This is a genomic window from Pseudomonas sp. ADAK2 TE3594, from assembly GCF_053628675.1.
The window spans coordinates 2090048-2146330 of the sequence record NZ_JBRJGV010000001.1; the positions used below are offsets into that span (position 1 = coordinate 2090048).

General features: G+C 59.8%; 53 protein-coding genes (2 of these 53 only partly in view). 26 read left to right on the top strand and 27 right to left on the bottom strand.

The features are described from left to right. Together AB7M22_RS09635 and AB7M22_RS09640 are read left to right on the top strand one after the other, a co-directional pair. Positions 1-701, top strand: partial view of a winged helix-turn-helix domain-containing protein gene (locus AB7M22_RS09635; RefSeq protein ID WP_454188780.1) — the 3' portion only. The gene continues 7 nt to the left of window position 1, outside the view; 701 of the gene's 708 nt are visible here — the last part of the coding sequence; its start codon lies off the left edge, out of view; its stop codon occupies positions 699-701. After that, complete coding sequence (locus tag AB7M22_RS09640) at positions 702-1988, top strand: ATP-binding protein (RefSeq protein WP_454186087.1); 1287 nt, start codon at positions 702-704, stop codon at positions 1986-1988. It begins immediately after the preceding gene. 206 nt (positions 1989-2194) lie between these two features. Here AB7M22_RS09640 and AB7M22_RS09645 read toward each other — a convergent pair whose 3' ends face one another. The 4 genes from AB7M22_RS09645 to AB7M22_RS09660 all read right to left on the bottom strand — a co-directional run bounded on the left by AB7M22_RS09645 (position 2195) and on the right by AB7M22_RS09660 (position 5511). After that, on the bottom strand, positions 2195-2683 hold the full coding sequence (locus AB7M22_RS09645) for a GFA family protein (RefSeq protein WP_454186088.1): 489 nt from the start codon (positions 2681-2683) through the stop codon (positions 2195-2197). Between the two features lie 194 nt (positions 2684-2877). Continuing rightward, on the bottom strand, positions 2878-3495 hold the full coding sequence (locus AB7M22_RS09650; RefSeq protein ID WP_454186089.1) for a DNA-3-methyladenine glycosylase family protein: 618 nt from the start codon (positions 3493-3495) through the stop codon (positions 2878-2880). Positions 3496-3570: 75 nt separating this feature from the next. Further along, positions 3571-4383 carry an isocitrate lyase/PEP mutase family protein gene (locus AB7M22_RS09655; protein WP_454186090.1) on the bottom strand — a complete coding sequence of 271 codons (813 nt, stop codon included), beginning with the start codon at positions 4381-4383 and terminating at the stop codon, positions 3571-3573. A gap of 45 nt (positions 4384-4428) precedes the next feature. Then, entirely contained in the window at positions 4429-5511 is a 1083-nt protein-coding gene (locus tag AB7M22_RS09660; protein ID WP_454186091.1) for a bifunctional transcriptional activator/DNA repair enzyme AdaA, read from the bottom strand. A gap of 125 nt (positions 5512-5636) precedes the next feature. Between AB7M22_RS09660 and AB7M22_RS09665 the strand changes: the two genes are divergently transcribed. Next, positions 5637-6050, top strand: coding sequence for a VOC family protein (locus AB7M22_RS09665; RefSeq protein ID WP_008010255.1), 414 nt, complete (start codon positions 5637-5639; stop codon positions 6048-6050). A gap of 3 nt (positions 6051-6053) precedes the next feature. On the opposite strand, the gene AB7M22_RS09670 is transcribed toward AB7M22_RS09665, so the two are convergent. Beyond that, entirely contained in the window at positions 6054-6674 is a 621-nt protein-coding gene (locus AB7M22_RS09670; protein WP_454186092.1) for a LysE family translocator, read from the bottom strand. A 314-nt stretch (positions 6675-6988) separates the two neighbouring features. Continuing rightward, a complete protein-coding gene (locus AB7M22_RS09675; RefSeq protein ID WP_007906938.1) occupies positions 6989-7279 on the bottom strand; it encodes a hypothetical protein in 291 nt (96 codons plus the stop codon). 407 nt (positions 7280-7686) lie between these two features. Here AB7M22_RS09675 and AB7M22_RS09680 point away from each other — a divergent pair, with 407 nt between their 5' ends. The 6 genes from AB7M22_RS09680 (at position 7687) to AB7M22_RS09705 (ending at position 13986) form a co-directional block, all read left to right on the top strand. Beyond that, the gene (locus AB7M22_RS09680; protein ID WP_454186093.1) at positions 7687-8184 is read left to right on the top strand and encodes a Csu type fimbrial protein; all 498 of its coding nucleotides are present in this window, start codon (positions 7687-7689) and stop codon (positions 8182-8184) included. A 197-nt stretch (positions 8185-8381) separates the two neighbouring features. Next, positions 8382-8882 carry a Csu type fimbrial protein gene (locus AB7M22_RS09685; RefSeq protein WP_454186094.1) on the top strand — a complete coding sequence of 167 codons (501 nt, stop codon included), beginning with the start codon at positions 8382-8384 and terminating at the stop codon, positions 8880-8882. A gap of 195 nt (positions 8883-9077) precedes the next feature. Then, positions 9078-9575 carry a Csu type fimbrial protein gene (locus AB7M22_RS09690; protein WP_454186095.1) on the top strand — a complete coding sequence of 166 codons (498 nt, stop codon included), beginning with the start codon at positions 9078-9080 and terminating at the stop codon, positions 9573-9575. A 30-nt stretch (positions 9576-9605) separates the two neighbouring features. Beyond that, a complete protein-coding gene (locus AB7M22_RS09695) occupies positions 9606-10394 on the top strand; it encodes a fimbrial biogenesis chaperone (RefSeq protein ID WP_454186096.1) in 789 nt (262 codons plus the stop codon). A 216-nt stretch (positions 10395-10610) separates the two neighbouring features. Then, on the top strand, positions 10611-12965 hold the full coding sequence (locus AB7M22_RS09700) for a fimbria/pilus outer membrane usher protein (RefSeq protein ID WP_454188781.1): 2355 nt from the start codon (positions 10611-10613) through the stop codon (positions 12963-12965). 61 nt (positions 12966-13026) lie between these two features. After that, on the top strand, positions 13027-13986 hold the full coding sequence (locus tag AB7M22_RS09705; protein WP_454188782.1) for a Csu type fimbrial protein: 960 nt from the start codon (positions 13027-13029) through the stop codon (positions 13984-13986). Between the two features lie 69 nt (positions 13987-14055). Here the strand turns inward: AB7M22_RS09705 and AB7M22_RS09710 are convergent, their stop codons facing one another. Together AB7M22_RS09710 and AB7M22_RS09715 are read right to left on the bottom strand one after the other, a co-directional pair. Beyond that, positions 14056-15231, bottom strand: coding sequence for a PAS domain-containing sensor histidine kinase (locus AB7M22_RS09710; protein ID WP_454186097.1), 1176 nt, complete (start codon positions 15229-15231; stop codon positions 14056-14058). A 290-nt stretch (positions 15232-15521) separates the two neighbouring features. Further along, positions 15522-16448 (bottom strand): LysR family transcriptional regulator, encoded by a 927-nt coding sequence (locus AB7M22_RS09715; RefSeq protein ID WP_454186098.1) that lies wholly within the window; start codon positions 16446-16448, stop codon positions 15522-15524. A gap of 225 nt (positions 16449-16673) precedes the next feature. Here AB7M22_RS09715 and AB7M22_RS09720 point away from each other — a divergent pair, with 225 nt between their 5' ends. Together AB7M22_RS09720 and AB7M22_RS09725 are read left to right on the top strand one after the other, a co-directional pair. Next, complete coding sequence (locus tag AB7M22_RS09720; RefSeq protein ID WP_008010252.1) at positions 16674-17969, top strand: dicarboxylate/amino acid:cation symporter; 1296 nt, start codon at positions 16674-16676, stop codon at positions 17967-17969. An 11-nt stretch (positions 17970-17980) separates the two neighbouring features. Then, positions 17981-19471, top strand: coding sequence for an amino acid racemase (locus AB7M22_RS09725; RefSeq protein ID WP_454186099.1), 1491 nt, complete (start codon positions 17981-17983; stop codon positions 19469-19471). 189 nt (positions 19472-19660) lie between these two features. On the opposite strand, the gene AB7M22_RS09730 is transcribed toward AB7M22_RS09725, so the two are convergent. Continuing rightward, positions 19661-19873 carry a DUF1059 domain-containing protein gene (locus tag AB7M22_RS09730; RefSeq protein ID WP_007906931.1) on the bottom strand — a complete coding sequence of 71 codons (213 nt, stop codon included), beginning with the start codon at positions 19871-19873 and terminating at the stop codon, positions 19661-19663. Positions 19874-20099: 226 nt separating this feature from the next. On the opposite strand from AB7M22_RS09730, the gene AB7M22_RS09735 reads away from it, so the two are divergent. Continuing rightward, positions 20100-20687 (top strand): LysE family translocator, encoded by a 588-nt coding sequence (locus AB7M22_RS09735; protein ID WP_454186100.1) that lies wholly within the window; start codon positions 20100-20102, stop codon positions 20685-20687. A 156-nt stretch (positions 20688-20843) separates the two neighbouring features. Here AB7M22_RS09735 and AB7M22_RS09740 read toward each other — a convergent pair whose 3' ends face one another. From AB7M22_RS09740 to AB7M22_RS09760, 5 genes are all read right to left on the bottom strand, one after another. After that, on the bottom strand, positions 20844-21677 hold the full coding sequence (locus tag AB7M22_RS09740) for a helix-turn-helix domain-containing protein (RefSeq protein ID WP_454186101.1): 834 nt from the start codon (positions 21675-21677) through the stop codon (positions 20844-20846). A 34-nt stretch (positions 21678-21711) separates the two neighbouring features. Beyond that, positions 21712-22215, bottom strand: coding sequence for a VOC family protein (locus AB7M22_RS09745; RefSeq protein ID WP_454186102.1), 504 nt, complete (start codon positions 22213-22215; stop codon positions 21712-21714). A 131-nt stretch (positions 22216-22346) separates the two neighbouring features. Continuing rightward, complete coding sequence (locus AB7M22_RS09750; protein WP_454186103.1) at positions 22347-24836, bottom strand: TonB-dependent siderophore receptor; 2490 nt, start codon at positions 24834-24836, stop codon at positions 22347-22349. A 106-nt stretch (positions 24837-24942) separates the two neighbouring features. Next, positions 24943-25929, bottom strand: coding sequence for a FecR domain-containing protein (locus AB7M22_RS09755; RefSeq protein ID WP_454186104.1), 987 nt, complete (start codon positions 25927-25929; stop codon positions 24943-24945). A gap of 4 nt (positions 25930-25933) precedes the next feature. Continuing rightward, the gene (locus tag AB7M22_RS09760; protein WP_454186105.1) at positions 25934-26458 is read right to left on the bottom strand and encodes a sigma-70 family RNA polymerase sigma factor; all 525 of its coding nucleotides are present in this window, start codon (positions 26456-26458) and stop codon (positions 25934-25936) included. A 375-nt stretch (positions 26459-26833) separates the two neighbouring features. Between AB7M22_RS09760 and AB7M22_RS09765 the strand changes: the two genes are divergently transcribed. The 4 genes from AB7M22_RS09765 (at position 26834) to AB7M22_RS09780 (ending at position 30756) form a co-directional block, all read left to right on the top strand. Further along, positions 26834-27289, top strand: coding sequence for a (2Fe-2S)-binding protein (locus AB7M22_RS09765; RefSeq protein ID WP_454186106.1), 456 nt, complete (start codon positions 26834-26836; stop codon positions 27287-27289). 24 nt (positions 27290-27313) lie between these two features. Further along, positions 27314-29482, top strand: a complete 2169-nt coding sequence (locus tag AB7M22_RS09770; protein ID WP_454186107.1) for a molybdopterin cofactor-binding domain-containing protein — start codon at positions 27314-27316, stop codon at positions 29480-29482. Position 29483: 1 nt separating this feature from the next. Then, positions 29484-30062, top strand: coding sequence for a hypothetical protein (locus tag AB7M22_RS09775; protein ID WP_454186108.1), 579 nt, complete (start codon positions 29484-29486; stop codon positions 30060-30062). Between the two features lie 73 nt (positions 30063-30135). Further along, entirely contained in the window at positions 30136-30756 is a 621-nt protein-coding gene (locus tag AB7M22_RS09780; protein WP_454186109.1) for a GGDEF domain-containing protein, read from the top strand. Here the strand turns inward: AB7M22_RS09780 and AB7M22_RS09785 are convergent. Together AB7M22_RS09785 and AB7M22_RS09790 are read right to left on the bottom strand one after the other, a co-directional pair. Continuing rightward, positions 30747-32024, bottom strand: coding sequence for an amidase (locus AB7M22_RS09785; RefSeq protein ID WP_454186110.1), 1278 nt, complete (start codon positions 32022-32024; stop codon positions 30747-30749). The genes AB7M22_RS09780 and AB7M22_RS09785 overlap by 10 nt on opposite strands. Continuing rightward, the gene (locus AB7M22_RS09790) at positions 32021-32446 is read right to left on the bottom strand and encodes a VOC family protein (RefSeq protein ID WP_454186111.1); all 426 of its coding nucleotides are present in this window, start codon (positions 32444-32446) and stop codon (positions 32021-32023) included. The genes AB7M22_RS09785 and AB7M22_RS09790 overlap by 4 nt, the downstream gene beginning before the upstream one ends. A gap of 112 nt (positions 32447-32558) precedes the next feature. Between AB7M22_RS09790 and AB7M22_RS09795 the strand changes: the two genes are divergently transcribed. Then, positions 32559-33425, top strand: coding sequence for a LysR family transcriptional regulator (locus tag AB7M22_RS09795; RefSeq protein ID WP_454186112.1), 867 nt, complete (start codon positions 32559-32561; stop codon positions 33423-33425). A 180-nt stretch (positions 33426-33605) separates the two neighbouring features. On the opposite strand, the gene fabI is transcribed toward AB7M22_RS09795, so the two are convergent. The 8 genes from fabI to gloB form a co-directional block, all read right to left on the bottom strand. After that, positions 33606-34400 (bottom strand): enoyl-ACP reductase FabI, encoded by a 795-nt coding sequence (fabI, locus tag AB7M22_RS09800; RefSeq protein WP_007906751.1) that lies wholly within the window; start codon positions 34398-34400, stop codon positions 33606-33608. A 21-nt stretch (positions 34401-34421) separates the two neighbouring features. Continuing rightward, positions 34422-36032, bottom strand: a complete 1611-nt coding sequence (locus AB7M22_RS09805; protein ID WP_454186113.1) for an ABC transporter ATP-binding protein — start codon at positions 36030-36032, stop codon at positions 34422-34424. A 1-nt stretch (position 36033) separates the two neighbouring features. Next, positions 36034-37053: an ABC transporter permease gene (locus AB7M22_RS09810; protein WP_007906755.1), complete on the bottom strand. Its 1020-nt coding sequence runs from the start codon at positions 37051-37053 to the stop codon at positions 36034-36036. 1 nt (position 37054) lies between these two features. Continuing rightward, the gene (locus AB7M22_RS09815; RefSeq protein WP_008014542.1) at positions 37055-38128 is read right to left on the bottom strand and encodes a microcin C ABC transporter permease YejB; all 1074 of its coding nucleotides are present in this window, start codon (positions 38126-38128) and stop codon (positions 37055-37057) included. Between the two features lie 4 nt (positions 38129-38132). Further along, positions 38133-39974 (bottom strand): extracellular solute-binding protein, encoded by a 1842-nt coding sequence (locus AB7M22_RS09820; protein WP_454186114.1) that lies wholly within the window; start codon positions 39972-39974, stop codon positions 38133-38135. Continuing rightward, on the bottom strand, positions 39971-41803 hold the full coding sequence (locus tag AB7M22_RS09825; protein ID WP_454186115.1) for an extracellular solute-binding protein: 1833 nt from the start codon (positions 41801-41803) through the stop codon (positions 39971-39973). The genes AB7M22_RS09820 and AB7M22_RS09825 overlap by 4 nt, the downstream gene beginning before the upstream one ends. Positions 41804-42034: 231 nt before the next feature. Then, the gene (locus AB7M22_RS09830) at positions 42035-43489 is read right to left on the bottom strand and encodes a transglycosylase SLT domain-containing protein (RefSeq protein ID WP_454186116.1); all 1455 of its coding nucleotides are present in this window, start codon (positions 43487-43489) and stop codon (positions 42035-42037) included. 99 nt (positions 43490-43588) lie between these two features. Continuing rightward, positions 43589-44356, bottom strand: coding sequence for a hydroxyacylglutathione hydrolase (gene gloB / locus AB7M22_RS09835; RefSeq protein ID WP_454186117.1), 768 nt, complete (start codon positions 44354-44356; stop codon positions 43589-43591). A gap of 65 nt (positions 44357-44421) precedes the next feature. Between gloB and AB7M22_RS09840 the strand changes: the two genes are divergently transcribed. From AB7M22_RS09840 to AB7M22_RS09860, 5 genes are all read left to right on the top strand, one after another. After that, entirely contained in the window at positions 44422-45180 is a 759-nt protein-coding gene (locus AB7M22_RS09840; RefSeq protein ID WP_007906764.1) for a class I SAM-dependent methyltransferase, read from the top strand. 92 nt (positions 45181-45272) lie between these two features. Next, complete coding sequence (rnhA, locus tag AB7M22_RS09845) at positions 45273-45725, top strand: ribonuclease HI (protein ID WP_003180633.1); 453 nt, start codon at positions 45273-45275, stop codon at positions 45723-45725. A 222-nt stretch (positions 45726-45947) separates the two neighbouring features. Beyond that, positions 45948-46706: a DNA polymerase III subunit epsilon gene (gene dnaQ / locus AB7M22_RS09850; protein ID WP_007906768.1), complete on the top strand. Its 759-nt coding sequence runs from the start codon at positions 45948-45950 to the stop codon at positions 46704-46706. Between the two features lie 331 nt (positions 46707-47037). Continuing rightward, a complete protein-coding gene (locus AB7M22_RS09855) occupies positions 47038-49293 on the top strand; it encodes an Orn/Lys/Arg family decarboxylase (protein ID WP_008014548.1) in 2256 nt (751 codons plus the stop codon). 14 nt (positions 49294-49307) lie between these two features. After that, a complete protein-coding gene (locus AB7M22_RS09860) occupies positions 49308-49922 on the top strand; it encodes a GNAT family N-acetyltransferase (RefSeq protein ID WP_008014549.1) in 615 nt (204 codons plus the stop codon). On the opposite strand, the gene AB7M22_RS09865 is transcribed toward AB7M22_RS09860, so the two are convergent. After that, the gene (locus tag AB7M22_RS09865) at positions 49888-50781 is read right to left on the bottom strand and encodes a LysR family transcriptional regulator (RefSeq protein ID WP_454186118.1); all 894 of its coding nucleotides are present in this window, start codon (positions 50779-50781) and stop codon (positions 49888-49890) included. The two genes, AB7M22_RS09860 and AB7M22_RS09865, sit on opposite strands and share 35 nt — an antisense overlap. A gap of 88 nt (positions 50782-50869) precedes the next feature. Beyond that, positions 50870-51106, bottom strand: a complete 237-nt coding sequence (locus tag AB7M22_RS09870) for a hypothetical protein (RefSeq protein ID WP_052964268.1) — start codon at positions 51104-51106, stop codon at positions 50870-50872. A gap of 184 nt (positions 51107-51290) precedes the next feature. Here AB7M22_RS09870 and AB7M22_RS09875 point away from each other — a divergent pair, with 184 nt between their 5' ends. Further along, complete coding sequence (locus tag AB7M22_RS09875; protein WP_454186119.1) at positions 51291-51851, top strand: NADPH-dependent FMN reductase; 561 nt, start codon at positions 51291-51293, stop codon at positions 51849-51851. A 145-nt stretch (positions 51852-51996) separates the two neighbouring features. Here the strand turns inward: AB7M22_RS09875 and AB7M22_RS09880 are convergent, their stop codons facing one another. After that, positions 51997-52947 carry a DUF1853 family protein gene (locus tag AB7M22_RS09880; protein WP_454186120.1) on the bottom strand — a complete coding sequence of 317 codons (951 nt, stop codon included), beginning with the start codon at positions 52945-52947 and terminating at the stop codon, positions 51997-51999. A gap of 104 nt (positions 52948-53051) precedes the next feature. Here AB7M22_RS09880 and AB7M22_RS09885 point away from each other — a divergent pair, with 104 nt between their 5' ends. The 3 genes in view from AB7M22_RS09885 to AB7M22_RS09895 are tightly spaced (at most 57 nt apart) and all read left to right on the top strand, a layout consistent with a single transcriptional unit that may run on beyond the window. After that, on the top strand, positions 53052-53942 hold the full coding sequence (locus AB7M22_RS09885) for an NAD(+) kinase (RefSeq protein WP_007906781.1): 891 nt from the start codon (positions 53052-53054) through the stop codon (positions 53940-53942). Further along, positions 53939-54913, top strand: coding sequence for a metallophosphoesterase (locus AB7M22_RS09890; RefSeq protein WP_454188783.1), 975 nt, complete (start codon positions 53939-53941; stop codon positions 54911-54913). The genes AB7M22_RS09885 and AB7M22_RS09890 overlap by 4 nt, the downstream gene beginning before the upstream one ends. 57 nt (positions 54914-54970) lie before the next feature. Further along, positions 54971-56283, top strand: partial view of an AAA family ATPase gene (locus tag AB7M22_RS09895; RefSeq protein ID WP_454186121.1) — the 5' portion only. Its footprint extends 37 nt past the window's final position; 1313 of the gene's 1350 nt are visible here — the first part of the coding sequence; the start codon lies at positions 54971-54973; its stop codon lies beyond the right edge, outside the window.

Genomic DNA, 56283 nt, shown 5'->3' on the forward strand with positions numbered 1-56283 from the left:
ACCTGGGTTTTGGCAAAGTACTGCTGGTGGAAGATGACGAAAAGCTTGCCGGGCTGATCGCGCATTTCCTCTCACAACACGGTTTTGAGGTCCGCGAGGTGCATCGCGGTGACCTTGCGCTGGCCGCTTTCCTCGAGTTCAAGCCGAAAGTTGTCGTACTCGACCTGATGTTGCCGGGCAAGAGCGGCCTGCACGTGTGCCGCGAGATCCGCAGCGTGTCGGACACGCCGATCGTTATCCTCACCGCCAAGGAGGACGACCTCGATCACATCCTCGGCCTGGAGTCCGGTGCAGACGACTACGTGATCAAACCGATAAAGCCACCGGTGCTGCTGGCTCGTTTGCGCGCCTTGCAACGTCGTCAGCTGCCGGACAATAACGTGAGCAGCGCGCTGGAGTTCGGCCATTTGAGCATCGACCGCAGTTGCCGCGAAGTGCGGTTGGCGGGCGAGGGCATCGAGCTCACCACCATGGAATTCGAATTGCTGTGGTTGCTGGCCAGCGCCGCCGGCAAGACGCTGTCCCGCGACGATATCCTCAATCGCATGCGCGGTATTGCCTTCGACGGCCTCAATCGCAGTGTCGACGTCTACATCAGTAAATTGCGCGGCAAGCTCAAGGACAACCCGCGCGAGCCGGTATGCATCAAGACCGTGTGGGGCAAGGGTTACCTGTTCAATCCGTTCGCGTGGGAGTTGTAGATGCTGCGGTTATTTCTCGGGCTGTTTCTGGTGATGACGGTCGGGCTGGTACTGGCGCTGCAAACGGTCGAGCGCACGTTCGATGCGTTGCTTGACCATGAGATGCAGGCCTACAACCAGGAAGCGGTGCGCGGTCAGGCCTGGTCGCTGGCCGAACAGTTGCGCGGCCTGGATGGTCCGGCCCGGGAGCGACAACTGGAAACCGTGCGCCCCCACTACGGCTTGGGCCTGACCCTGGTCGAGACCGATCAACTGTCCCTGACCGATCAGGAAAAAGCCGAGCTGGCCCAGGGAATGTTGGTGATTCGCGACAAATACACGCAATTCATCTCGCGCATCGACAGTGGCCCGCAGTTGCTTAGCATCAAGCTGGCAGCCGAGCCGAGTCTGATGCCGTTCTACATTGCGGCGGCCTACCTGATGATCGCGGTGATGATCGGTTTCGTGCTGTTTTTCTGGGTGCGACCGCATTGGCGGGATCTGGAGAAACTGCGTCTGGCGGCCGAGCGATTCGGCGATAACGACTTGTCGTCGCGGATCCAGCTGTCCAAGCGATCGAACATTCGCGACCTGGCCGAACACTTCAACCTGATGGCGGCGCGCATCGAGGGCCTGATCGCCAATCAGCGAGAGCTGACCAACGCGGTGTCCCACGAACTGCGTACGCCGATTGCGCGGTTGTCGTTCGAACTCGATCAACTCAAGCAACAAACCGATCCGACCCAGAATCGCGAACTGATCGCCGACATGTATGCCGACCTCAGTGAACTGGAAGAGATGGTTTCCGAGCTGCTGACATACGCCAGCCTTGAGCGCGGCGCCACGGTGATTGCCCGGGAGAATATTCAGGCCAGCCACTGGCTCGACAGCGTGGTTGGCAGCGTGGCGCTGGAGGCCGAGGCCGCCGGGGTGCAACTGCTGATTGTTGAATGTCAGGTGGACCAGGTCCGCATCGAACCGCGTTTCATGGCCCGCGCGGTGATCAATTTGCTGCGCAATGCCATTCGCTATGCCGACGAGCGGGTGGAGGTGTCGTTGGTGCGCACCGGCGATCATTACGAAGTGCGGGTTAACGATGACGGGCCGGGCGTGCCGCTGGACGGGCGGGCGAAAATCTTCGAGCCGTTCTCTCGCCTGGACGCCAGCCGCGACCGCCGCACCGGTGGTTTTGGCCTGGGGCTGGCGCTGGTGCGACGGGTGTCGCAATCCCATGGCGGGCAAGTGGAAGTGGTGGATTCGCCGTGGGGCGGGGCGTCGTTTCGCATGACCTGGGCGCATGTCGATTAACTGTGGCGTTCTTGCGGACGCCTTCGCGGGCAAGCCTCGCTCCTACAGGGTTTTGTGAACGACACATTACCGTAGGAGCGAGGCTTGCCCGCGAAGAGGCCATCAGCAGCACCATCTCTTCAAAAGGTATAAACCACCTGCCCAACCAACGACGTCTGCATCCTTTGACAGCTTTGTCGGGAAACTGTCAAAGACTGTAAAGCGACCTAACGGCTCAAACCCAGGCGCTCATGCCATTGGGCGATGGATTCCTCTGGATAGACGTCGAACTGCTGATCGCCCGGATGCGCCTCGACTTCTACCCATGGTGCCTTGGAGCCGAGCATCAGATGCGTGTGTTCTGGTGGTACCGGCAACGGGGTGTCGATGGCCGAGGCAAATGGGTGAATCAACTCCGGCCATTCAGGGCTGAACAGCCATAATCCCGAGCCGCAAAGGGAACAAAAGTGCCGCTCGGCGGTGCTGCGGCGGGCGCGTTTGTCACCTTCTTCCTTGAGTCGCGCATGGTAAATCGAGATGTGTTTGCGACCACGCACCTTGAGGCTGGCGGCATCGCCAGCGATGTTGATCGTATAACCGCCACCGCCCTGGGTCTTGCGACAGATCGAGCAATAGCAACGCTGATAAGGGTAGGGATTGGCGCTGGTCAGGCTGAACGACACCGCGCCGCAATGGCAGGAGCCTTCGAGCTGCATGGGAACCTCCGACAGGGTTGGGATGACTCAAGACAGCCTAGACGGTCAGTGTTCCTGGACTTGAATTTATGCTGGATGTGCCGGTGCTATCGCGGGCAAGCCCGCTCCCACAGGATTTGTGTCGATCCTGAATATTTGTGATCGACACAAATCCTGTGGGAGCGTGGCTTGCCCGCGATGAACGATAACGCGCTCTACCGGTTAGGCACCCGCCACAAATACCATGCCGCCGCCGTCCGATAAGGGCGCCACGCCAACCCGATTTCAATCATTTGCTTACGCGTCGGCTGTACCTCCAACCCCTTCAGCCGCCGATACCCCTCACGCACGCCAAAGTCATCGGCCGGCAAAATGTCCGGCCGCTCCAGGCTGTAGATCAGCAGCATTTCCACCGTCCAGCGACCCACTCCACGCAAGGTAATCAAGCGCTCGATCAACGCTTCATCGTCCATGGCCAGGGCCGTGGGGTAATCCGGCACCACGCCGTCCAGAGCCGCCTGGGCGATGCCCTGAATGGTCGCGATCTTGCTGGCGGAAAACCCGCAACCGCGCATCTGTTCGAAGTCTGTCGCCAGAATCTGCTCGGGCCTTGGGAAGGTGCTTGAAGGAAACAACGCCAGCAGCCGGCCGACAATCGCATCGCCGGCCTTTGCATGCAGTTGCTGATAGGCAATCGCCCGTACCAGCGATTCGTAAGGGTCGCGAGCCGCATGGGGCTGATGCAGGCAGGGGCCGATGGCGCTGATGTGGCGTTGCCAGTCGGCGTCGAGGGTCGAGAGAAATTCGCTGGCCAGTTGATAGGTGTCGGGCATGGAGCATCCTGAAGCGCGGGTGACTGCGGGGGAGATTAGCCCTCACCCCGCAGCGCCGCACCCCATTGCTTGCGGTCAAACTTTGCCGGTGGGGGCCAGCAGGGCGTTCACTTGGCCATACGTGAAGGCCTTGAGGTCGCTGCTATCGAGTTTTCCGGTGTCCAGAAAGCTTTTGGCCACCGACGCCATGGCGCCGTAGAGGAACTCGGCGATGCTCGAGCCGGCGCTCAAACGGCGCACGCCGAGGGCTTGCAGTTCTTCAGGAGAAGGCAGGCTTGCGAAACCCAGCACGTTCACCGGCAGCGTCGTGCCACGGCACAGCGCTTGGATCTCATACGCCGCCGTGACACCCGCCGCAAACAACCCATCGGCACCGGCGGCCTGATACAACGCGGCTCGTTTGAGTGTTTCTGCGACGCGATCTTCGGCCGGTACCAAGCCCTTGAGATACACGTCGGTGCGAGCGTTGATAAACAGCTTCACGTCCCGGCGATCGGCGACCTGGCGAGCGATTTCGATCTTGCGGGCCAGCAGGTCGGGCAGCGAAGCTCCGTCCTCGATGTTGATCCCCACGGCACCGGCGGCGATGACGGCGTCGATCACTTCCGCGACCCGCCCCAGGTCATCGGAATAACCGGCCTCAATGTCCACGGTCAACGGCACCGTGATGACTCGGGCGATGGATTCGACGGTGGAAACGAGACGTTCAAGCGGCAAGGTATTGCCATCCGGGTAACCGTGAACCCAAGCCACCGCCGCGCTGCTGGTGGCGACGGCCTTGCTGCCCAGCTGTTCCACCAATCGCGCCCCGGTGGCATCGGCGACGTTGGTCAGAATCAGCAGGCCGCTCTGGTGCAGTTGGTGGAATTGGTTGTCGAGTATGTCCATCGAATGTCCTTCCTTATGACTTTCTGAAAAGAAATGGCGGCGTGATCAGAACGCGAGTTGTTCGGTGATTTGCACCGCGGCGCTTTCCAGCCTGAGCAGAAACGCCTTGCGCGGTTGTCCTCCACCATAGCCGGTCAACGAGCCGTCTGCACCGATCACCCGGTGACAGGGCAGGATAATCGCCAAGCGGTTTTGTCCGTTGGCCAGGCCCACGGCGCGACTGGCGCCGGGCTTGCCCAGTTGCGCGGCGATGGCTCCATAAGTAGTGGTCTGGCCGTACGGGATTTTTATCAGCTCGGCCCACACTTGCCGAGCGAAAGCGCTGCCGGGCAGGTGCAGTGGCACGTTGAATTCGGTCCGTTTGCCGGCGAAGTATTGCGCCAGTTCTGCTTCGATTTGCTGCAAATGCCCGTTGTGTCCGGGTGCCACGGCGTAGCCATAACGGTTTTGCAATTCTTCGATTTCCTTGGTCAGTGCCGGTCGATCGAGAAATTCCAGCAGCACCAGCCCACGCTGTTCGGCCATGGCGATCATCGGCCCCAGTGGTGTGGTCAGCCGGGTGAACAGCAGTGGCTCGCTGTGGGCGGCGCGGCCGGGCGTGATATGGAACGACTTTTGAAACGCATCGCGAAAGCCGCTCAGGGATTCGTAGCCGGAGTCGAACGCAGCGTTGTCGATGGATTCGCCCTGTTTGATGCCACCGAGGGCGATGCCCAGGCGCCGGCTGCGCAGCCAGGCGTGAAAGGTCATGCCGAAATGCTGCTTGAACCAGCGGCGCAATTTCAACGGTTCGATGCCCTCGGCGAGCAACTGGGCATCAGTCCAGCGCAGGTCGGGGTCGGCGTCCACGGATTTGAGCAGTCGCTGCACCCAGTCCGGCGCGATGGCCGCGGCGTCCAGTGGCTTGCAACGCAGACAGGCCCGATAGCCCGCCGACATCGCCTCATCGGCATGAGCGAAAAACTCGACATTTTCCGGCTTTGGTTTGCGCGCCGTACAGCCGGGGCGGCAGAAAATGCCAGTGGTTTTGACCGCGGTAAAGAACACCCCCTCGTAGGCGGTGTCGCGTTCGAGCATGGCGCGAACCATCTCGGCGTGGGGCGGCAGTAAAGCGTTTTGTAGGTTCATGGGCTGAGCATATGCTGCGTCGCCCGGCGCCTCCACCGGAAAATCGACAATGAATTTTTAGGGGCCTGAGCTACAGTCATCGGGTTACCGATAATCCTGTAAACGTTATTTTCAGGAATCATCCTATGCAACCGTTCACGATCAAACACATCGATCACATCGTCCTGCGCGTCAAGGATCTGGAACGAAGCATCATTTTTTACGGCGAGGTACTCGGCGCCGAACTGGTCAAGCGGCGTGACGATCTGGGCCTGGTGCATTTGCGTGCGGGCACCTCGATGATCGACCTCGTCGACATCCAGGGCGAACTCGGCCGCAAGGGCGGTGCTGCCCCTGGCCGCGAACAGCGCAACGTCGATCACTTCTGTCTGCGCATCGAACCGTTCGACGAGGAAGCGCTGGTCAGTCACTTGCAGTCCTTCGGCCTTACCCCCGAGAAAGCCGCCGTGCGTTTCGGCGCCGAAGGCCACGGGCTGTCGATCTATTGCTTCGATCCGGACGGTAATCAGGTCGAACTGAAAGGGCCGTCCGAAGGGTAAGGATCACGCCCGTTTCGCCATCAATAACACCGAAGCCGCCGTCGACAACAACCCCGCGCAGCAACGGTTGAATAGCCGCTTGCCCCGTGGTTCGGCGAACCAGCGGCGCATGTGCAGGCCCATGTAGGCGTAGGCGCTGATGGCGATCCATTCCAGCAGCAGGAACAACGCGCCGAGTACGACGAATTGCGCGGCAATCGGTCGAGTCGGGTCGACAAATTGCGGCAGGAATGCGGTGAACAGCAAAATGGCCTTGGGATTACCCGCAGCCACCAGAAACTCCTGCCGCGCCAGAGCGACAATACCAATTGGTGCGGCGGTCACAAGCTGCTCGGCCTCGGGATTGGCGCGCCACAATTGCCAGGCCAGGTACAACAAGTAAGCGGCGCCGATGATCTTGATCGCATAAAACAGCCATTCCGAGGTTTGCAGCACCACCGACAACCCGGCGGCGGCCAGGGCGATCATCCCGGCAAACGCCAGCAAACGACCGACGCCGGCCACGCAGGCGCGACGATAGCCATAACGGGTAGCGTTGCTGACCGACAGTAGATTGTTCGGGCCGGGAGCCATGTTCAGGGCGAAGCAGGCCGGGAGAAACAGGGTGAGGGTGGCGAGGTCCATGACGACGGCTCCGGTAACGAGAGCCGTATTTTTATCATGAGTGACGAGTGGCCCGGCCCATACAGCGGCGAGCGCAAATCGCCGTACACTTGCGTTGGCTTGGTTAAGGCATGCGCAATCCATGTAGGAGCCAGGCTTGCCGGCGAAGGCGTCCTTAAGAGCGCCTTCGCCGGCAAGCCTGGCTCCTACAAGGGATCTCCTTCGTCATTCAGGTTGGGATCAGAGAGAAAAACAGGGGACAGACCACGATTGCCCGGCATTCTCCTTAAATCGCGGTCTGTCCCTTCTATCGTAAGATCAACCGGAAATACGCGCTATTTGATCTGCACAATCACCGGACCTTCCGTCACGATCGGCGGGTTTGCGTGGATATTCGAGGCATTTTTCTGAATCCAGTCGCGCGCGACTTTCAAGCTCGCATCGCTGCCGGCCTTGTCCGTGCAAACAGTCACCGCCGTACCGCCATCACCCGTGTTCAGCAGTGTGTAGCTTACCAGGCCTGGCACTGTCCGCAGGGTAGCTTCGACGTCGGCCTTGCGCTCTTCCAAAAGATCGAAAAGCTGTTTTGCTCCAGCACCCAAGTAGGTTCTTATAACCGCATACATGGTCGTCTCCTTTAGGAGTTACCGTCTTGATGCCAATCCAGATCCGCTAATGGCCGCTATCACTCAGGTTTCAGTTCGTCCCGATTTAATCAGCTTAGCCAAACGCCCGGCGGCGAGTGAAATGCAACGACCATCGGCCACTTTTGGCCGAAAGCGAACCTGTGTTCGCCCGTTCAACATGTGTCTATCTCCGCAGGTATTGCCCGAAAATGTACGTGTGAGATTCAGATGTGGACTAGGCTTCGGACTCCAGGCTGGACGGTCACGTTCTTTCAGGGTACTGAAAACATCTGACCGTTCCCTAAGTACTACAGGGAGTTATCGCTATGACGTTCTTGCATTGCACGCAATCCTCCTCAAATCCCCGCTGGGATGGTAGCGATACTCTGGTAGGCAAGGAGACTCGGATGCGGCGCAATAGGGGCGTTCTCGCCGGTGTCGGCATCCTGGGGACTTTCGCACTCAGCCTACTGTCCACTCAGGCCATTTCTGCCACCGCCACCGCAACGTTCGCCGTCTCCGCGAGCATCGTGGCCGGTTGCGGGATCACGGCTTCTCCCTTGGCCTTCGGCGCCTACACAGGCGTGCAAGTCGATGCCGAATCCAGCCTCTCGGTCAACTGCACCAATACGACGGCCTATAGTGTCGGCCTCGGCGCCGGGACGAGCGGCGGGACCGCGACAGCCCGGCAGATGTCCGGCACTCCCGCAGGCATCCTGTTCTATGCGCTGTACTCTGACGTCACGCGGGCGATCAATTGGGGTGACACCGGCGGCACTGGCCTCATAACCGGAACCGGCAGTGGCTCCGCCCAGGTGATCCCGGTCTATGGTCGGGTAGCAGCGGGGCAGCTTAGTCCACCGGGCACGTATGCCGACACAATGACGGCTACCGTTACCTTTTGACCTTCAAAGCTATGGTCAAGCCTGCTTCCTTCCCCAGAAAACCTATCGGCGAAATCTGTCCCTTCGTCGCAAAGGTGCGGATTTGACGTGTTAAATGCCACCTTGACTGGTTGTTTCCCCCTTGGATGCTAACCTCAGCCTGCGAATAACCCCTAAAAGGGAGTGGGAATTTGAATGGGCTCGGGGTTTTAGCAGTCATGAGCACGATGTTCAGTGCGACTGTATTGGCCGCGCAGCTTCAAGTTGAGGTCCGGGTCAATGTGCAGCGCGGTTGCCAGTTGGTTAGCCAACAGCGCGAGGCGGGTGTCGAGCAATTGGGCGTCCTCGACTTCGGCACCACCGCCCGCCTTGACGATCCGGCTGGGCCATTGAGTGCAGCACTGCTTGACGCACGTTTGCCACGCCTGGAATGCAGTCCCGATACCCCTTACCAATTACAAGTCGACGGCGGCCTGCATGGCGGCGTAGGCGAGGTCCGCTATCTGGCGGGCAGCGCAGAACGCAGCAAACCCATTCCTTATCGCCTCTATCAAGACGCTGCACGGCAGATTCCGCTGCCGGTGAATGTGCTCTTGAGTGGACGGGTGCCGGATTCAGGTACGGTGGATTTGCCTCTGTATGCCCGTATCGAACGACTGGCCGAGATCCCCCACGTCAGCCGTTATTCCGACCTTTTGAAAGTGACCGTTAGCTGGTAACCAGGCATTGACATGGCGATGGCGAATACCCGCGCGATCGCGGCGGGGGTCTATACCGACAGCCGAACGGTCACGCTGGATTGGTAAAACTCAGAGGATGGACATCATGCACATGCTGCACCAAGGATCGGATTTTCTCGTTCTGGTGCCTTACGACCTGTACGCCGACTCTGTTGCCATTGAATTGATCTTCTAGTGCGATGCCGTTCTGCCGTGCCAATCCTGATCTGCGCGACTGGTTTGCCACTGCCGCTGGCGGCGGTGACCAGTCAGAGTTTTCAGGTCAGCGCGACAGTGACGGCGGCATGTCTGGTGACGGGCGGGGTTTCCAATGACGGCAACCTCGATTTCGGCTCTCAATCGGCGCTGGCGACCAACACCGTGCAAGTGCAATTGAGCGGCGGCGTGCAGTTGCAATGCACGCCGGGCGTGACGCTGAGCATGAGCATCGATGGCGGCCAGTACAGCAGCAATGGACGGCACTTGCAGCTCGATGGCGGCAGTGCCCGAGTGGCCTATCAGTTGTTCAGTGACGCGGCATTCAGTGAGAGCTTGGGCATCGGTCAGAGCGTGGCCGTGGCCTACAACGATGCGAACGACATCAGATTGCCTATTTACGGACAAGTGCAGTTACCGGGTGATCAGCCCGGTGGGATTTATAGCGATGTGCTGCAGGTGCAGTTGTCGTGGTAGCTCGGTAGTTCGAGCATAAGGAGTAGGCATATGTGTTCACCTTCCCGCAGGTCACCGGGCGCGCGTTGCGCTTTGCTGGCGATGGTCTTGCTGGGCGCGGTCAAGGTGCAGGCGGCCAGTTCGGTGCTGATCTGGCCGATCGATCCGGTGCTTGAGGCCGATCAACAGGCGAGTGCGCTGTGGCTGGAAAATCGCGGCAACGAGACGGCCAATCTGCAGATCCGGGTGTTTGCCTGGAGCCAGAGTGGTTTCAGCGATCAGTATCAGAACCAGCGCGATGTCATTGGTAGCCCGCCGGTAGCGAAGATCGAACCCGGGCAGAAGCAACTCGTGCGCCTGACCCGTACCCGCGATATACCGCCGGGGCAGGAGTTGGCCTATCGCATCATTATCGATGAAATCCCCTCGGCCAGACCTGTGACAACTGAAGACGGCAAAACCGCTGCCGCCATTCGGTTTCAGATGCGTTACTCGGTGCCGCTGTTTGCCTATGGCGCCGGTCTGTGGAGCAAGGAAGACATGACCCGTAAACGCGACCCCAAGGGCGTCGGCTTGCCTGATCTGAGTTGGCGTAAAGTGGCGGTCGATGGGCGTTCCTACATGGAAGTACGCAATCAGGGCGCGGTGCATGCCCGACTGACCGATGTCGGGTTCAAGCAGGGCGGTCAGACACGGCCGCTGGTTGAGGGATTGCTCGGTTATGTGCTGCCGGGGGCGATCATGCGCTGGCCGACACCAGAACCGATCACCGCGGATCAGGTCTTGCAAGTACGGGTCAATGGCGCAGCGCAGGCTCAGAGTATTGCGCCGGGGCGGTGACAGCCCCGCGATGGGAACAGTGTGGCGAGGGAGCTTGCACCCGCTCGGCTGCGAAGCAGTCGTAAGACCGGCAGATGGTTCTACCTGACAAAATGATGTCGCCGATTTTGGGGCCGCTCCGCGACCCAGCGGGAGCAAGCTCCCTCGCCACACGTGTTGTGCGCGCCTGTTGATCGCCACAGTAAGGAAATGTCCATTGACGGACGTAAAGCGGCGATGAGCCACGAACGGGCTCGCAGTATCAAGCGTCCGCTGTGGGCCGCGATTGGCCTGTGCTGTCTGGTATTCGTCCACCACGGCCTGGCGGGAGACCTGCCGCCAGCCCCCAGCGGTATGGAGGCGATTGTTGACGCGCAATTGTTTCTGGAACTGGTAGTCAACCAAATGAATACCGGGCGTGTGATAGCAGTGGAGCAGCGCGGCGGGCGCTTCTTTGTACCGGTCGCGGTGTTGCGCGAAACCGGTATGAAGTTGCCACAAGAGCTTAGCGCCGAGATCGCCCTCGACAGTCTGCAAGGCCTGCATAGCGATTATGACAGCCAGGGTCAGAGGCTGTTGTTGAACGTCCCGCCGGACTGGTTGCCGGAGCAGTTTGTCGGTAGCCAGGCGTATCCGCGTACCTCTGCGTTGAGCAGTTTCGGCGCCTTGCTCAACTACGACCTGTACCTCAACGACACCGATAACAGCGGCACCTACCTCGCGGCCTGGAACGAGCTGCGGCTATTCGACAGTTGGGGCACGCTGTCCAACACCGGGCAATACCGGCGCACGATTTCCGGAATCAGCAACGGCACACTGAACAATGGTTATCGGCGTTACGACACCACCTGGCGTTACTCCGATGACGAACGTCTGCTGACCTACGAGGCGGGCGATCTGATCAGCGGCGCCTTGCCCTGGAGCAGTTCGGTGCGCCTGGGCGGTGTGCAAGTGTCGCGCGACTTCGGTGTGCGCCCGGACCTGGTGACCTACCCGTTGCCGCAGTTCGCCGGGGAGGCGGCTGTGCCATCCTCGGTGGATTTGTTCATCAACGGCTACAAATCCAGCAGCGCCGAGTTGCAGCCCGGTCCCTACACGTTGACTAACATTCCGTTCATCAACGGGGCCGGCGAAGCAGTGGTGGTCACGACCGATGCCCTTGGCCGACAGGTCTCGACCACCGTGCCGTTCTATGTCACCAGCAACCTGCTGCAAAAAGGCCTGATGGACTTCTCGGTGGCCGCCGGTACCCTGCGCCGTGACTTCGGGATTCGCGATTTCGGTTACGGTCCGGGCGTGACTTCCGGCAGCCTGCGTTACGGTCTGAACGACAGTCTGACCCTCGAAAGTCATGCCGAGGCCTCGGACGCGTTGTCTCTGGGCGGCGTTGGAGGCAACCTGCGCTTGAGCAATTTCGGCGTACTCAACACGGCGGTCAGTCAAAGCCGGTTCGACGGCAATAGCGGTCAGCAAGTCAGCCTCGGTTATCAATATAGCAGCCAGCACTACAGCGTTTCTTATCAGCGTATGCAGCGCCGCGACCAGTACGCCGACCTGACCGTTGTCGACAGCCCCTATATAAGCCTCAGCCGGCGTAGCGAGCAGTTGACCCTGAGCGTCAGTCTCAACGGCTGGGGCAGCCTCGGCGCGGGCTATTTCGATGTGCGGGCGGCCGATGATTCGCGCACCCGGTTACTCAATCTGACCTGGAGCAAGCCACTGTGGCGCAATACCAGTTTTTACTTGTCGGCCAATCGCGAGATCGGCGATAGCGACTGGGCGATGCAGGCGCAACTGGTCATCCCCTTCGACTTGCGTGGCACCCTGAGTGTGAGTGGCGAGCGCAGCAAGACAGGAGAAAGCCGCCAGCGCGTCAATTACAGTCGCGCTGTGCCCAGCGGAGGCGGCGTAGGCTTCAACCTCGGTTATGCCCACGACGAAGGCCCGGATTATCGTCAGGCCGACCTGACCTGGCGCCTGCAATCGGTGCAATTGCAGGCTGGGGTTTACGGCAGCAGTGATGCCGAAACCCGCTGGGCCGATGCCAGCGGTTCGCTGGTGTGGATGGATCACCAAGTATTCGTAGCCAATCGTATTGATGATGCCTTCGTCGTGGTCAGCACCGGTGGATTTGCCGATATTGCGGTGCGTTACGAGAATCAACGGGTGGGCCAGACGGATAAAAATGGCCATCTGCTGGTGCCGTGGAGCAGCGCCTACTATCGCGGCAAATATGAAATCGATCCACTGAACCTGCCGACCAATGTGCAGAGCTCGAATGTAGAACAACGGGTCTCGGTGCGCCGTGGCAGTGGTTACCTGCTGGAGTTTCCCCTGAGCCGGATCATTGCCGCGAGTGTTGTGCTGGTGGATGCGCAGCAACACGAATTGCCCTTGGGCAGCCGCGTTCGGCACGAGCAGAGCGGGGCGTATGCAGTGGTTGGTTGGGACGGGCTGGTCTATCTGGAAAACCTGGAAGAGCACAACGGTTTGCACGTGACCCTGGCTGATGGCCGGACCTGCCAGGCGCAGTTCACGCTGGACATGCAGCAGGACCAGGTGCCGTTGATCGGACCGCTGCTGTGTCAATGAAAACGCCAATGAATAGAACAGGGAGATGGGTGTGCAATTTTCTGATCGATGGCCGGGTAAAGTGGTTGGGCTGGTGGCGATTTTTCTGCCGTGTCAGGCTCATGCCTTATGCGATGTGGTCAGCACTTCACCGGCCGGCTTTGGCTCGATGAGTTCGATCGCAGTGCGTACCACTTTGCAAACCAGTTCCACCACCCATGCCGGTTTGAGTTGCACCGGTTCGTTGGCATCGTCGTTGGCCAGCGATGATTATTTTTACGCCACTATTACGTCGGCAACTGCAGGGGCGGTCGGGCCAACCAGTGATGTGATTGGTTACACGCTGTTTGCCAACAACAGCACCAGCTATCCGATCACTCGCGGCGTAGCGTTCGACTTCGCCCGACACTCGATCATCGATGACCTCGGCCTGCTTTCCAATCCAGCGGTTGCCAAGGCCGTGCCGATCTACCTGAATACGATTATCGGCAGTAACGTGGCTGCCGGGATTTACTCTGAAACCCTGAACATTTTCTGGAGCTGGGATTATTGCCATGACTATGGTGGCGGCGGCAGTTGTCAGGGGCGAGACATCAACAGCGGTTCCACCAGCCTGACTGTCAATATGACCGTGGACAACGATTGCACGATCACTGCGCCGAACATCAGCTTTGGCAGCGCCTCGGTAATCAGTTCCTTCGCCACCGTCACCGGCCAGACGATCAACCTGGCCTGCACCAAGGGCAGCGCCTACACGGTGGGGCTGGACGATGGTCAACATGCTGTCGGCGTGGGTGGGCGAAGGCGGATGATCTCGGGCAGCAATTACTTGGCTTACGACCTCTTCAAGAGCGCCGGAACCACCCGTTGGGGCTGCGTCAGCACGGCCCGCCGCGCCAGTTCCGATGCCGAGGTCAACCCCGGCAACGGCCTGGGCACCGGCAGCCAGATCTTCAACTACAACGCCAAAATCTACACCGACCAGAGCACGCCGCCACCGGGAACGTACCTGGACAGTGTGGTACTGGATGTGGGGTTTTAGAAAGAACCTGAACACAGGATTGCGACCGGCGCAGCAGCTGGCGCCGGGCTGAGTGAACGTCAATCCAAGCTAATTTAAGGTGCGAGGAAAGGTTGCAGTGAATGTCGTTCCGCTCGTTAGAGAAGACATTACAGCCACGTCGCCGTCGTGCGCCCTTGCGATCTCACGAACAATGAACAGGCCCAGCCCGACACTTCTTAGTTCAGCATTGTCATGACTGCCACGGATCATCGGTTCGAACAGGTCCTTGAGCAACTCCAGCGGTATGGGGGTGCCAAGGTTGTGCACCGTAATAACGACAGTTTGATCTTCGAAGCGCGAAGAAACGGTGACTTCGCTATCGGCAGCGCCGTAGGCTACTGCATTGGCGACCAGGTTGCCGATGAGCTGATACAGCCGATCACTGTCGGCAGTAAAGTCACCTTGTCCATAACGCAGGTGGGTCAACTCATGCCCGGGGAACGCCAGACTCAACTCGTCCAGGCAGTCGGCCACCAGTTCGTGTAGGTCGACTGGCTTGGGCAGGACTGCGATACCTCGCCCGACCTGCGTCAAGGTGAAATCCAGCAGATCGGCCACCAGACGCTGTGCACGCTCTGCCGAGTGGGCGATGTGGCCAAGTATTTGTGCTTGTTTAGCATCCATTTCCCTGCGGCCCAGCAGTTCCGTTGCCATTTTTATCGCCGACAAAGGGTTTCGCAGGTCATGACTGACAATCCCGATAAGTTGCTCGGCGAACAGGGCTCTGTCTTCAGCCGCGGCGTAAGTAATGCGCAGTTTGTCTTGGGTAATATCCATTACCCGTTGATCCTTGAGGTGTTTTGCCAAATGTCTTTCGGCAAGCATTCGGGCATTGAGTAGTTCGCGCTCGTACCTTTGCCGATCTTCGGCTTTGAACAGCGTCATTTCATGAAATATGCCAGCAGAACTCTCACAACGGATGGCGCTGAGCATCATCGCAATTGAATGTCCGTTGTAGTGAACGAGATCGAATTTGACATCAGCGATCACGCCCTGGATTTGCATAAGAGGGGTCCAGTACGTCCTGTGAAACATCCTCCCTTCAAGACTCATCAGGTCTTGGATGTGACGACCGAGCAGCTCTGTCCTGCGGTAGCCAATCCAGCGGCAGAAGGTGAGGTTGACCTGTGCGATCTGGCCATTTTCTGCGGTAAGCAGTAAGCCACAATCAGCTTCGTCGAAGAGGATTTCAGAACCGGGCAGCGAATCGTCATCTGCGGGCATTTGTATTCACTGACCAATGGGGCCGATATCTGGAAAATTATAGACACCACTCGCGCAAGCGGCCTAAAAATTGTCTTCTTTCACTGCGAACGGATTTATTTAGTTAAAAGGTTAATCCGAGAATCATCTTACTGTCTTGACGCTGGCGGTTGGGATGGGGGCGCTATGGCTATTCAAGTTTTTGGATTTGTAATGCGGTCGGACGAAGGTCCAAGCCCGCTCCCACAGGTACTGCGCCTTAGCTGATGGGCATTGCTTGGTTAAGGCTGCTTTTCAACAGACGAAGCAATCTAAATAGCTACAGTAGGCAAGCGCAACGAGGCACTTTCCAGGGTTTTCCAGAGATTGCGCATCGTCGGATTCTGATTGGTAATTGCGCAGTACGATCGGATTTCCAGACGCGTACTCCATTCCTCGTCCCCCGCCCTGACCAATAGCCCTCGTTCCATTTCGTCGATGGCTGCGCTTTGTGGCAACCAGGCCACGCCGTAGCCCTCGATAGCCATGCGCATCAGCAGCATCGCCATATCCGCTTCATAACAGCGCTCCAGCGCGACCGGTGCAGGGCCGTTCTTGATAACGATGTCGGCTACGCGACCAAGAAAAGTCGTTGCGGTGTAGGCGAGATAGGGGACCGGCTTGCCGGAGCTGCCGGGCAAGCGGAACAGCGGTTCGCCTCTGTCGTTTGCCGCGCATAAGGGGATGAAAGCATCGTGCCCGAGCGTCAGGCTGCCGAAACGCTCAGGGTTCAGCAGGATAGGTGCGAGAGGGTGGTGATAGACCATCATCAAATCGCAACTGCCTTCCTCTAACGCGATGACGGCATCATGAATATTGGCGGCGACCACCCGTGCATTGAACTGCTCATTATGTTGCTGGAACTGCGAGAGCCATTTAGGAAGAAAGGTCATCGAGAGGCTGTGGCCAGCCGTGACCTGGATGGATCGTCCCGGCATCCGCTCCACCTCGCGCAACGTTGAGCGCAATCTCAGTAACCCTGCCAGCGCCTCTTTGCTTTCTTCACAGAAAGTCACTCCGGCAGCTGTGAGCTGGACGGGATAGGTGCCACGGTCCACAAGCTCGACACCGACCCATTCCTCAAGTGACCGAATACGGCGTGACAGCGCCGACTGCGTCACACACCGGACCTCAGCCGCGCGCGAGAAATTTTTCAACTCGGCGATCGCTAGAAGATCATCCAGCCATTTGATTTGCATATCGTGATCTCCCGCTGTGAGAACGTCATTTTACGTTGGAATCGCCCGGCCAATGCGGCTGTTAACCAACTATTCCAAAAGCGCATAGGCCTAGCAGGATTACTCATCATGCCCGGTCGATCCGATCCTTAGAATCAGCACAGCACCAATGCCCCTCAGAGCATTGGGCGAATCAAATTGACCCTGCCAAGTAAAAAAATCCAATAACTACTTGAGGACAGCTCCGTGAAGAAAAATAAGCTTCCACGTCGAATTGCGATTGGCATTGTGCTGGGCGTGCTTGTGGGTTGGGCGTGTCACCATTTCGCAGGAAGCGAGCAAAGTGCCAAGGAAATTGCGGCTTACTTTTCGATGGTCACCGACATTTTCCTGCGCTTGATCAAGATGATCATCGCCCCCCTGGTATTTGCGACGCTGGTCGGTGGCATCGCCAGCATGGGCAACTCTCGTTCCGTGGGAAGGATCGGCATGCGGGCGATGGCGTGGTTCGTGACGGCTTCAGTGATCTCACTCATGATCGGGATGGGGCTGGTTAACCTGTTTCAACCAGGGGCCGGATTGAATATGGAGGTTGTTCAGCATGCAACCGCCGCCGTGCCAGTCAACACGGGCGATTTCAGCCTCAAGACCTTCATCAGCCATGTGTTCCCTCGCAGTATTGCCGAGGCCATGGCTAATAACGAGATCCTGCAAATTGTGGTCTTTTCGCTGTTCTTCGGATTCGCCCTGGCGGGTGTCAAACGCGCAGGCTACACGAAGATAACGGACTCCATCGAGGAGTTGGCAAAGGTGATGTTCAAGATCACCGACTACGTGATGGCTTTTGCGCCGATTGGTGTTTTCGCCGCCATCGCGTCTGCCATTACTACCCAAGGTCTTGGGTTGCTCGTCGATTACGGCAAGCTGATTGCAGAGTTTTACCTGGGGATTGCCATCCTTTGGGCCGTGTTGTTCGGCGCAGGCTATGTGTTCCTCGGACGATCGGTTTTTGACCTCGGCAAGCTTATTCGCGAGCCTATCCTCTTGGCGTTTTCGACCGCCAGCAGCGAGTCCGCTTACCCAAAAACGATTGAGGCTCTGGAGAAGTTCGGCGCTCCAAAACGGGTGTCCAGCTTCGTGTTGCCCCTGGGTTACTCGTTCAACCTTGACGGTTCGATGATGTACCAGGCGTTCGCCATCATGTTCATTGCCCAGGCGTACAACATCGACCTCAGCTTTACCCAGCAACTGCTGATTCTTTTAACGTTGATGGTCACCAGCAAGGGCATGGCGGGTGTGGCACGTGCCTCCGTCGTCGTAGTCGCTGCGACGCTGCCGATGTTCAATCTTCCTGAAGCAGGCCTGCTGCTGATCATCGGCATTGACCAGTTTCTGGACATGGCTCGCACAGCCACCAACGTTGTGGGAAACAGTATCGCAACGGCCGTCGTCGCCAAATCCGAACCCCATGAAGAACCCGTGGAGGAGGGCGAAGCACAGGCTCCAGTGCGGTCTCGATCCGAACCGGTTTCGGTTGCTTGAGGAGTTGCGTGATGAAGGTTAAAGCGAAGTCGACCAACAAGGCTTCTGTTGTCCGTAAGCTGGGTATTGTCGGTGGGCTTGGGTCACTGGCCGGGGGCGATCTGTTCTATAAATTGGTCAAGTCCAGAGCGGTGCTGGAGGACCAGGGCCGATACCATTTCCTGTTTGAGCAGCACCCTTTCAAGGATGTGCTGCTGCCTCTGGACAGCGGAGCGAGCATGACTTCGCGCAAGTTCTATGTGTTCCAGGTGTGCAAGTCGTTCGAGGAAAGTGGCTTCGATGCCGTGATGCTTCCATGCTTCGCTAGCCATACCTTCCGCGCTGAAATTCAGGAGGAGCTTGGCATTCCGGTGTTGGACATGATGGCCGCTTTGACCCGGCATGTTAGTCATGTGGTCGAGCCGCAAACGACCTTGGGTGTCATCGCCTCCGACTTTGTCCGCCATTGCGGATTGTTCGAACGACATTTCGAAAAGGATTTCAAGATTGTTTATCCGGATCCAGAAGCGCAATCGGCGTTGATGGAGGCCATGTACGGTCTGAACGGCATCAAGGACGGCCACCTGGAAGGCGTACCCCTTGAAGCGGTTTACCAGGCTTGCCTCTCAGTGCAGGCGCAGGGAGCCACGGTGATCTTGCCCGGCATGACAGAGCTTTCGCTGGTCTGTGCTGACCTGCAGCGTCGAGGGGTTGCCGTCCTGGACATCAATGAGATCTACGCGAACTTCGCCACGCTAGAGAGCGGACAGCCCAGGCGTCCCCCTTTCAAGCTGGGCATTCTGGGCGGCGTCGGGCCTGCCGCCACCGTGGATTTCATGGGCAAAGTGGTCGCCCATACGTCTGCGGGGAAGGATCAGGAACACATCAAAATGGTGGTCGAGCAAAACCCGCAAATACCGGATCGAACGGCCAATCTGCTACGAGATGAAACTGATCCCACGATGGCGATGTATGCAACCTGCAAGCGTCTCGAAAGCGCGGGCGCCAATGCCATCGCGATACCCTGCAATACCGCCCATGCTTTCGTCGAGCGTATTCAGACGCACCTGAGGGTACCCATCGTGAACATGTTGACCGAGACGGTGGAATGGATAATGCACAAATATGGTTCGGGTAAGGCGATCGGTCTTTTGGCGACATCCGGTACTGTGCAAAGCCAGGTTTATCACCAGGCCGCACGTCGTGCCGGGCTTCAAATCCTCACGCCTGGTGTCGATTACCAAACGATGGTCATGGACGCCATCTATGGACAGCGAGGCATCAAGGCCGGATTCACCCAAGGGCTCTGCAAAGAGCAACTGCTGCTGGCGGCCGAACACCTGTGTGAACTGGGGGCGGGGGTGCTGATCCTCGGGTGCACGGAATTGCCCTTGGTGCTCGACCATTGCGAGGCGTTCGAAATCAATGGGCACACCGTGGCCATTGTTGACCCCACCACGATCCTGGCGTTGAAGTGCATAGAGTTGGCAGACAAGAACCCGTCAAGCCAACGAGCCATCTGAAGCGCACAAGTGAGCGTTGAGCAAGCGCTGGGCAACGAAACCTGACATCAAACAAGCGCTCCCATACACCCCAATTCTCCGTAGGAGCTGCCGCAGGCTGCGATCTTTTGATCCTGACCCTGGCGGTCTCGGTGAAAATAAAGATCAAAAGATCGCCGCCTGCGGCAGCTCCTACGGGGGATCTCCTTATCAAGCGAGACGCGGTGCTTCAACAGGCGGGGTGCCGTCGTGAAACATTGTCTTCAGTTGAGCACGCAGTTCCGGCGAATCGGTGTGCTTGTGAACGCTGACCGCATGTTGTGCGGCGGCCTCGAGCAGTTCGTTTTCAGAGTCTGCGGACAGCGCGACCGAGCATTTGGAATCACTTGGAAACTCGCGGCAGTCGATGTATTTACGCGCCATGATCTTCTCCTCCCTACGACGAAGGCAGGCCGTGGCCTGCGTGAACGATCACTCGACGCGCCACCCCATACATCAAACACGATTGCATGCCGCTTCGAGTGTGCCGACTCTTGAAGTATAGGCCCCGACAGGCTTGCAATGACGCAGAGGGGAGTTTTCTTCAATACGTCGCTCGGGCGGCTCTTTACCTTGAGGCCTGGTTCAACTGAATTGAAGAAGGTATGCAATGAGTCTGGTTCTTTCCATGGCCGCGTTTGCGCTGGCCGCTTCCATTACCCCTGGTCCGGTGAACATCGTAGCGTTTAGCTCCGGAGCGCAGTTCGGCTTTCGCGCCAGTCAACCGCATGTGGCCGGGGCGACCCTGGGGTTCGTGCTGCTGTTGGTGTTGATGGGGTTGGGGCTGCATGAACTGCTGAAACTGTGGCCGTTCATGACACGGGTGGTGCAACTGGCTGGCGTGGCGTTTCTGTTGTTCATGGCTTTCAAATTGGCCACTGATAATGGTCAGCTCGATGCCAAGGAGTCAGGTCGGGCGCCGTCGATGCTGTATGGCGCGGTGATGCAATGGCTCAACCCGAAAGCCTGGCTGGCCTGTGTGGCGGGGATGGGCGCGTTTGTCGCCGATGGCGAAGCGCGGTTGGTGTGGCAGTTCGCCGCGGTGTATCTGGTGATCTGCTACTTGTCGGTGGGGTGCTGGGCGTATGCCGGGACGTTTTTACGCGGGTATCTGAGTAACCCGGCGGGGATGCGCCTGTTCAATCGGGTCATGGCGTTGTTGCTGGCGGTGAGTGCGGGGTATTTGCTGTGGCCGTAGGTTTGAATGGTGGTTAGCGGCACAACTCTTATTGCCAATGCTTTCCCTGTGGGAGCGGGCTTGCCCGCGATGGCGTCTGGTCAGCCAACAATGATGTCGAATGGACTACCGCTATCGCGGGCAAGCCCGCTCCCACAGGGGGGTGAGTCGCTTGAGTTAGCCGCGATACTGCCCCGGTGTCGCCGCCAGATGCTGTTTGAACGCACGTTGAAAATGCGCCTGGTCGGCAAACCCCGCTTCCAGCGCCACATCGGCGATTAACCTGCCGCTGCGCAGTCGATCCCGGGCGAACTGGATGCGCCGGTTGACCAGAAACGCATGGGGCGTCATGCCGTAATGCTGTTTGAAGGCGCGGATCAGGTAGGACGGTGACAGTTGCGCCGCCTCGCAAATGTCTTCGAGCTTGAGCATTTGCGTGCAGTTGTCGCGGATATAGTCGGCAGCCCGTTCCAGCTTGAAATTGGGTTCGCGCAGCGGTTGATCGACGGGGTTGAGCCGCTGTTGCACCTCGGTGAAAAACTCCACCGCCGCGCTGTGCTTGTACAACACGTCTTGCTGCGGATCGACCAATACCTCGTACAGATTCTTCAGCCCGGCGAACAGCTCGATGTCACGATTGTGGGTGACGGAGAACCGGCGAAACGCCGAGTCCTGGCTGAAGCCGAGCTGATGCTGCAAATCGGTCAACCAAGGTGTCTCGACGTACAGCATCAGGTACGACCACGGCTGGTCGTCGATCGGATTGCAGGCATGCACATCGCCGGGGTTCATCAACACCACGGTGCCGGCACTGACCTGAAACTCCGATTGCTCGTGAATATAGGTGCTGCGCCCGGCGGTGATCGCGCCAATGGAAAAATGCGCGTGAGAATGGCGGCTGTAGCAGACCTCGCGACCGTCGGCGATGGAACGGGCTTCGATGAAGGGCAGGGCGTCGTCGCGCCAGAAGCGCGGGGCTTTGTCTGCATCTTTGGCGACGGTGTGCTTCATCTCGGTGTCCTCGGCAGGCCAGGGCCCGAGTGTATTAGCTCTGGCCGGCAAAGGCTCGTTCCAGTTCGGCGATGTCGAGCTTTTTCATCTGCAACATCGCTTGCATGGCACGCTGGGATTTTGCCGTGTCCGGGTCTTGCATCATGTGCATCAGCGCCACCGGTACGATCTGCCACGACACACCGAATTTGTCCTTGAGCCAGCCGCATTGCTGAGCCTGCACGGGCCCACCGGCAGACAGGTTACCCCAGAAGTGATCGACTTCTTCCTGATTCTGGCAGTTGACCTGGAACGACACTGCTTCGTTGAAGGTGAACACCGGCCCGCCATTGAGTCCGGTGAAGGCATGACCATCGAGCTCGAAGCTGACGGTCATCACCGAACCTTCCGCACGGCCATGGATTTCCTGGCCGGCCTTGCCGTAATGGGTGATGGCGGTGATTTTCGAGTGATCGAAGATCGAGCAATAAAACTTCGCCGCCGCTTCGGCCTGATCGTCGAACCACAGGCAGGGGGTGAGTTTTGGAAAGCGTTGCATGGCGGTTGTCCTCGGCAGATTGAGCACGCTGGATAATCAGCGTAGTCAGTCCGCGGGCGACCGGTGGCGCCGTAGATCGACAACTCGCAAGAAAACGGCAACCGATCCTTCGGCAGCCGTTGAAGCAGGGCTCAGAAATCCCACTTGGTCGTCAGCTGCACACTGCGCGGTTCGCCGTAGAACCCGGTGCCGAAATTGCCGAGCCCCGTGTAATAGGTCTTGTCGAACAGGTTCTTGACGTTGACGGTCGCGCTCAGGTGATCGTTGAAGCGATAGCGTGCCATCAGGTCCACCAGGTAGTAGCTGTCCTGGGTGATGCGTGAGTACTGGCCGAAGTTGACCGTGTCGGAGGGGTTGGGCTGAAACACGTTGCCGAAAAACTCGCTTTGCCAGTTCACACCGCCGCCGACGGTCAGGTTTTCCCATGCGCCGGGCAGTCGATAGGTGCTGAACACGCGCACCACTTGTTCCGGGGCGGTGGTTTGCAGCACCGAGCCGTAGACGTAATCGCCTTTGGCATCGCGGGTGTGGTTGTAGGTGTAACCGGCCGACAGGTTCCAGCCTTCCATCACTTCACCGGCCAACTCGAACTCGAAGCCTTTGGTGGTCGCGCCCTGAACGGCCGTGTACACCGACTCGGTTTCGAAGCCGCTGACGTACTGGGCGATGTTGTCCTGTTCAATGCGGAACACCGCGAAACTGGCATTGAGGCGCCCACCAAAGTATTCGGCCTTGATGCCGGCTTCGTAGCTGTCGCCTTCCACCGGGTCGAGCAGTTGGCGCGCGGCGTCCTTGCTCATTTGCGGCTGATAGATGCTGGTGTAACTGGTGTACAGCGAATAAGTATCGTTGAGGTCGTAGATCAGCCCTGCGTAAGGGGTGACTACGCCAGTCTGGCGATAACCGTCGCGCACGTCGGGCGTGTTCGGATCGCTGTAGTCGAGGTGGTCGCTGCCCTTGAAGTCGCTGACCCGGCCGCCGAGGATCACCGACAGATCATCGGTGGGCTTGAGCCGGGTGGCCAGGTAGGCACCGGTCTGGCGCTGGACGATGTCGTTATCGCCGATGCGCGGGATGTCCGGTTTGGGGAACTCGCCACGCCAGTCAAAGACACTGCCGTTCAGGGCCGGATAGACCGAGCCGTGAACCGGGATGTCCTGGCGGGCGTTCATCGACATGAAACCGGCGATTAAATCATGCTCGCGACCGAACAGGCTGAAAGGGCCGGTGAGGTTGATGTCGATGTTGTCCTGAACCTGATCGCCCTTGAACTTGCCCATGTACATGAACATGCCGTTACCGGTGACCGGGTCCGGATTACCACCGCTGGCCGAGCCGAGCAGGGTGTCGTGCTGGCGGTGTTTGCGGTCGTAGCTGACTTTCAGCGTCCAGTCGTTGGCCAGTCGTTGTTCCACGGAGGCGAAAATCGTCTGGTTGGTGAAGTCGCGACGGCTCCAGTCGGTGGCCGGGTTGAAGGAGCGGGAGAAGTTGGTGCGCGAGCCGTCGCTGGAGTACATCGGGAAACCGGTCCAGCTGGCGCCGCGAGAACGGGTATTTTGCTGGTCCATGCCGAAGGTCAGCAGGGTGTCCGGGGTCAGGTCCGCTTCGAGGATGCCGTAGGCGATGTCCTTGGTGTTCTGGTAGTGATCCATGTAGGCGCTGCGATCCTGATAGACCCCGACGAACCGTCCGCGCACGTTGCCGCTTTCGGTCAGCGGGCCGGAAATGTCGCCTTCGCTGCGATAGTTGTCCCAGGAACCGACCGTGCCGGCGATCGATGCCTTGAATTCTTTGGTCGGGCGCTTGCGGATCAGGTTGACGGTGGCCGAGGGATCGCCCGAACCGGTCATCAGGCCCGTTGCGCCTTTGATGATTTCCACGCGGTCGAAGGTCGCCATGTCGGTGCTGGTGGTGCCGTAATCGTAGACACCGTCGTAGTCGGTGTTGACGCCGTCGTACTGGAAATTGGTGATCGGCAGGCCACGGCTGGAAAACTCCCAGCGTTCACTGTCGTAGTTCTGCACGCTGATGCCGGGGGCGCGGCGCAGGGTGTCGGCGATGCTGGTGGAACCCTGGTCGTCCATTTGCTGACGGGTGATGACGGTCACCGACTGCGGTGTTTCGCGCAGGGACAGCGGCAGGCCTGTAGCCGAAGACGTCGAACCGGTGGTGTAGGAATGAGTGTCTTCAGTGGTGGCGCCCAGCCCCTGACCGGAAATGTTCGTGGCGTCCAGTTCCAGCGCACCTTGCGAGGCCGGCACTGCTTGCAACACATAGCCGCCGTTGCCTTGGGGGTTGGCTTGCAGGCCACTGCCTTGCAACAGTCGCTGCAACGCTTGCGAGTCGGTGTAGTCGCCATCGAGGCCGGGGCTGCGCTTGCCGGCCGCGAGGTCGTTGTGACCGGCGAGGAAGACTCCGCTCTGCTCGGCGAAGCGATTGAGTACGCTGGCCAACGGTCCCGCCGCTATCGCGTAATGACGTGTCCGGGGGCTGGACTGTTCACTGGCGCCCGTGGTGTCTGCTTGGGCGAACGGTGCCGAAAAGCTCAGAAATGCAGCCGGGAGAGCCAGCGCCAAGGGGCGCAGGGCAAAACGAGTGCGGGTGAAGGCGTTGCGTGACATGGCGTTCCCTGGAATCAGTTCGATCGGCAATGTGAGGTGCTTCTGAGGGGTTAACCGAACGAGAAAGGCAAAAGGGAACCCGTTGCCGAAAAAGAGTTTTTTCCACTCAGGCTTTCGGGCCGACGCTGACCCACCAGGCGAAGGTTTTTTGCACCCGGATCGGCAATGCCGCTTCCAGCAGGCGCAATGCCTGATCGGTGTCCTTGAGCGGGAACGAGCCCATGACCGGCAGCTCGGCGACTGCCGGATCGCAGTGCAAATGCCCCGGACGGTAGCGATTCAATTCGTCGATCAACTGGCCCAGTGGCAGGTTGTCTGCCAGCAGCAGGCCATGGCGCCAGGCTTCCCGTGAGGGGCTGGCGGCGGTGCTCAGCGCTATTGCGCTGTCGCTGAACGCCAGTTGCCGACCGGCCTCGACAACCTGTACCGCGCCTTGGCGGGTGCGGACTTCAACCGCGCCTGCATAGACGTTCAGCAACGTCTGCCGATCCTCTTGGCGAACACTGAAGCGGGTACCCAGCGCCCGCAGTTGCCCTTGGGCGGTTTCCAGCAAAAACGGTCGACCGGGGTCCTTGGCGGTGTCGATCAACACTTCGCCGCACTGCAACTGCAGCAAACGTTGCGTGGCATCGAAGCGGACGTTCAGTGCGCTGAGTGCATTCAGCCAGATCCGGCTGCCATCGTTGAGCACGGTTTCGCGGGTTTCCCCGGTGCCGGTCGCGAGGTCGGCAGTGAACCGCCCGAACGTTTCCGGCAGCGGCGTGCCGCGCCAGGCGGCCCATCCCGTCAGGCTGCCAGCGGTGAGGATCAACAGGCTCTTGAGGGTCTGGCGGCGACTGATCGGCGAGCGCCCGGTGCTGCGCAGAACCTGGCTTATGGCCTGTTGTTCGCTGTCGTGTTGCAGCGGGGTGAAGCGTTGCCCGACCCGTTCGATGTAGCGCCAGGCGTCCTGATGGTCAGTACTTTGAGCCAGCCAATCCTGCCAGCGCAGGCGTTCGTGGTCGGCTACTTGTGGGTCGTGGAGTTGCACATACCACTGAGCCGCTTGCTCGAGGCTGGCATGGCTGAGTTTTTTCAAGGGGGCGGCGGGCATCGGGTTATTCAATCAGCAACCCATCGAGTTCGGCCTCGAGGATCGCGCAGTGCATCATGGCCTGGGCCAGGTACTTCTTGACCATGCGCTCGCTCACGCCGATCTCGCTGGCGATGAGTCGATAGGGCATGCCGTGCAACTGAGCCAGGATAAATGCATCGCTGACTCGTTTGGGCAAGCGCTGTAGCAGGGCGTCCACTTCGTGCAGGGTCTCGACAATGATCGCCCGTTGTTCCGGTGAAGGTTGCAAGGCGGGAGGGCGTACGGCGAGGGTCTGCAGCCAGGCGTGTTCCAACTGCCGACGACGCCAGTGATCAATGCACAAACCGCGAGCAATGGTCGCCAGGTAGGAGCGCTCTCGAACGTCGCAGTCAAACGCCTGTGGCCGCTTGAGCACTCGCATGAAGGTGTCATGAGCGAGATCCGCGGCATCCATCGCATTGCTGAGGCGTCGACGCAACAACTCGTACAGCCATTGGTGGTGGCAGGTATAGAGGTTTTGAACCGAAGAAAAGTCGGCGATTGTCATTGAGAGCACACGTCCATGGCGACCGGCGTCGCGGGTGCAAATAAGAATTGGTCGCGATTAAAGCAAATGGCCGGAAGTCTCGCAAATGATATTGGTTTGCTTTTAGGTAGTCCCAGGCCAACTTCCGATCAATCCGCGTAGCAGCGACCGGTGGTCGATGAACATGGCTTGTGGGTCAAATTGCGCTTAGCTGTAGGGATAACCCAAGGCGCGCGTAACCCGCCGACCTTGTAGGAGCGAAGCTTGCTCGCGAAGGCGTCATTGCTGTCACACCGCGTTATCGTTCTTCGCGGGCAAGCCTCGCTCCTACACGATAATGATGGCGTCGAGGCAGAGGCGCCCCTTCAGAACACCGTGAGTCTGAGGAAACCCGCAATGCTGACCCTTAATATCAATGGCAAGGACCAGGAACTGGATGTCCCCGCGGACATGCCATTGCTCTGGGTGCTGCGCGATGTCGCGCACCTGACGGGCACCAAATTCGGTTGTGGCATGGCCCAGTGCGGCGCCTGCACCGTGCACGTCGACGGCGCGCCGCTGCGCTCCTGCATAACGCCCGCCACGGCGGTGGCTAATGGGCAGAAAATTCTCACCATCGAAGGCTTGTCCGCTGATGGCTCGCACCCGGTCCAGCAAGCCTGGGCCGAACTCGACGTGGTCCAGTGCGGCTATTGCCAGTCGGGGCAGATCATGTCGGCGGCAGCGCTGCTGGCGAAGATCCCCAAGCCCACCGACAGTGACATCGACCAGGCGCTGTCCGGCAACATTTGCCGCTGCGGCACCTACCCAAGAATCCGCGCCGCGATCAAGCGTGCCGCCGAGATCGGTTGATACAACGTCGAAGGGAGTTGACCCATGAACAGAATCAACCCTGTCTCGCGTCGCGGTTTTCTCAAGGGCAGCGCAGTGTTGGGTGGCGGCCTGGTGGTGGCGTTTGTCATCCCGGGTGCCAATCGCTTTGCCCTCGGTGCCGAGAATCAAGGAAACGTTTTCGCCCCCAATGCCTTTTTACGCATTGGCAACGACAACAGCATCACCGTGCTGCTCGGCCATTCGGAAATGGGCCAGGGCATCTGGACCGGCCTGACCATGTTGATCGCCGAAGAGCTGGACGCCGACTGGTCGAAAATCCGTGTCGAACATGCACCGGCCTCGGGGGCCGATTATGGCCTGCCGGCGTTTGGCGGGATGCAGATCACCGGCGGTTCGACGTCGACCTGGATGGAGTTCGACCGCTATCGCCAGGCCGGAGCGGCGGCGCGCTTGATGCTGATCGAGGCGGCGGCCAAGCGATTCGACGTGGCGCCTTCGCAGATCCGCACCGAATCGGGCGTGGTCATGGCCGGCGACAAGCGCGCCACTTACGGCGAATTGGCGGATGACGCTGGCAAGCTGCCGGTGCCGGATCCGGCCTCGATCAAGTTCAAGGAGGCCAAGGACTGGAAGGTCATCGGCAAACCCACCAAGCGCCTCGACACCCCGGAGAAAATCACCGGTCAGGCCAAGTTCGGCATGGACGTGCAATTCGACGGACTCATGACGGCGATGGTCGCCCGCCCGCCGGTATTCGGTGGCAGCGTCAAATCCTTCGAAGGCGCCGAGGCGCTGGCGGTGCCGGGCGTGCACAAAGTGGTGCAGGTGCCCACGGGTGTCGCGGTGATTGCCGATCATTATTGGGCGGCGAAGCTGGGGCGCGATGCGCTGAAGGTCGAATGGGAGCTGGGGCCGAACGCCGGGCTCGACAGTCAACAACTGCTGGAAAGCTTCCGTAAACTCGCCGCCACCCCCGGCACTTCCGCCAGTAAGGCCGGGGATGCGACGGCGACGCTAGGCAAAGCGGCGAAGACGATTGAGGCTGAATACAGCGTGCCGTACCTGGCCCACGCGCCGATGGAACCGCTCAATTGCACGGTGAAAATCTCCAAGGACAAATGCGAAATCTGGACCGGCACGCAGTTTCAGACGCTGGATCAGATGATCGCGGGGAAGATCACCGGGCTCAAACCCGAACAGGTCGAGATCCACACCCAATTCCTCGGCGGCGGCTTCGGGCGTCGAGCCAACCCGACCTCGGATTTTGTCAGCGAAGCCGTGTACGTCGCCAAGGCGGCAGGCGCGCCGGTGAAAACCGTCTGGGCCCGAGAGGATGACATTCGCGGCGGTTACTACCGCTCGGCATTCCTGCATCAGGCGCGCATCGGCCTGGATGCCGACGGTATGCCAATGGCCTGGAAGCATGTCCTGGTCGGGCAGTCGATCCTGACGGGCACGTCGTTCGCGGCGACCATGGTCAAGGATGGCATCGACAAAACCTCCGTCGAAGGGGTGGCCGACAGCCCTTATCTTGAGGGGCTGGCCAACCACCAGGTCGAACTGCATTCACCGCAAACCGGCATCAGTGTGCTGTGGTTGCGTTCGGTGGGGCACACCCACACGGCATTCGTCATGGAGTCGTTGATCGATGAATTGGCAGACGCGGCCGGCAAGGATCCGGTGGAATACCGACGCGCCTTGCTCAAGGCGCATCCGCGGCATCTGGGCGTGCTGAATCTGGCGGTGGAGAAAGCCAACTGGAAAGCACCGTTGCCGGACGGTCACGCATTGGGCGTGGCGGTGCATGAATCTTTCGGCAGCTATGTCGCTCAGGTGGTCGAGGTGTCGCAGGACAACCTGGCGATTCGTGTGCACCGGGTGGTGTGCGCGGTGGACTGCGGCATTGCGGTCAATCCGCAGAGCATCGCCGCGCAGATGGAGTCAGGCATCACCTTTGGTCTCAGTTTTACCTTGCACAGCAAACTGACGTTCAAGGACGGTCAGGTGGAGCAATCCAATTATCACGACTATCAGGTGCTGCGCCTGAACGAGATGCCGGTGGTCGAGGTGCATATCGTCCCCAGTAGCGACAAGCCCGGTGGCGTCGGCGAGGTCGGTGTGCCTCCGGTGGCGCCGGCAGTGGCGAACGCGGTGTTTGCCCTGACCGGGCAGCGTCTGCGGGAACTGCCACTGCAACTGTCGGGGGTGTGAGATGAGACGACATCTGGTTCTTGGTACGGTGGTGTTGATCGGGCTGAGCGGCTATGCCTCGGACCTGTTCGCTGACGATAAAGCGGCGGTGAAGGCGTTCGACACGGTGCAGAAAGTGTTCCAGAGCCCGCGTTGTCAGAACTGTCATATCCCCGGCGATTCGCCGTTGCAGTTCGACGCCGGCATGCCTCACGCAATGAACGTGGTTCGCGGCATGGATGGCAAGGGTTCGGCCGGTTTGCCATGTGCTACCTGTCATGCCGAAAGCAATCCACCGGCCAGTTATGGGCCTCATGCACCGCCCGGGGCGCCGCATTGGAGCCTGCCGCCAGCCGCACACAAAATGGCCTGGATCGGTCTGCCAGCCGACAAGTTGTGCGCGATGATCAAGGACCGCTCCAGCAATGGCGATCGTGATTTTGCGGCACTGATCAAGCATGTCAGCGAGGACAAGCTGGTGCTCTGGGGCTGGCGTCCGGGTGAGGGACGGGCGCCGGTGCCGGTGCCCCACGATATTTTTGTCACCCAGTTCAAACTCTGGGCCGACGCTGGAGGGCCGTGTCCGCTGGCGGGTAGCTGACCAACGGCGCGTTTATAGGGAGTCATACCGGGTGTGAACGACTCTAACGTTCATATCCATCAAGGAGTGAATGATGTTAACCCCAGGTAAACCGCTCAAACCCGGCGCTGGCGCAGACCTGCGTGCGCCGAATGTCCTCGACAGCGCAGTGAAGGATCGCGATGTACTGCGCGACATGGCGCGTAAGGCCGAGCAAGAACTGATGGGCGTGCAGATGGCGAGCATGGATGAGTTGACGCTGCTCTCCAATCGACATGGCTTCGAGGCTTTGGCTCGGTTGGCGCTAGAGGCTTGTCAGCAGTTGGGCATACCCGCGACGCTGCTGTTTTTCGACCTTGATGACTTCAAGCGCATCAATCAGCTGTACGGTCGTGCCGAGGGCGACGATGCCCTGAAAACCTTCGCCGATGTGCTACGCATCGCCTTTCGCGAGAGCGATGTGATCGGCCGGTTGGGCAGCGATGAATTTGCTGCCTTGTTGACCGGCGCCGATACCGTGGAAATCGCCGCGATCAGAGCGCGCCTCGAAGAAATACTCAAGGAACGCAATGCCACGGCGCATCATGGCTATGACATTCGCTTCAGTATCGGGCAGATCGAGTTTGATCCTCGGCTACACCAGACAGCGGAAAATTTGCTGGCTTTGGTCGATAAGGCGATACGCGACCGACAGTTCGACGCTCGTCATTGTTGAGTGGCGTCTTGCAAGACCGCTGCAACGTGCCCGGCTGTTCGCAACAGCCGGCCATCGTCTCTGAACCGTCCGATTATCTGTAATCCGATCGGTAGACTGCCTTCGGCGCGAATCAGCGGAATATTTACTTGCGGCCAGCCGAACGCCCCCCAGAACTTGATGAAGTCCGACGGCCCGGTGCTTTCCAGGCCCATCGGCGCGACCATCGCGCAAGTGGCACCAAGCATGGCGTCGAAGGGGTGGCAAAGCTCATTCAAACGCGGGGCAAGATTGGCCAGGCGCGCCTTGGCAGCAGATTCCTGTTCCCATGTTGTCGCCGCCGCTCGCTCGAACATGGCCAGTGTCGAAGGGCTCAGTAGTGCCCGGTGTTGTTGAAACTCCTTCGCCAGCGAGCGAGCACCTTCGCAATCGTTGATCAACTGATGATCATCGAACACACCGGCAAACTCATCCGGCAGCCGCACTTCGCTGACGTGATGGCCGGCGCCGCGCAACTGATCCACTGCCAGCTCCAGCGCACGGGCCACCTCGGGGTCCACCTGGTCCCAGCGCGATGTGCGGCAGAAACCCAATTGCAGCGGACGCCGTTCGACGTCAGGTACTACGAAGCCGGGAATCAACACTCGCGCCACGAGGTGCAGATCACGTACCGATCGACCGTACCAGCCCACGGTGTCAAAGCTCGGCGCCAGCGGCTTTACGCCTTCCAGCGATACCAGGCCCAACGACGGTTTGAAGGCGAAGAGGCCGCAGTAGGACGCCGGCTTGAGCAACGAGCCAGCGGTCTGGGTGCCCAGTGCCAGGGCAAAGAAACCCGCTGCCATCCCGGCCGCCGAGCCAGCGCTGGAGCTGCCCGGCGTGCAGGCGAGGTTGTGGGGGTTGCGGGTCGGGCCGGTGTGCATGTACGCAAATTCGGTGGTGTGGGTCTTGCCCATGATCAGCGCTCCGGCCTGGCGCAGCAGCGTCACCACGTGGGCGTCGCGGGACGGTTGATGGCCGGCGTAAATGGGCGAATGAAATTGCGTGGGATGGTCGGCGCTGTCGAAGATGTCCTTGATGCCCACCGGCACTCCGGCCAGCAAGCCTTGGCCGGGGCATTGTGCGGCAGCGGCACGCACCTGGCGGGCATCGAACGAGACGAAGGCCTGGATGTCCGGCTCCAGCGTCTGAATGCACTCAAGAAAGCGCTCGGCGATGGCCGCAGCGCTCGTCTCGCCATGGGTTACTGCCTCGCTGAGAGCGGTGGCATCAAGAGCACGGCCGATCATTTGGCGAACAACTGGTCGATGTTCTTGAACGCCTTGAACTCCAGGGCGTTGCCGCAGGGGTCGAAGAGAAACATCGTGGCCTGTTCGCCCACCAGCCCCTGGAAGCGGATACCGGGCTCGATCACAAAACGGGTGCCCAGGGACTTCAAACGCTCGGCCAGGTTTTCCCATTCCTCCATGCCCAGCACTACGCCAAAGTGCGGAACCGGTACGTTATGTCCATCCACGGCATTGGTGTGGGCCGCTTCCTGAGACGCGTTTTTCGGCGCCAGGTGAATGACCAGTTGATGGCCGAAGAAATTGAAATCGACCCAATGGTCGCTGGAGCGACCTTCTTCCAGACCGAATACTTCGCCATAGAAACGTCGGGCGGCGGCCAAGTCGTAAACCGGGATAGCCAAGTGAAAAGGGGACAGTTGCATCGGAGGTACCTCGACAGGTTGGGTTGGGATCGAGTTTAGCCCTGTGCTTTTTGATTGAAAGACGATAGTTTTTGCGGCGAGCTCAAATTATTTCGATCAATTGGAGAGCCGCATGCTGCGGGAACTGAAAACCTTCATTGCCGTGACGCGCTATGGCACCTTCGCCGCGGCGGGCATGCACATCGGCCTCACGCAGTCGGCGGTCAGCGCACAGATTCGCAATCTGGAACAGGCGCTGGGCATTCGCTTGTTCGACCGAACGGGGCGCCAAGCGTTGCTCAATGCTGCAGGGCAACGAGCGTTGCCGATGGCCAGAGAGATGCTGGAAACCTTCAGTCGCATGGCCGTCAGCGATGATGTCAGCGAGTATCGCGGCGAGTTGAAGATTGGTGCGGTAGCTACGGTCCAGACCGGGCTGTTGCCCCAGGCGTTGTTACGATTGCGTCAACAGGCACCGCTGCTGGAGCCGAAGCTGGTGCCCGGTGTGTCGCTGAATCTGTTGAGTCAGGTCGACACCGGTGAGGTGGATCTGGCCATCCTGATCAAGCCGCCATTCGACTTGCCCAAGGAGTTGTCGGCACAGGTGATTCGCAAGGAGCCATTCGTGCTGGTCGTTCCGGCCAACCTTGAAGGCGATGACCCGCTGCAGTTGCTGGCGGACCATCCTCATGTGCGCTACGACCGCAACTCGTTCGGTGGACGCTTGATCACGCGATTTTTGCGCGAGCAGCGGATCGACGTGCACGTGGCCCTTGAGCTGGATGAACTGGAAGCCATCGTGAAAATGGTCGAGTGCGGATTGGGCATTTCATTGCTGCCCAAGGCAGGGCTGTGGCTTGAACACGGCGCCAGGGTGAGGGTGATCGAATTGGGCGAACTGACGCTCTATCGGGAGATCGTGTTGCTGCAGCGTTACAGCCAGCGTATGCAGCCGATCCAACAGTTGTTTGCGCGGTGCCTGACACCAATCGACGACTGAACCCACAACCCTGTGGGAGCGAGCCTGCTCGCGATGACGGACTGAGATTCACGTTTGATGTTGACTGACACACCGCTATCGCGAGCAGGCTCGCTCCCACAATGGAGCGAGTCGTCTCGTAAATTGCAGGCATAAAAAAACCCGCCTCCAGAGGCGGGTTTTTTCAGTGCAACTCGAAGATCACTCTTCGATGTTGCCCATGGCGGTGGTGTTGAAGCCGCCGTCTACGTACATGATTTCGCCGCTGATGCCGGACGCCAGGTCCGAGCACAGGAAGGCGCCGGCGTTGCCGACTTCGTCGATGGTGACGTTACGACGCAGCGGGGTTTGCGCTTCGTTGGCGGCCAGCATTTTGCGGAAGTTCTTGATGCCGGAAGCGGCGAGGGTACGGATCGGGCCAGCCGATACGCAGTTCACGCGGGTGCCGTCCGGGCCCAGGGAGCCGGCCAGGTAACGCACGCCAGCTTCCAGCGAAGCCTTGGCCATGCCCATCACGTTGTAGTTCGGCATGGTGCGCTCGGCGCCCAGGTACGACAGGGTCAGCAGGCTGCCATTGCGGCCTTTCATCATTTCGCGGCCAGCCTTGGCCAGGGCCACGAAGCTGTAGGCGCTGATGTCGTGAGCGATGCGGAAACCTTCACGGGTGGTGGCTTCGGTGAAGTCGCCGTCCAGTTGGTCGCCCGGGGCGAAGCCGACGGAGTGCACGATGCAGTCCAGGCCGTCCCACTTCTTGCTCAGTGCTTCGAAGACCTTGGCGATTTCTTCATCGCTGGCCACGTCGCACGGGAAGCACAGCTCAGGGCTCGAGCCCCAGCCTTGTGCGAATTCTTCGACACGACCCTTGAGTTTGTCGTTCTGATAAGTGAAGGCAAGCTCAGCGCCCTCGCGATGCATGGCGGCAGCGATGCCGGATGCGATGGACAGCTTGCTGGCGACACCGACGATCAGTACGCGCTTACCGGCGAGAAAACCCATGTGTTGCTCCTCTTTTCAGGTTTATTGCGCAGTGGCTGGTGCCAGAAAAGCGGCTTCCAGCAACTGCTGTGTATACGGATGTTGGGGGGCGGCAAAGATACTTTGCGCGTCTCCCTGTTCGACCACTTGGCCATGCTTGACCACCATCAGCTGGTGGCTCAGCGCTTTGACGACAGCCAGGTCATGGCTGATAAACAGATACGTCAGGTTGTACTTGGTTTGCAGTGAACGTAGCAGCTCCACCACTTGGCGTTGCACGGTGCGGTCGAGGGCCGAAGTCGGCTCGTCCAGCAGAATCAACGCCGGTTTTAGCACTAATGCCCGGGCAATGGCGATTCTTTGCCGTTGCCCACCGGAAAATTCGTGGGGGTAGCGGTGCCGGGTTTCCGGGTCCAGACCTACCTCCTTGAGTGCCGCAATAATCGCTTGTTCCTGTTCTGCCTCGGTGCCCATCTTGTGGATCCGCAGGCCTTCGCCGACGATCTGGCTCACGCACATCCGTGGGCTCAGGCTGCCGAAGGGGTCCTGGAACACCACCTGCATTTCCCGTCGCAGCGGTCGAATCTGTTGCTGCGTCAGGCAGTCTAGCTGCTTGCCTTCAAAACGGATGGCGCCTTTGCTACCGATCAGCCGCAAAATCGCCAGGCCGAGCGTCGACTTGCCGGAACCGCTTTCTCCCACAATCCCCAGGGTCTGGCCCTGGGGCAGACTGAAATTGATCCCGTCGACCGCTTTGATATGGTCCACGGTCTTTTTCAGAAAGCCTTTCTTGATCGGGAACCAGACTTTCAGGTCCTCGACTTGCAGCAAGGGCGGGCCGATAACGTTAGTCGCCGGCTTGCCGCTGGGCTCCGCTGCCAGCAGTTCCCGCGTGTACGGATGCTGCGGCGCGCGGAACAATTCTTCGCACGATGCCTGTTCGACGATGCAACCACGCTGCATGACACATACGCGATGCGCAATTCTTCGTACAAGGTTCAAATCGTGACTGATCAGTAACAATGCCATGCCCAGACGGGCCTGCAATTCCTTGAGCAGTTCGAGAATTTTCAGTTGAACGGTCACGTCCAGCGCCGTGGTCGGTTCGTCGGCAATCAACAGTTCCGGCTCATTGGCCAGGGCCATCGCGATCATCACCCGCTGACGCTGGCCGCCGGACAATTCGTGGGGCAGGGCCTTGAGGCGCTTCTCCGGTTCGGGGATGCCGACCATTTCCAGCAGTTCCAGCGTGCGTTTGGTCGCGACTTTGCCGGTCAGGCCTTTGTGGATGCCCAACACTTCGTTGATCTGCTTCTCGATCGAATGCAGCGGATTGAGCGAGGTCATCGGCTCCTGGAAGATCATCGCGATCCGGTTGCCGCGGATGTGGCGGATGGTTTTCTCTTTCAGGTCCAGCAGATTCTGGTCGGAATAAGTGATAGTGCCGGACGGATGCCGGGCCAGCGGGTAGGGCAGCAGTCGCAGGATCGAGTGGGCGGTCACCGATTTGCCGGAGCCGCTTTCGCCCACCAGCGCCAGGGTTTCGCCACGCTTGATGTCGAAGCTCACGCCTTCGACCACCCGCTGCACGCGTTCACCGACGACAAATTCGACGGCCAGGTCGCGCACTTCGATCAGATTGTCCTGATTCATTTCACTTCCTCGGGTCGAAGGCATCGCGAGCGGACTCGCCGATGAACACCAGCAAACTCAACATCAGCGCCAGCACCGCAAACGCACTCATACCGAGCCACGGCGCTTGCAGGTTGGATTTGCCCTGGGCCACCAGTTCACCCAGGGACGGCGCGCCCGGCGGCAGGCCGAAGCCGAGGAAATCCAGGGCGGTCAGGGTGCCGATGGCGCCGGTCAAGATGAACGGCATGAAGGTCATGGTCGAGACCATGGCGTTGGGCAAAATGTGGCGGAACATGATCGCACCATTCTGCATGCCCAGCGCCCGCGCCGCGCGCACGTATTCCAGGTTACGACCGCGCAGGAATTCGGCGCGCACCACATCCACCAGGCTCATCCACGAGAACAGCAGCATGATCCCCAGCAGCCACCAGAAATTTGGCTGCACGAAACTGGCCAGAATGATCAGCAGGTACAGCACCGGCAACCCGGACCAGATCTCCAGAAAACGCTGTCCGGCCAGATCGACCCAGCCGCCATAAAAACCCTGCAAGGCCCCGGCGATCACGCCGATGATCGAGCTGAGAATGGTCAGGGTCAGGGCAAACAACACCGAAATCCGGAAGCCGTAAATCACCCGGGCCAGCACATCGCGCCCCTGATCGTCGGTGCCCAGCAGGTTATCGGCCGAAGGCGGCGCCGGGGCCGGGACTTTCAGGTCGTAGTTGATGCTCTGGTAGCTGTAGGGGATCGGCGCCCACACAACCCAGGCGTCCTTGGCCTTGAGCAGTTCGCGGATGTACGGGCTCTTGTAGTTGGCTTCCAGCGGGAATTCGCCACCGAACGCGGTTTCCGGGTAGCGCTTGAGGGCCGGGAAGTACCAGGCGTTGTCGTAGTGCACCACCAGCGGTTTGTCGTTGGCGATCAGTTCGGCACCGAGGCTTGCGCCGAACAGAATCAGGAACAGCCACAGCGACCACCAGCCACGCTTGTTGGCCTTGAACAGTTCGAAACGTCGGCGATTGAGAGGGGACAGGTTCATCTCAATGCTCCCGGCTTTCGAAGTCGATGCGCGGGTCGACAAAGGTGTAGGTGAGGTCACCGATCAATTTCACCACCAACCCCAGCAGGGTGAAGATGAACAGCGTGCCAAAGACGATCGGGTAGTCGCGGTTGATCGCCGCTTCGAAACTCATCAAACCGAGGCCGTCGAGGGAGAAAATCACTTCCACCAACAAAGAGCCGGTGAAAAAGATCCCGATGAACGCCGAAGGGAAACCGGCGATCACCAGCAGCATGGCGTTGCGAAACACATGGCCGTAGAGCACGCGATGGCGGGTCAGGCCCTTGGCCTTGGCGGTGACCACGTATTGCTTGTTGATTTCATCGAGGAAGCTGTTCTTGGTCAGCAGCGTCATGGTCGCGAAGTTGCCGATCACCAATGCGGTCACCGGCAGTGCCAGGTGCCAGAAGTAATCGAGGATCTTGCCGCCGGTGCTCAGCTCGTCGAAGTTGTTCGAAGTCAGGCCCCGTAGCGGAAACCAGTCGAAATAGCTGCCGCCGGCGAACACCACAATCAGCAGGATGGCGAACAGGAACGCCGGGATCGCGTAGCCGACGATGATCGCCGAACTGGTCCAGACGTCGAAGTGGCTGCCGTGTCGCGTCGCCTTGGCGATCCCCAGCGGGATCGACACCAGGTACATGATCAGCGTGCTCCACAGCCCCAGGGAGATCGACACCGGCATCTTTTCCTTGATCAGGTCGATGACCTTGGCGTCGCGGAAGAAGCTGTCGCCGAAATCCAGGGTGGCGTAGTTCTTGATCATGATCCACAAACGTTCCGGCGCCGATTTGTCGAAGCCGTACATGTGCTCGATTTCCTTGACCAGCGCCGGGTCCAGGCCCTGTGCACCGCGATAGGCGGAACCTGCCACCGACACCTCGGCACCGCCGCCGGCAATGCGGCTGGTGGCGCCTTCGAAGCCTTCGAGCTTGGCGATCATCTGTTCCACCGGCCCGCCGGGGGCGGCCTGGATGATCACGAAGTTGATCAGCAAAATGCCGAGCAGGGTCGGGATGATCAGCAGCAGTCGCCGAAAAATATACGCCAGCATCTGATTACTCCATGCCCGCAGGGTCGGCTTGCAGTTTGGTTTCGACTTCTATCGGCAATGTCGCGTCGGGCTTGACCCACCAGGTATTGATGCCGATGTCATATTTGGGCGAAACCTTCGGGTGGCCGATGTGGCTCCAGTACGCCACGCGCCAGGTCTTGATGTGCCAGTTGGGGATCACGTAATAACCCCATTGCAGCACCCGGTCCAGCGCCCTGGCGTGGGCCACCAGGCTTTGGCGTGAGTCGGCGTTGATCAGTTGCTCGACCAGTTGATCCACCACCGGGTCTTTCAGGCCCATGGAGTTGCGGCTGCCCGGTTTGTCGGCAGCGGCAGTCATCCAGAACTCGCGCTGTTCGTTACCCGGCGAGTTGGACTGCGGGAAACTGCCGACGATCATGTCGAAATCCCGGGAGCGCACGCGGTTGATGTATTGCGAGACGTCGACGCGGCGGATCACCAGGTCGATGCCCAGGTCGCTGAGGTTGCGCTTGAACGGCAGCAGCACCCGCTCGAACTCGGTCTGGGCCAGCAGGAATTCGATGGTCACCGGTTTGCCGGTGGCGTCGACCATCTTGTCATCGACGATCCGCCAGCCCGCCTCTTGCAGCAGTTGATAGGCCTTGCGCTGCTGGGTGCGGATCATGCCGCTGGCGTCGGTCACCGGGTTCTGGAACACCTCGCTGAACACCTGCTCGGGAATCTTGCCGCGGAACGGGTCGAGGATCGCCAGTTGATCTGCGTCCGGCAGGCCGGTGGCGGCCATTTCCGAGTTTTCGAAGTAACTGCGGGTGCGCGCATAGGCGCCGTTGAACAATTGCTTGTTGGTCCATTCGAAATCCAGCAACAGGGTCAGTGCCTGACGCACACGCACATCCTGAAACACCGGGCGGCGCAGGTTGAACACGAAGCCTTGCATGCCGGTGGGATTGCCGTTGGGAATCTCTTCCTTGATCAGCCGACCTTCGGTCACTGCCGGAATGTTGTAGGCCTTGGCCCAGTTTTTCGCGGCCATTTCCAGCCAGTAGTCGAACTGGCCGGCCTTGAGCGCTTCCAGCGCGACGGTGTTGTCGCGGTAGTAGTCGGTGGTCAGTACGTCGAAGTTGTAGAAGCCACGATTGACTGGCAGGTCCTTGCCCCAGTAATCCTTGACCCGCTCATAGCGCACCGAACGTCCGGCCTTCACTTCGCTGACTTTGTACGGGCCGCTGCCGAGCGGCAGTTCCAGGTTGCCCTTGTTGAAGTCGCGGGTGGCCCACCAATGCTTGGGCAGCACCGGCAACTGGCCGAGGATCAGCGGCAATTCACGATTGTTGTTGTGCTTGAACTTGAACAGCACTTTGAGCGGGTCTTCGGCGACCACTTCTTCCACGTCGCTGTAATAGCCGCGGTAGAGCGGGGCGCCGTCCTTGATCAGGGTCTGGAAGCTGAACACCACGTCTTCGGCACGCACCGGGTGGCCGTCGTGGAAGCGTGCTTCGGGACGCAGGTAGAAGCGCACCCAGCTGTTGTCCGGGGCTTTCTCGATTTTGCCGGCGATCAGGCCATATTCGGTAAACGGCTCATCCAGACCCTGTTTGGCCAGGGTGTCGTAGATCATGCTGATGTCGTCGGCCGGCACGCCTTTGTTGATGAACGGGTTGAGGCTGTCGAAGCCACCGAACCCGGCCTGGCGGAAGATCCCGCCCTTGGGTGCGTCGGGGTTTACGTAATCGAAGTGTTTGAAGTCGACCGGGTATTTCGGCGGCTCGTTGTACAGGGTCAAGGCATGTTGCGGGGCGGCGCAGGCCAGCCCGGCGAACAACAGACCGCTGGCCTGCAAGAGCAGGGCGCGTACGGGGTTCATTGATCTTTCTCCGAAGATTTCAGCCACCACGCGCTCAGGCCCAGGGTGTAGGGCGGCGTAGTGACGAAGGCGAACCGGTTGCGGTAGGCCAGGCGGTGATAATTGAGGTACCAATTGGGAATGATGTAGTGCTGCCACAGCAGCACCCGGTCCAGCGCCTTGCCGGCGGCGACTTGTGCATCACGGGTCTGGGCGGCGAGCAGTTGTTCGAGTAAATGGTCGACCACCGGGTTGGCGATACCTGCGTAATTCTTGCTGCCCTTGACCCCGACCTGGCTGGAGTGGAAGTACTGCCATTGCTCCAGACCCGGGCTGAGGGTCTGGTTGAGGGTCATCAGGATCATGTCGAAATCGAACTGATCGAGGCGTTGTTTGTATTGGGCGCGATCAACCGTGCGCAGCCGTGCGTCGATGCCGATACTGGCGAGGTTCTCGACGTAGGGCTGAAGGATGCGCTCCAGGTTCGGGTTGACCAGCAGGATCTCGAAACGCAACGGTTGGCCGATGGTGTTCTGCAGTCGCTGACCGTTGAGCTTCCAGCCGGCCTCGGCGAGCAGCTCCAGGGCCTTGCGCATGGTTTCCCGCGGAATGCCGCGGCCTTCGGTCTGCGGCAGGCTGAACGGCTCGGTGAGCAGCTTGGCGGGCAACTGATCGCGATAGGGCTTGAGCAGCAGCCACTCATGACCGACTGGCAGCCCGGTCGCGGAGAACTCGCTGTTGGGGTAATAACTCATGGCGCGCTTGTAGGCGCCGCTGAACAGCGTGCGGTTGGTCCACTCGAAGTCGAACATCAGCCCCAGCGCTTCGCGGACCTTGGCCTCGGCGAAAGTGGGTCGCCGGGTGTTCATGAACAGGCCCTGGCTCTGGGTCGGGATCTGGTGCGCGATTTGCGCCTTGATCACATCGCCACGGCGCACGGCCGGGAAATTGTAACCGTTGGCCCAGTTCTTCGCCTGGTGTTCGATGTAGATGTCGAACTCACCGGCCTTGAACGCTTCGAAAGCCACGTCGCTGTCACGGTAGAACTCGACTTCCATGCGATCGACGTTGTACTTGCCGCGATTGACCGGCAGGTCTTTGCCCCAGTAATCCTTGACCCGTTCGAAGACGATCTGCCGCCCGGGCGTTACCGAGGTGATGCGATACGGCCCGCTGCCCAATGGCGGCTCGAAGGTGGTGGCCTTGAAATCGCGACCTTCCCAGTAATGCTGGGGCAACACCGGCAACTCGCCCAGGCGCAGGATCAGCAGCGGATTACCGGAGCGTTTGAAGACGAAACGGATGCGCCGTGGGTTGAGGATGTCGACCCGCGACACTTCCTGAAGGTTGGTGCGGTATTGCGGGTGACCTTCCTTGAGCAGCAAACGGTAAGAGAACGCCACGTCGTAAGCGGTGATCGGCGTGCCATCGTGGAAACGCGCTTCGGGCCGCAGGTTGAACACCACCCAGCTGCGGTCCTCGCTGTATTCCACCGATTGGGCAATCAGGCCATAACTGGACGTCGGCTCATCGCCGGAGGGCGCGTATTGGCCGGTGCCGACCATCAACGGTTCATTGAGCTCGTTGATGCCGTATTGCAGGAAGTTGGCGGTGGAAACCGGGCTCGAACCTTTGAATGTGTAAGGGTTGAGCGTATCGAAGGTGCCAAACGCCATCACCCGCAACGTACCGCCCTTGGGCGCTTGCGGGTTGACCCAGTCGAAGTGGGTAAATCTGGCCGGGTACTTGAGCGTGCCGAACTGCGCATAACCATGGCTTTCGCTGATCGTCGCGCTTGCGGGGGAGCTCAAGGCCAGGCTGATCAGGAGCAGGAGGAGGGGACGCTTCAAGTCAGAGATCCGATCCAGGCGGCTTGGGCTTTGTGGGCCGTACAGTAACAGCTTGTATCGACAGGAAAAAGACGGGGGGTTAATGCGGGCTTAATGCGGAGGCAGGTCGAAAAAAAAGATCGCAGCCTGCGGCAGCTCCTACACCGATCATGTACATCCGCGATTGATTGGATGTACGCATTATCTGTAGGAGCTGCCGAAGGCTGCGATCTTTTCGGCATCACATCAATCTTAATGCGGCGAAGCAACCGTCAGCATCTGCCCCGGCTTCAGCGCCTGGCCAACCCGAGGGTTCCAGCGCTTGAGGTGCTGCATTTCAACGTTGAAGCGTTTGGCGACCATGTACAGCGAGTCGCCTTGCTTGACCTTGTACTGGGTCTGTTGCGTCTTGTTGGTTACCTTGCCGTTGGTCTTGCTGTTCGCCGCGACCACGGTGTTGACGCGTCCGGATTTGCGCTTGGTGGTGTCTTGCATCACCAGGGTCTGGCCGACCTTGAGGTCTTTGCCGTTCAGCTTGTTCCAGCGTTGCAGGTCTTTGACCTCGACCTTGTTGGCCTTGGCGATGGTGCCCAGATTGTCGCCGCGTTTGACCCGATAGGCGCGCTTGAGGCTGGCGATTTCGCTGTCGTCTGCGCCTTCGAACACCGGCTTGAACGATCGCTGGCTGATCAACTCTTCAGGGCGCATGGTCGACAGGCTGGCGGTCAGCAGTTGCGCCTTGGACGTTGGCACCAGCAGATGCTGGGGGCCGTCGATGGTAGTGCGCTGCTTGAAGGCCGGGTTGAGCTGGAACAGTTCGTCTTCGTCGATGTTGGCGACGGCGGCAACCTTGGACAGGTCCATGCGCTGGTTGATTTCGACGACCTGGAAGTACGGTTCGTTGGCGATCGGGTTGAGGTTCACGCCATAGGCGTCGGGCGCCAGGACCACTTGCGACAGGGCCAGCAGTTTCGGCACATAGGCCTGGGTTTCCGCTGGCAGCGGCAGGTTCCAGTAGTCGGTCGGCAGGCCGAGTCGTTCGTTGCGCTCGATGGCCCGGCTGACCGTGCCTTCGCCGGCGTTGTAGGCCGCCAGGGCCAGCAGCCAGTCGCCGTTGAACATGTCGTGCAGGCGGGTCAGGTAATCCATGGCCGCGGTGGTCGAGGCGGTGATATCGCGACGGCCATCATAGAAACGGGTTTGACGCAGATTGAAGTAACGCCCGGTGGATGGAATGAATTGCCAAAGACCCACCGCGTCGGCCCGGGAATAGGCCATCGGGTTGTAGGCGCTTTCAATCACCGGCAACAGCGCCAGTTCCAGCGGCATGTTGCGTTCTTCAAGGCGTTCGACGATGTAGTGAATGTAGAGGCTGCCGCGTTCGCCGGCATTTTCGAGGAAGGACGGGTTACTGGCGAACCACAGGCGCTGTTGCTCGATGCGCGGGTTGACACCCAGATTGTCCTGCAACTGGAAGCCTTGGCGCATGCGCTCCCAGACGTCCTGTGGAATTTGTGGTGTTGGTTTTTCGCTGAGCCAGATAGGTTTCTGCTTGGCTCGAGCGGCAATATTCGGAGTGTGTGTCGCTTCGGTCTGCGGCACATGGCTCGAGCAGCCCGCCAAAGTGGCGGACACAGCCACCGCGATGGCTTGAGCCAAGCGGGTCAATGCGTCTGAACTGATGGCTTTACGAATAGGTGACGACATTGGCTGGAAGTAAGTTCCGGGCAAAAATGTCGGGCGATTCTAGAAAGCGTACCCCCTGCGGTCAACCATTCAGAATTTTTGTACCAACGTGATGGCTACTTAGAACTTATCTTTCCAGGCACGTAGAGCAGCAAAAACCGCACTCGGAGCCCGGTTTTGGGTTCCATTCCGTTCGTCCACTTTTTCTTTAACGGATGTTTCGTCGACGCGCAAAAACGGGTTGGTAAGCTTTTCAAGCGCCAGAGTAGAGGGCAGCGTCATGATTCCGGCTTCACGTTGTGCAGTGACTTTTTCCAGACGTGCGGCGGTGTCCGGATTGCCCGGTTCGACCGCTGCGGCAAACTTCAGGTTGCTCAAAGTGTATTCGTGAGTGCAGTAGACCAGCGTGTCTTCGGGCAGCGCGGCGAGGCGGCTCAGCGAGTGATGCATTTGCTCCGGCGTGCCTTCGAACAGGCGTCCGCAACCGGCGGCGAACAGGGTGTCGCCGCAAAACAAATGGCCCTGGTGATAAAAGGCAATGTGTCCGAGGGTATGGCCCGGCACTTGGATGACGTCGAAGTCCCAGCCCAGCACGCTGATGCGGTCGTTGTCCTTGAGCGCCACGTCCCGCGCCGGGATGCTTTCACTGGCCGGGCCGTAGACTGTCGCGTCTGTCGCTTTTTTCAGCCGCTCGACGCCGCCGACATGGTCATGATGGTGATGAGTGATCAAAATGTCGCTTAACACCCAACCTGGGTGCGCCGCGAGCCAGGCCTGCACTGGCGCGGCATCGCCCGGATCGACCACGGCGCAGCGCTGGGTGCTGTGGTCTTGTAACAACCAGATGTAGTTGTCGGTGAAGGCGGGCAGGGCACTGATCTGTATCATCGTCGGATTCGCCAAGCGGAAAACATTGGCGCATCTTAGAACTTCCTGGCGCGTTGGAGAATGCAATGACCGATAAAGCGTTCGCTCAGGCCGATCCTGAGTGGCTGACATTGATCAGCGCAGCCCGTGAATGGCTGTCCGGGCCCATCGGGCAATTTCTGCTGGACGAAGAACGACGCATGCTCGAAGACGAGTTGGGGCGCTTCTTCGGCGGCTACCTGGTGCATTACGGCCCCTCGGCGCAGACACCGCCGTCGGCGCCGCAGGTCCAGCGCAATGTGCGCCTCGGCGCGCCGTTGCCGGGGGTCGAGATTGTTTGCGAAGAGCAGGCCTGGCCTTTGAGCGAGCACGCCGCCGATGTGGTGGTGTTGCAGCATGGGCTGGATTTTTGCCTGTCGCCCCACGGTCTGCTGCGCGAAGCGGCGAGCAGCGTGCGCCCTGGCGGGCATCTGCTGATTGTCGGGATCAACCCCTGGAGCAGCTGGGGGCTGCGTCGTGTGTTCGCCCACGACGCCTTGCGCAAGGCCCGCTGCATTTCGCCATCGCGAGTCGCCGACTGGCTGAACCTGCTGGGTTTCGCGCTGGAGAAACGCCGCTTCGGGTGCTATCGTCCGCCCCTTGCGTCGCCTGCCTGGCAAGCCCGTCTGGCCGGTTGGGAACGCAAGGCGGGTGACTGGCAATTGTCCGGTGGTGGCTTCTATTTATTGGTCGCGCGCAAGATCGTGGTGGGCCTGCGGCCGGTGCGCCAGGAGCGGCGCGAACCGATGGGCAAGTTGATTCCGTTGCCGATGGCCAAGGTCAACCGTCGCCACCTCGAACCGTAATACACATTTTATTTTCCCGGCCGGGTTCGCCCCGGCCTCGGGCATCGTCGGTCACCGATCGGCGAGCCACCGCATTTTCTGGATAGATTGGCATGAGCGATAGCGTAGAACTCTTCACCGATGGCGCCTGTAAGGGCAACCCTGGCCCGGGCGGCTGGGGTGCGTTGTTGGTATGCAAGGGCGTTGAAAAAGAACTCTGGGGCGGCGAAGCCAACACCACCAACAACCGCATGGAATTGATGGGTGCGATCCGTGGCCTGGAAGAGCTCAAGCGCTCCTGCGACGTGTTGCTGGTGACCGACTCCCAGTACGTGATGAAAGGCATCAACGAGTGGATGGCCAACTGGAAGAAACGCGGCTGGAAAACCGCGGCCAAGGAGCCGGTGAAAAACGCCGATCTGTGGAAGCTGCTCGACGAACAGGTCAACCGCCACAACGTCACCTGGAAATGGGTGCGCGGGCACATCGGCCATCATGGCAACGAACGAGCCGACCAACTGGCCAACCGTGGCGTTGATGAAGTGCGTGGGTACAAGCAGGCCTAGACCCTGATCATTCCCACGCTCCGCGTGGGAATGCAGCCCGGGACGCTCTGCGTCCCATTGGAACGCGGAGCGTCCCTTGAGGCATTCCCACGCAGAGCGTGGGAACGATCAGTGGGAGCGAGCCTGCTCGCGATGGGGGTAACACGGTGTACCTGAAAGACCCCGGCGAGCGTGTTAACATCGCCGCTTTTGCACGATTGACCCGTTGAGAGCTGAGCACTGATGGCCACCAGATCCGTTGTACTCGATACCGAAACCACCGGCATGCCGGTGACCGACGGCCACCGGATTATCGAAATCGGTTGTGTCGAGTTGATTGGTCGGCGACTGACCGGCCGGCATTTCCACGTTTACCTGCAACCGGATCGCGAGAGTGATGAAGGCGCCATCGGCGTCCACGGCATCACTAACGAATTCCTGGTGGGCAAGCCGCGTTTCACTGAAGTGGCCGATGAGTTCTTCGAGTTCATCAAGGGTGCGCAGCTGATCATCCATAACGCGGCGTTCGACGTTGGCTTCATCAACAACGAATTCGCCCTGATGGGCCACCACGACCGCGCGGACATCACGCAACACTGCTCGATCCTCGACACCCTGATGATGGCCCGGGAGCGTCACCCGGGGCAGCGCAACAGCCTCGACGCCTTGTGCAAACGCTATGGCGTCGACAACTCCGGCCGTGAGCTGCACGGCGCCTTGCTCGACTCCGAGATTCTCGCCGACGTTTACCTGACCATGACCGGCGGCCAGACCAGCCTGTCGCTGGCCGGCAACGCGTCCGATGGCAATGGTTCAGGTGAGGGCGCGGATAACTCCGCCACCGAAATCCGTCGGCTGCCGGCCGATCGTCAGCCGGCCCGGATCATCCGTGCGAGTGAAGAAGATCTGGCCCAACACGTTGCACGTCTTGAAGCCATCGCAAAATCCGCTGGCGCTCCGTCGCTTTGGCAGCAACTGGCCGAGGCCAAGGCTCAGGCCTGAGCCCCTTCGAGCGGAAGGGCTTTTGTAGCGAGGGAGCTTTCCTGCGGTTAGGGGGGGCTTGTCTGTGGCGAGGGGGCTTGCCCCCGTTGGGGCGCGAAGCGGCCCCGGCTTTTGTCAGATTCACCGCATTGGCAGGTTTACAACTGCTGCGCAGCCGAACGGGGGCAAGCCCCCTCGCCACAGGTAAACTTTCTGAACAATGGGTTTGCTGGCCACATGCTGGTGCGCCCGCCGACCCACTTCAGGGCATCCCGCTCGCCACATGCGCTTCAACCCTCTACCCTGAGGTTATTGGCAGGCCATGGTCTGCCGCCTCAGGACACCGAGCCCCATGTATAAAGATTTGAAATTCCCGGTCCTGATCGTCCACCGCGACATCAAAGCCGACACCGTTGCCGGTGATCGTGTGCGTGGCATCGCCCGGGAACTGGAGCAGGAAGGCTTCAGCATCGTCTCGGCGGTCGATTACAACGAAGGGCGTCTGGTCGCCTCGACTCATCACGGCCTCTCTTGCATGTTGATTGCCGCCGAAGACGCCAGCACCCATGCTCATCTTCTACATAACATGGCCGAACTGATCCGCCTGGCACGGGTTCGGGCGCCGGATCTGCCGATCTTTGCCCTGGGCGAGCAGGTGACCCTGGAAAATGCCCCGGCCGATGCCATGGCGGAGCTCAATCAGCTGCGCGGCATTCTTTATTTGTTCGAAGACACCGTGCCCTTCCTCGCCCGTCAGGTTGCCCGCGCGGCGCGCAAATATCTGGACGGTCTGTTACCGCCGTTCTTCAAGGCGCTGGTGCAGCACACCGCCGACTCCAATTATTCCTGGCACACGCCCGGCCATGGCGGTGGCGTGGCGTATCACAAGAGCCCGGTGGGGCAGGCGTTTCACCAGTTTTTCGGGGAAAACACCCTGCGTTCGGATTTGTCAGTGTCGGTACCGGAACTCGGTTCGCTGCTCGATCACACCGGCCCGCTGGCCGAGGCGGAAGCGCGCGCGGCGCGCAATTTCGGCGCCGATCACACCTTTTTCGTGATCAATGGCACCTCGACCGCCAACAAGATCGTCTGGCATTCCATGGTGGCTCGCGATGACCTGGTGCTGGTGGATCGCAATTGCCACAAGTCGGTGCTGCACTCGATCATCATGACCGGTGCGATTCCGCTGTACCTGTGCCCGGAGCGCAATGAGCTGGGGATCATCGGCCCGATTCCGCTCAGTGAGTTCAGCCGTGAATCGATCCAGGCCAAGATTGATGCGAGCCCGCTGACCCAGGGCCGCGAACCCAAGGTCAAGTTGGCGGTGGTGACCAACTCGACTTACGACGGCCTGTGTTACAACGCCGAGCTGATCAAGCAGAGCCTGGGCAATAGCGTCGAAGTGCTGCATTTCGACGAGGCGTGGTACGCCTACGCGGCGTTCCACGAGTTCTTCGCCGGCCGTTACGGCATGGGCACTTCCCGCAGCGAAGACAGCCCGTTGGTGTTCACTACGCACTCCACGCACAAATTGCTGGCGGCGTTCAGCCAGGCGTCGATGATTCACGTTCAGGACGGCGGTGCGCGGCAGTTGGATCGCGACCGTTTCAACGAAGCATTCATGATGCACATCTCGACCTCGCCGCAGTACAGCATCATCGCCTCGCTGGACGTGGCGTCGGCGATGATGGAAGGGCCGGCCGGTCGTTCGCTGTTGCAGGAAATGTTCGACGAGGCCCTGAGTTTTCGCCGGGCCCTGGCCAATCTGCGCCAGCATATCGCCGCCGATGACTGGTGGTTTTCCATCTGGCAACCACCCTCGGCCGAAGATATCGAGCAGGTGGTCACCGAAGACTGGTTGCTGCAACCCGACGCCGATTGGCACGGCTTTGGCGGCGTGACCGACGACTACGTGCTGCTCGATCCGATCAAGGTCACGCTGGTGATGCCGGGTTTGACGGCGGGCGGTGCCCTGAGTGCGCGGGGGATTCCGGCGGCGGTGGTCAGCAAGTTCCTCTGGGAACGTGGGCTGGTCGTGGAAAAGACCGGGCTGTATTCGTTCCTGGTGCTGTTCTCCATGGGCATCACCAAGGGCAAATGGAGCACGCTGCTGACCGAGCTACTGGAGTTCAAGCGCAGTTACGACGCCAATGTCAGCCTGGCCACCTGCCTGCCGTGCGTGGCGCAACACAATGTTGCCCGTTATCAAGGCATGGGTTTGCGCGATCTGTGTGATCAATTGCACGCCTGTTATCGCAGCAACGCCACGGCCAAACACCTCAAGCGCATGTACACCGTATTGCCGGAAGTCGCGATGAAGCCGGCGGACGCCTATGATCAATTGGTACGCGGGGAGGTTGAGGCTGTTTCGATCGATGCTCTGGACGGGCGGATCGCAGCGGTGATGCTGGTGCCATACCCGCCGGGGATCCCGTTGATCATGCCCGGCGAGCGGTTCACCGAGTCGACCCGTTCGATCATCGATTACTTGAAGTTTGCCCGTACGTTCGACAGTAGCTTCCCCGGGTTTGTCGCCGATGTGCATGGCTTGCAACACGAAGACGAGGGCAATGGACGGCACTACACCGTCGATTGCATCAAGGAATGAGGACCTTTGCGACTATGCAACCCGTCATGAATCCCAAATACCCAGGCCTCTCGGTGCGTGTCGCCGATGAGGGTTTTGCGGCTTATATCTGGGGCAGTGATTTCAGTTTTGAAGTCGCCGCCTATGGTGCCGCGCAAATCGGTAAGCCGGTGGCGCAGTGGCCGGTGACGCCAATCACCCCGTATCGCAAGTGTTACGGCATCGATCCCGAGGAATTCAGCAGTTTTCGCGATGCCGCTGACAGCGCGATTTTCATGGCCTACCTGGATGACGAACCGGTGGGGCACTTGGTGGTCAGCACCAACTGGAACGGTTTCGCCCATATCGATGAATTGGCGGTGCATGCACCGGCGCGCCGTCATGGCGTGGCCAAGGCGCTGCTGGACGTGGCGCAGTTCTGGAGTCGCAAGAAGAAGCTGCCCGGCATCATGCTGGAAACCCAGAACAACAATCTGGGGGCCTGCCGACTCTATGAGCGTTGCGGTTACACGGTCGGCGGGATCGATCATCTGCGCTACCGCGGAATCGATCCGAACACCGCCGAAGTGGCGTTGTTCTGGTATCGCCTGTTCGATAATCAGCTGGAAAACCCGCTCAGCTCGCCAGCATCGCCACGGCTTGTTCCGTGATGATGTCCAGCAATGCCTGAGCGGCCGGTGATGGCTCGGCGCTCTTCAGGCTCAAGGCATACACGCTGATCGGTACGGCAGGCGCCAGCGGGCAGGCATCGAGCCCGGCCGATTTGGCGCCGAGGGCGGTAAACGGGTCGACGATCGCCAGGCCTTCGCCGGCCTCGACCATGCTGCGCATCATCTGATGAGTCTGGACCCGGGTCTGGATGACCGGGGCAGGGCGCAGCGCATGCAGCTTGTTGTCCAGTGCCGGGCTTAACGGATCGTGACCTTCCAGGCCGACCATCGACTGGCCGGCCAGGTCTTGCAGCGAGATGTACTTCTGTTTCGGTTGCAGCCAGCCATGGGGCGCCAGCAACTGGAGCTTGCCTTGAGCGATGACCTGGCAATGGATGTCGGCGTGGTCCGGGTCATGCAGGCTCAGGCCCAGATCGCTTTCACGCAGCAGCAGGCTTCTGACAATCTCGCGGGTCGGCTGGCTCAGGAGGGTGCAAGGTGCGTCGGGGAGGCGCCGGCGCAGGGCCGCGATGCTGTGGGGCAACAGTTGTTGCGCCAAAGGTGGGGTGCAGATGATTCGCAGGGGTGGGGCCAAATATTGCTTGAGACTGCTGGCCAGGCGCTGGACCGGTTCGAGGGCTTCGTAGACGTGGGCGATCTCGACCTGCAGCTCCCGCGCCTCGCGCGTGGCTTGCAGGCGACCACGCACGCTGGCAAACAGCATGAAACCCAACTGATCCTCGGCGTCACGCAGGGTGCGTTCAACCTCGGCCACCGGTAGCTGCAGCCATTCGGCGGCGGTGCCCAGGTGACCGGTCTGCAGGAGCGCCTGAATCACTTCGATATGACGTAAACGCATGCGTGAAGTCCATGTTCAGCAGGTGAGGGAGTCAGTGACTGAATCCTAACTCAAGTGCGCGCATATGACTTCTGCTCATAACAGCGGGTTATGAAGCGACGTTCGTTTCAGGTTCGCGAGTGAGGGTGACACCTGATTGCACCAGCACAAATTCGTTGTCGTCGAGTTTGTTGAGCCGGTCGCCAATGGCCAGTTTGTAGGTGGTGACAGGCACCGAGCCGGCGAGGCCGTCGTGCGACGGGGTGGATTCCTGGAACTCATGCACGGAATAAACGCGGCCTTCCGCGTCTCTTGCATGGAACTGACCGACGAGTACTGCTGCCATCTGCTTAGAACCTCTGGAGATAAATCACTCAATTTGCGGTTCTGTAGACCGTGGTTGGGCGAGGTAAGTTTTCCTACAGGAAAAAAATAGTCAGGGGCGGCGTTTTTCCGTCGCCCACTGGTTGAATCGTCATTTGATCATCTATAACTAGAAGCTCTTCCCATCGGACAGTCGAGAATCTTCCATGAGCAACGTCTACGAGATCGCCGTTCTGGTCGGCAGCCTGAGAAAAGCGTCGATCAACCGCAAGGTCGCGCTGGCGCTGGCCGAACTGGCGCCCGCCAATCTTAAGCTGAATATCGTCGAAATCGGCGATTTGCCGCTCTACAACGAAGACATCGATGGCGAGTCACCGCCGGCAGCCTACAGCACTTTCCGACAACAAGTGAGCTCATCCGACGCGGTGCTGTTCGTGACCCCGGAATATAACCGTTCGGTGCCGGCGCCATTGAAGAATGCGATCGACGTGGGGTCGCGCCCCTACGGCAAGAGCGCCTGGAGCGGCAAGGCGGGTGCGGTGATCAGCGTTTCACCAGGCGCCGTCGGCGGATTTGGCGCCAACCACAACGTGCGCCAGTCCATGGTGTTTCTCAATGTGCCGTGCATGCAGCAACCGGAAGCCTACCTGGGTGGCGCTGGTTCAGCGTTCGACGAGGCAGGCAAGCTGTCGGAGTCGGTCAGGCCGTTTCTGCAAAAATTCATCGATGGGTATGCGCTGTGGGTTGAGCAGCATAAAAAGCAATGACCGTCCCCATCTAGACCGCGTTGGGTCCATTCGCGGGCAAGCCTCGCTCCTACAGGTTTTGTGTTGATTACAAAAATTGTGAACGACACTTAACCGTAGGAGCGAGGCTTGCCCGCGAAAAGGCCAGTCCAGTCATCACAAAAACTCAACCATTACCCGGCACATTCGGCCAAAGATCGGACACCAGAAACAGCCGCTCGGCTTCTTCCCAATCCCCATTCGTATTTTCTGTCAGCCGCACCATCAATTGCGCCGGTGCCAGCGGGTCCAGATCGCTCAGCCATGCACTCAGCTGTTCAGCGCTCCAGGTCTGCTCTTCGGGATAGTGCGCCGGTGCCAGCCAGGCATGGCGGGGCAGGGGTTGCCAGCGACCGAACGGGCGCTGCACGACAAAATCTGTCCAGTCCTTCTGATGCAGCCAGCTACCGCGCAAATGTTGAGGGTGCGCGCCGCTCGGTGACTCGGACTGCCCGGGCCACGGATAGAGCAGATAGCCGCCCAGCCATAGATGTGCACTGAACTGCTGGATATCCAGCGACGCCAGCACTGCACGGCTTTCCGCTCGCGCGGAAATCGGTAATTGATGCTGGCTCAGGTGCTTCAGTTTACGGTCGAGCCGATCATGACAACCCGGTCCGAGCCACTGCGCGGCGTCATGGCCGTCACCGTTCTGTGGCCCAAGATAGAGCTTGATCGCCAGTTCCAGGTGATGCACGCCATCGCGATCACGCAGCAGCATGTCCAGCTCACCCAGGGTGTGGCCTTCACGGCGGATCGGCATGTTGGCGGCAATCAGTTCGATGCCCGGCGCGTGTCGCACGGCGTATTGCCACAGCCGCTCGTAGTACAGACCCAGCCGCCGGGTCCTGGCCTGGGCCAGCCAGTGCAGCAGGTCGTAACTGTCGCGATCCAGTTGCCTGAGCCAGTGTTCCAGGCACTCCGGTGCCTGCACCCAGTCGCTGCCCGCCAGCGGATGACGCTGCGGCCACGGGGTGACGCTGAGCATCGGCGGCGCGAGGATGACCCAAGCCAGGTCGCGCACTTCAGGGTGGCGCAACTGGTGAGGTAACTGGAGCAAATCTGGAAATAGGATCATCTTGCGAGCATAGCCTCTTCACTCGTGGCTGAAAGGGTTTTGTCTACGCCGCGCTTTCGCCCATAATCGTGTTTTTCGCCGCCGCAGACCCTCGCAGGAGCCCCATGGAGCAATTTCGTAATATCGGCATCATCGGTCGCCTGGGCAGTTCTCAGGTGCTGGATACCGTCCGCCGACTGAAACGGTTTCTGCTCGATCGTCACCTGCACGTGATCCTCGAAGACACCATCGCCGAAGTCCTGCCGGGTCATGGCCTGCAAACTTCGTCACGCAAGATGCTCGGTGAAGTGTGTGACATGGTGATTGTGGTCGGTGGTGACGGCAGCCTGCTGGGCGCCGCCCGGGCGCTGGCCCGACACAATATTCCGGTGCTCGGCATCAACCGTGGCAGCCTGGGGTTCCTGACCGATATTCGCCCCGATGAGCTGGAAGTCAAAGTCGCCGAAGTGCTCGACGGCCACTATCTGGTGGAAAACCGCTTCCTGCTGCAGGCCGAAGTTCGGCGCCATGCGGAGGCCATCGGCCAGGGCGATGCGTTGAACGACGTAGTGCTGCACCCCGGTAAATCGACGCGGATGATCGAGTTCGAGTTGTACATCGACGGCCAGTTCGTCTGCAGCCAGAAGGCCGACGGCCTGATCGTCGCCACGCCGACCGGTTCGACCGCCTACGCGCTGTCGGCGGGTGGCCCGATCATGCACCCCAAGCTCGACGCTATTGTGATTGTGCCGATGTACCCCCATACCTTGTCAGGCAGGCCGATCGTGGTCGATGGCAACAGTGAGCTGAAAATCGTCGTGTCCAAAGATATGCAGATTTACCCGCAAGTTTCCTGTGACGGGCAGAATCATTTCACCTGCGCGCCCGGTGACACCATCACCATCAGCAAGAAAGCGCAGAAACTGCGGCTGATTCATCCGCTGGACCACAACTACTATGAAGTCTGCCGGACCAAGCTCGGCTGGGGCAGCAAGTTGGGTGGTGGAGGCGACTGATGCTCGATCCCGCGCGTAGCTACGACCTGATCGGTGACGTGCACGGTTGCGCTCTGACCCTTGAGCACTTGCTCGACCGGCTCGGTTACCACAAACAGGCTGGCGTCTGGCGGCATCCGTCGCGCATGGCGGTGTTTCTCGGCGACATCATCGACCGCGGCCCACGGATTCGCGAGGCGCTGCACATCGTCCACGACATGGTCGAGGCCGGTCAGGCGCTGTGCATCATGGGCAACCATGAATTCAACGCCCTCGGCTGGAGCACGCCGGCGCTGCCGGGTAGTGGCCAGCAGTTCGTGCGTGAACATACGCCGCGCCACGCGCGCCTGCTCAAGGAAACCCTGACCCAGTTCGAAGACCATCCCGCGGAATGGCATGACTTCCTGCAATGGTTTTATAAGCTGCCTTTGTTCGTCGATGCCGGGCGATTCCGCGTGGTGCATGCCTGCTGGGATGCCGGCCTGATCGAGCCGTTGCGCGGGTTGTTCCCCGACGGTTGCATCGATGAGCACTTCCTCCAGGCCTCCGCGGTGCCGGGTAGTTTTGCCTGCACCGTGTTCGATCGCCTATTGCGCGGCACCGACATGCGCTTGCCCCACGGGTTGACCATGACCAGCGGCGACGGTCTGACGCGCTCGTTTTTCCGCACCAAGTTCTGGGAAGACGACCCGCAAACCTACGGAGACATCGTGTTCCAGCCCGACGCCTTGCCTGAGCCTGTGGCCCGCACGCCGCTGTCGTCCAGCGAAAAAGACAACTTGCTGCGTTACGGTGTCGATGAACCGCTGTTGTTCGTCGGTCACTACTGGCGCAGCGGCAAACCGGCGCCGATCCGTCCGAACCTGGCCTGCCTGGATTACAGCGCGGTGCTCTACGGCAAACTGGTCGCTTATCGTCTGGATCAGGAAACCCGTCTCGACCCGCATAAATTTGTCTGGATCGATGTCGAGCGGCCGGAGATATTGGCATGAGCCTGGGCCACACCTTCTGTTTTTTCAATCAGCAACTGGCTGTCACAAGGATTCTCCATGGATGACTCGACTCTGGACCAACTGGAAGCTGCGTTGCTCGCTTCGCCCGGGAACGTCGCGCTGATCACATTGTTACTCAAGGCTTGTCTTGAGCGCGGCGATTACGAGCGGGGGCTGAAGTTGCTTCCCGACGAGATGGGCCTACTGACGGACGCCGAGGCACTGAAGCCGCTTGCGGCACAACTGTACTTGGCGGCTGGTCAGGCGCAGAAAGCCTTGGATCTGAGCACTGGCGATGATCCAGGCTCGCAACTCCTGCGGGCCCGGGCACTGGCAGACCTCAATCGACTCAAGGACGCGCAGGTGGAATACCGCGCGGCTATCAGCGCCAATCCTTCGCTTGAAGACATGGCGCTGTGGCGTCGACTCAGCGTGTCGGTGGTGGATTTCCCCGCTGCTGAAGGGCGCCCACGGTTGCGGGTCATCTCCAACGATGACACCGACCAGACCGAAGTGCGCCGACTGCTGGTGCCGGACGAAGAGGCGGTGACCTTTGATGACATTGGTGGTCTGGACGAGCTGAAAAAAACCATCCACAAAAAGATCATCCTGCCGTATCAAAAGCCGGGCCTGTTCGAGCGCTTTCGTAAACGCGTTGGCGGCGGGGTCTTGTTGTACGGTCCGCCGGGCTGCGGCAAGACCTTGTTGGCCAGGGCCACTGCCGGCGAGTGCAAGGCCAAGTTTTTCAACGTAGCGATCTCCGACGTACTGGACATGTACATCGGTGAGTCCGAGCGCAAACTGCACGCTTTGTTCGAACAGGCGCGAGCCCAGGCGCCCGCGGTAATGTTTTTTGATGAGGTCGAAGCGCTAGGAGGCAAACGCTCCAATACCCGCGAGTCCACCTCGTCAAAACTGGTCAGCCAGTTCCTTTCGGAAATGGATGGCTTTACCCATGACAACCACGGAGTGCTGATCCTCGCGGCGACGAACGTGCCATGGTCGGTGGATTCAGCGTTTCGTCGTCCGGGTCGGTTTGATCGGGTGCTATTCGTGCCGCCGCCGGACCGTGTCGCCCGGGAAAACATGCTGCAGTTGATGGTCAAGGGGCGGCCGCTGGCCGACGACATTGACTTCGGTTTCCTGGCAAAAAATACCTCGGGATTCTCCGGGGCTGATCTCAGCGAACTGGTGGAAACTGCAGCCGATGAAGCCATTGAAGAGTCGATCAGCAACGGTGCCGAACAGCCGATCTGCGACCGGCACTTCAAGCAGGCATTGAAAGAGGTGCGTGCCACCACGCTGGAGTGGCTGACCACGGCGCGCAATTACGCGCGTTATGCCAACGAGGGCAATCAGTACGATGAAGT

Excerpts from the sequence above, each read along its gene's own strand:
- AB7M22_RS09640 (WP_454186087.1), top strand. The coding sequence starts at position 702 with ATGCTGCGGTTATTTCTCGGGCTGTTTCTGGTGATGACGGTCGGGCTG.
- AB7M22_RS09645 (WP_454186088.1), bottom strand. The coding sequence starts at position 2,683 with ATGCAGCTCGAAGGCTCCTGCCATTGCGGCGCGGTGTCGTTCAGCCTG.
- AB7M22_RS09650 (WP_454186089.1), bottom strand. The coding sequence starts at position 3,495 with ATGCCCGACACCTATCAACTGGCCAGCGAATTTCTCTCGACCCTCGAC.
- AB7M22_RS09655 (WP_454186090.1), bottom strand. The coding sequence starts at position 4,383 with ATGGACATACTCGACAACCAATTCCACCAACTGCACCAGAGCGGCCTG.
- AB7M22_RS09660 (WP_454186091.1), bottom strand. The coding sequence starts at position 5,511 with ATGAACCTACAAAACGCTTTACTGCCGCCCCACGCCGAGATGGTTCGC.
- AB7M22_RS09665 (WP_008010255.1), top strand. The coding sequence starts at position 5,637 with ATGCAACCGTTCACGATCAAACACATCGATCACATCGTCCTGCGCGTC.
- AB7M22_RS09670 (WP_454186092.1), bottom strand. The coding sequence starts at position 6,674 with ATGGACCTCGCCACCCTCACCCTGTTTCTCCCGGCCTGCTTCGCCCTG.
- AB7M22_RS09675 (WP_007906938.1), bottom strand. The coding sequence starts at position 7,279 with ATGTATGCGGTTATAAGAACCTACTTGGGTGCTGGAGCAAAACAGCTT.
- AB7M22_RS09680 (WP_454186093.1), top strand. The coding sequence starts at position 7,687 with ATGCGGCGCAATAGGGGCGTTCTCGCCGGTGTCGGCATCCTGGGGACT.
- AB7M22_RS09685 (WP_454186094.1), top strand. The coding sequence starts at position 8,382 with ATGAGCACGATGTTCAGTGCGACTGTATTGGCCGCGCAGCTTCAAGTT.
- AB7M22_RS09695 (WP_454186096.1), top strand. The coding sequence starts at position 9,606 with ATGTGTTCACCTTCCCGCAGGTCACCGGGCGCGCGTTGCGCTTTGCTG.
- AB7M22_RS09700 (WP_454188781.1), top strand. The coding sequence starts at position 10,611 with ATGAGCCACGAACGGGCTCGCAGTATCAAGCGTCCGCTGTGGGCCGCG.
- AB7M22_RS09710 (WP_454186097.1), bottom strand. The coding sequence starts at position 15,231 with ATGCCCGCAGATGACGATTCGCTGCCCGGTTCTGAAATCCTCTTCGAC.
- AB7M22_RS09715 (WP_454186098.1), bottom strand. The coding sequence starts at position 16,448 with ATGCAAATCAAATGGCTGGATGATCTTCTAGCGATCGCCGAGTTGAAA.
- AB7M22_RS09725 (WP_454186099.1), top strand. The coding sequence starts at position 17,981 with ATGAAGGTTAAAGCGAAGTCGACCAACAAGGCTTCTGTTGTCCGTAAG.
- AB7M22_RS09730 (WP_007906931.1), bottom strand. The coding sequence starts at position 19,873 with ATGGCGCGTAAATACATCGACTGCCGCGAGTTTCCAAGTGATTCCAAA.
- AB7M22_RS09735 (WP_454186100.1), top strand. The coding sequence starts at position 20,100 with ATGAGTCTGGTTCTTTCCATGGCCGCGTTTGCGCTGGCCGCTTCCATT.
- AB7M22_RS09740 (WP_454186101.1), bottom strand. The coding sequence starts at position 21,677 with ATGAAGCACACCGTCGCCAAAGATGCAGACAAAGCCCCGCGCTTCTGG.
- AB7M22_RS09745 (WP_454186102.1), bottom strand. The coding sequence starts at position 22,215 with ATGCAACGCTTTCCAAAACTCACCCCCTGCCTGTGGTTCGACGATCAG.
- AB7M22_RS09750 (WP_454186103.1), bottom strand. The coding sequence starts at position 24,836 with ATGTCACGCAACGCCTTCACCCGCACTCGTTTTGCCCTGCGCCCCTTG.
- AB7M22_RS09755 (WP_454186104.1), bottom strand. The coding sequence starts at position 25,929 with ATGCCCGCCGCCCCCTTGAAAAAACTCAGCCATGCCAGCCTCGAGCAA.
- AB7M22_RS09760 (WP_454186105.1), bottom strand. The coding sequence starts at position 26,458 with ATGACAATCGCCGACTTTTCTTCGGTTCAAAACCTCTATACCTGCCAC.
- AB7M22_RS09765 (WP_454186106.1), top strand. The coding sequence starts at position 26,834 with ATGCTGACCCTTAATATCAATGGCAAGGACCAGGAACTGGATGTCCCC.
- AB7M22_RS09770 (WP_454186107.1), top strand. The coding sequence starts at position 27,314 with ATGAACAGAATCAACCCTGTCTCGCGTCGCGGTTTTCTCAAGGGCAGC.
- AB7M22_RS09775 (WP_454186108.1), top strand. The coding sequence starts at position 29,484 with ATGAGACGACATCTGGTTCTTGGTACGGTGGTGTTGATCGGGCTGAGC.
- AB7M22_RS09780 (WP_454186109.1), top strand. The coding sequence starts at position 30,136 with ATGTTAACCCCAGGTAAACCGCTCAAACCCGGCGCTGGCGCAGACCTG.
- AB7M22_RS09785 (WP_454186110.1), bottom strand. The coding sequence starts at position 32,024 with ATGATCGGCCGTGCTCTTGATGCCACCGCTCTCAGCGAGGCAGTAACC.
- AB7M22_RS09790 (WP_454186111.1), bottom strand. The coding sequence starts at position 32,446 with ATGCAACTGTCCCCTTTTCACTTGGCTATCCCGGTTTACGACTTGGCC.
- AB7M22_RS09795 (WP_454186112.1), top strand. The coding sequence starts at position 32,559 with ATGCTGCGGGAACTGAAAACCTTCATTGCCGTGACGCGCTATGGCACC.
- fabI (WP_007906751.1), bottom strand. The coding sequence starts at position 34,400 with ATGGGTTTTCTCGCCGGTAAGCGCGTACTGATCGTCGGTGTCGCCAGC.
- AB7M22_RS09805 (WP_454186113.1), bottom strand. The coding sequence starts at position 36,032 with ATGAATCAGGACAATCTGATCGAAGTGCGCGACCTGGCCGTCGAATTT.
- AB7M22_RS09810 (WP_007906755.1), bottom strand. The coding sequence starts at position 37,053 with ATGAACCTGTCCCCTCTCAATCGCCGACGTTTCGAACTGTTCAAGGCC.
- AB7M22_RS09815 (WP_008014542.1), bottom strand. The coding sequence starts at position 38,128 with ATGCTGGCGTATATTTTTCGGCGACTGCTGCTGATCATCCCGACCCTG.
- AB7M22_RS09820 (WP_454186114.1), bottom strand. The coding sequence starts at position 39,974 with ATGAACCCCGTACGCGCCCTGCTCTTGCAGGCCAGCGGTCTGTTGTTC.
- AB7M22_RS09830 (WP_454186116.1), bottom strand. The coding sequence starts at position 43,489 with ATGTCGTCACCTATTCGTAAAGCCATCAGTTCAGACGCATTGACCCGC.
- gloB (WP_454186117.1), bottom strand. The coding sequence starts at position 44,356 with ATGATACAGATCAGTGCCCTGCCCGCCTTCACCGACAACTACATCTGG.
- AB7M22_RS09840 (WP_007906764.1), top strand. The coding sequence starts at position 44,422 with ATGACCGATAAAGCGTTCGCTCAGGCCGATCCTGAGTGGCTGACATTG.
- rnhA (WP_003180633.1), top strand. The coding sequence starts at position 45,273 with ATGAGCGATAGCGTAGAACTCTTCACCGATGGCGCCTGTAAGGGCAAC.
- dnaQ (WP_007906768.1), top strand. The coding sequence starts at position 45,948 with ATGGCCACCAGATCCGTTGTACTCGATACCGAAACCACCGGCATGCCG.
- AB7M22_RS09855 (WP_008014548.1), top strand. The coding sequence starts at position 47,038 with ATGTATAAAGATTTGAAATTCCCGGTCCTGATCGTCCACCGCGACATC.
- AB7M22_RS09860 (WP_008014549.1), top strand. The coding sequence starts at position 49,308 with ATGCAACCCGTCATGAATCCCAAATACCCAGGCCTCTCGGTGCGTGTC.
- AB7M22_RS09865 (WP_454186118.1), bottom strand. The coding sequence starts at position 50,781 with ATGCGTTTACGTCATATCGAAGTGATTCAGGCGCTCCTGCAGACCGGT.
- AB7M22_RS09870 (WP_052964268.1), bottom strand. The coding sequence starts at position 51,106 with ATGGCAGCAGTACTCGTCGGTCAGTTCCATGCAAGAGACGCGGAAGGC.
- AB7M22_RS09875 (WP_454186119.1), top strand. The coding sequence starts at position 51,291 with ATGAGCAACGTCTACGAGATCGCCGTTCTGGTCGGCAGCCTGAGAAAA.
- AB7M22_RS09880 (WP_454186120.1), bottom strand. The coding sequence starts at position 52,947 with ATGATCCTATTTCCAGATTTGCTCCAGTTACCTCACCAGTTGCGCCAC.
- AB7M22_RS09885 (WP_007906781.1), top strand. The coding sequence starts at position 53,052 with ATGGAGCAATTTCGTAATATCGGCATCATCGGTCGCCTGGGCAGTTCT.